The following is a 57,671-nucleotide window of genomic DNA, read 5'->3' as shown; positions in this document are numbered from 1 at the left end:
TGGCGATGAATCTGGATCAGAAACAGCCCGACTTCCCCGCCCATGTGCTGCCGGCCTACCTGCGCGAGTTGGGCGTGCCATTCGACATCGTCGAGCAGGACACCTATTCGGTGGTCAGCCGGGTGATTCCGGCCGGCAAGACCCTATGTTCGTTGTGCTCGCGGCTGCGGCGCGGCGCGCTGTATGCCTATGCGCAAGCGCATGGGGTGACCAAGATCGCGCTAGGCCATCACCGCGACGACATCGTCGCCACGTTCTTCATGAACCTGTTTCACCACGCGCGGCTGGCCGCAATGGCGCCCAAGCTGCGCAGCGACGACGGTGCGCATGTGGTGATCCGCCCGCTGGCCTATGTGCGCGAGGCCGACATCGCCGAGTACGCGCAGGCGCGGCAATTTCCGATCATCCCGTGCAACCTGTGCGGTAGCCAGGAAAACCTGCAGCGCCAGCAGGTCGGCCGCATGCTGCAGCAGTGGGACCACGAGCAGCCCGGCCGGGTCGAGCAGATTGCGCGCGCGCTCGGCGACGTGCGCCCCGAGCAACTGGCCGACCGCACGCTGTTCGATTTCATGCGTCTGGGCCGCGTGCCCGATGCCACCACGGACGCGCCAGATTCCACTGCCTGGTTCGCCACTGGCGATGCCATACACGACAGCGACTGACGCGCCCACCCGGTCGCCGTCGGTCTTCCACCTCCACGTTTCTCTTCTTCGGTCTTACGCATGTTCTTTCGCAATCTCACCCTGTTCCGTTTTCCCACCACGTTGGATTTTTCCGAGATCGAGACGCTGCTGCCGCAGGTGCAGCTCAAGCCGGTCGGCCCGCTGGAAATGAGTTCGCGCGGTTTCATTTCGCCATTCGGCCGCGACGAGCAGGAAGTGCTCTCGCACCGCCTGGAAGAGTTCTTGTGGCTCACCATCGGTGGCGAGGACAAGATCCTGCCTGGCGCAGTGGTCAACGACCTGCTCGAGCGCAAGGTCGCCGAGATCGAAGAGAAGGAAGGCCGTCGCCCCGGCGGCAAGGCCCGCAAGCGCCTCAAGGACGACCTGATCCATGAGCTGCTGCCGCGCGCCTTCGTCAAGAGCTCGCGCACCGACGCGATTCTGGACCTGCAAAACGGCTACATCGCGGTCAACACGTCCAGCCGCAAGAGCGGCGAGAACGTGATGAGCGAGATCCGCGGCGCGCTCGGCAGCTTCCCGGCGTTGCCGTTGAATGCCGAAGTCGCACCACGCGCCATCCTCACCGGCTGGATCGCCGGCGAGCCGCTGCCCGACGGCCTGAGCCTGGGCGAAGAATGCGAAATGAAGGACCCCATCGAAGGCGGCGCGGTGGTCAAGTGCCAGCATCAGGAACTGCGCGGCGACGAAATCGACAAGCACCTGGAGGCCGGCAAGCAGGTCACCAAGCTGGCGTTGGTGCTGGACGACAATCTGTCGTTCGTGCTCGGCGACGATCTGGTGATCCGCAAGCTCAAGTTCCTCGACGGCGCGCTGGACCAGCTCGAACACAGCGACGACGATGGCGCGCGTGCCGAACTCGATGCGCGTTTTGCGTTGATGAGCGCAGAAATCCGCCGGCTGTTCCTGCTGCTGGAAACCGCGCTGAAGTTGAGCAAGGCGGAGTAATCCGTACACCACCAGCCGCGCTTGTCAGCGCGGCTGGTGGTGTATTCCATCGTGCGGTTCATCTCTCGCACAGCGATTCGCACTGCGTGGCACGCACTACATCCGCCAGTCGTTGATGGCGCCGCGTGCATGCCCAGTGCCTGGCATCCCGCGCTGTGCGCGTGTCATGCCGACGCACAGTGACGCCATCCACGTCGCGTCCGAACCAGCCAGCCCTCCGACGTCGTCCACGCATTGGCAGCAACGCCGCCGGCGTCTCACCACCTGACACATCGCAGCGCTATCCTGTGCCCATGTTCAAGCCCGTCCGCCGCCTGATTGCGCCGCCCTCGCAGGTTGTCCAACGCGACTGCGTGCGCGTGCAACTGGAAGGCCGCGAGATCGAGGTGCTGCGCGTGCGCGACTCACGCGCGCGGCGCATCAAACTCAGTGTCGACGAACGCGGTGCGCGGCTCACCTTGCCGCTGCGGGCCAGCCTGATCTCCGGCGAACGGTTCCTGCATGCGCATCTGGATTGGCTGAGCACGCAACTGTCGCGGTACCAGCAGGTCGATGCGTTTCCTGCATTGGAACGGGGTGTGCCCGGGCTGCTGCCGTTGCGTGGCGTCTTGCTCCCGCTGCACTGGCACGAAGGCCGTTACACGCGCATCGAAGTCGATGAGGCAGGCGCGCATTTCCACGTGCCGTCCCGGCTGGGCGACGCCGGCCTGCGCCGCACGCTGAAGGAATTCTACGAAGCGCAGGCACGCGCCGACGTCGGCCGCTGGTTGCCCGCCTATCTGCCCGGCTTGCCGCGCCCGCCCACGCGTCTGCGGCTCAAGGTGATGTCGTCGCAATGGGGCTCGCTCGCCCCCGATGGCTCGATGGCGCTGGACCTGGCGCTGGTCCTCGGCCGCCCGTCTGCATTCGAATACGTGCTGGTGCACGAGCTCTGCCATCTGCTGCAGGCCAATCACTCGCCCGCGTTCTGGGCCGAAGTGGAACGTCGCCTCCCCGCCTGGCGCGACGAGCGCAGCTACTTCCACGAACACGGCCGCCAACTCAAGGCGCAGCTGCGGCGGTTGTTGCAGGGCGAGTGACGCAAACGTCGCTGCAGAAAAGCCACTGCTGCCCTGGCTCTTGCAATGATCCGCATGCGCCTTGAATCCAATCATGGTTCATCAGCAACATGCCGATCACGCGTGATGGCACGCTTGGTTAACGCCACGCGTACGACGCAGCCCTGGCAAGTTGCCGGCAAGCCTGCGCTGACAACCACGCAAAGTGCGATGTCAGGGCACTCTCCGCTACCGCCGCGCCTGTATTCAGCGTGCCACCCGACGTCCAGTGTCCGGCGTGACACGCCACCGACCACACCTGCTGCAACAGCAGGCGATCATCGGCAGTCAAGTGTGGCGTCGCGTGCACCGTGTCGAAAAACGTCCACGGCGCATTCCACACAGCGAAGGATTCAATCGCAGTGACCACACGGATGGGATCTGCCATCGCGTCAGCTTATCTGCGGATCGCGCATGCCTGCATCACGGCTGCGGCAGCGTGGCCCAAAACCCATTGATTACCGCCGCCACCGCCTGCGGTGCTTCCATATGCACATGGTGGCTGCCCGGCAGCAGGTGCAGGCGGGCGTCCGGCACCATGGCCACACGGTGATCGCGCAGGGTGTCGGAGAAATACGGCTGCCCCGGCGTGGCGAAGATGGCCTGGGTGGGGCACGCGATGGCGGCCAGCAGCGCGTCGATCTGCGCTTCGGTCATGCGGATGGCGGTGGGCAAGGTCAGGCGCGGGTCGGTGCACCAGCTGTAGCCGCCTTCGACCACGCGCAGGCCGCGTTCCACCAGCAAGCGCGCCGCCGGCTCGGTGAGTTGATTGGCCATCATGCGTGCGCGCACCGGCGCTTCCATCGAGCTGAAGACACGCAGCGGCCGTTGCGGCAGGGTGCGGGTCGAGCGCACGGAGTCGCGCAACCGCTCGGCGGTGCTTTCCACCGGTTCGCCCAACGCTCCCAGCGCTTCGATCACCACCAAGGCCTCGATGCGCTCGGGCGCGGCGGCGGCCATCAGGCTGGCGACACCGCCGCCCAGCGAGTGGCCCAACAAGGTGAAACGGTCCCAACCCAATGCATCGGCCACCTGCAGCAGGTTATGAATTGCGCTGCTCAGTGTGTATTCGGCGCCCGTCGGCAGCCACGCACTGTGGCCGTGACCGGGCAGGTCGAGCAGCACCAGATCCAGATCGGGCGCGCGCAGATGCGCACTGAGCGGGACAAAGCTGGCCGCGTTATCGAGCCAGCCGTGCAATGCCAGCACCCGGCATGGCCCGCGGTCGGTGTTGCGCAAGCCGGTGACACGCCCAATCGCCAGCTCGCACGCAAACGGCTCCAACCTCACGCGCGGCGTACCAATGCGGCCAGTGCCTGCGCGTGCGGTGGGGCGGCGTTGAGGCAGGGGATATAGCTGAGCGTAGCGCCACGCTCGGCCAGCGTTTCGGCAAAGCCCAGCGCCACTTCTTCCAGCGTCTCGAGACAATCGGTGGCAAAGCCCGGGCACACCAGGTCGAAGCTGCGCACGCCGCCTTCGGCCAGCGCCCACAGCGTCGGTTCGGCATACGGCTGTAGCCAGCGCTCGGCACCGAAGCGCGACTGGTAGCCCATCTGCCACTCGTCCGGGCCCAGGCCCAATGCGCTCACGATCGCCTGCGCGCTGCGTTCGCATTGCTGCGGATACGGGTCGCCGGCTTTGGCCACGCGTTGCGGCAGGCCGTGGAAGGAAAACATCAACTTCTCGCTGCGCCCGTGCACCTGCCAGTGCGCGCGTATGGAATCGGCGATCGCCGCTACCCAGCCTGCGTCCTCGCAGTACTCCTGGATCACGCTGACCTCCACCTCCGGCGCGCTGGGCCGCCACGCATCCACCACGTCCTGGATCGAGGCGGTGGTGGTGGTCGAATACTGCGGATACAGCGGCAACACCACGATGCGCTTGATGCCGCGCGCGCGCAGGCCATCGAGCGTCTTGCGCAGGGCGGGCTCGCCGTAACGCATCGCCCATTCCACCTGCCAGTCGGGCATTGCGTCCTTCAGGCCTTCGGTCAGGCGGCGGGTATAGACCGCCAACGGCGAGCCGTCGGGCAGCCACACCTTGGCGTATTTTTCCGCCGACTTGGGGCCGCGGATCGGCAGGATCACCCCATACAGTAGTGGCTTCCAGAACAGCGGCGGGATCGCGACCACGCGACGGTCGCTGAGGAACTCGGCCAGGTAGCGGCGCACGGCCGGGGCGGTCGGCGATTCGGGGGTGCCGAGGTTGACGACCAGCAGGGCGGTATCAGGAGTGGTGTTCATGCCGACCATTCTGGCAGAGCCGGGCAGGACTGCCGAGGACAGCGCATCAATCGTCCCGATCTGCGCCGTCTTGCCGCCGGATGCGCTCACCACCGATTCATTGCGCCAGCACTAACGTCGCCGCATTGCTATCTTTGACGGATCGTCCTTTGGAGCTTGTCATGCCTGGTTTGTCGCGTCTGGCCCTGTTGTTGTCGCTGACCTTCGCCGCCGGCCACGCCGTTGCCGGCCCGGAAGAGGACCAGCGTGCGCGTAACGCAGTGCGGGTGCTCAACGAGATCATGAAGATTCCCGAGCAGTCCATCCCGGACAAGCTGCTCGACGAGGCGCGGGCCATCGTGGTCATCCCCGACACGCTCAAGGCCGGCCTGGTGATCGGCGGCCGCCGAGGCCATGGGTTGATGTCGATGAAGAACGCCGACGGCAGCTGGTCGCAGCCGGTGTTCGTCAAGCTCACCGGCGGCAGCATCGGCTTTCAGGCCGGTGTGCAGTCCTCCGACGTGGTGCTGGTGTTCCGCAACGACCGCAGCCTGGACAACATCGTCAACGGCAAGTTCACCCTCGGCGCCGATGCCGGCGTGGCTGCCGGCCCGGTGGGCCGCAACGCCGCCGCCGCTACCGATGGCCAGCTCAAGGCCGAAATCTGGTCGTGGTCGCGCGCCCGTGGGCTGTTCGCCGGCGTGGCGCTGGATGGCGCGGTGCTGCAGATCGACGACGCCGCCGACCTCAACGCCTACGGCGGCGGCGCCACCCCGCGCATGATCTTCGAAGGCCGCACCAACGAGCGCCCGTCCACCGACGTGATCGCCTTCCGCGATCGTCTGGAAGAAGTCACCTACACCGCGCGCGCCAATCGCAGCAGCGACGGCGACAGCGACGACACCGCGCCGTCACCGCCAGCGCGCGCGCCAAGCGCAGCCCCGGCAGCGCAATCGGCCCCGACGCCGCCGGCCAACGAGGCCAGCACGGTGCCGATGCAGCCCAGCACCACGCCGCCTCCGCAGCAGGGGTTCCAGTCGGTGTCCGATGGCGAAATCCGCACCGAATCACTAGACGGCAACCGCTAAGCCGCTGTCATCCCCCTGCGCGGTGCGCTGGGGTATCCTGAGCCTTCCTTCTTTTCAGCAAGCGAGCAGATCATGGGCAGTTTCGGCATTGGGCACTGGCTGATCGTGCTGGTGATCGTGTTGCTGGTGTTCGGTACCAAGCGTCTCACCAGCGGTGCCAAGGATCTCGGCAGCGCGGTCAAGGAATTCAAGAAAGGCATGCACGACGACGACAAGCCGGCCGGCAAGCTCGGCGACGACTCCCGCACTGCCGAGCAGGCGCGCGAGGCCGAGCAGGCGCGCGAGGCGCAGGCTGAACGCGACCGCGACGCGCGCTGATCCGGAGCAGCGTCGGTGTTTGACATAGGTGTTGGCGAACTGACGCTCATTGCGATTGTCGCCCTGGTGGTGCTAGGTCCCGAGCGGCTGCCCAAGGCGGCGCGTTTCGCTGGACTGTGGGTGCGCCGTGCGCGCATGCAGTGGGATTCGGTCAAGCAGGAGCTCGAGCGCGAGCTGGAAGCCGACGAACTCAAGCGCAGCCTGCAGGACGTGCAGGCCTCGCTGCGCGAAGCCGAAGGGCAATTGCGCAACACCCAGCAGCAGGTCGAAGACGGTGCGCGCGGGCTGCATGAGCAGGCACGCGGCCTGCGCGACGAGCTCGGCCGCGATATCGACATCCGCACCAGCGCCACTCCGGTGGCCGCACCGCTGGAGCTGCCCGCCGATGCGCCGGTGGTGCTGGCGCCGGGCAGCGTGCAACCGCATACACATGTGCCGGGGCCGTCCCCGGTCATCGCCCAGGCGCAGCCGATTGCGCCGGCGCCCCGGCAGACGCTGGTGCCGGCTCCGCACGACAGCCTGGCCTCCACGTCGGTGAACGCGCAGGGCGCGACCGCACCAACGACCGCAACTAGCAGCACCCAGGAGAAGGCGCCTTGAGCCTGTTCGACGACGCACAGGCCGAAAGCAGTCTGATCGAGCATCTGGTCGAATTACGCGCCCGTCTGGTGCGCGCACTGATCGGTCTGGGCGTGGTGTTGCTGGCGCTGCTGCCGTTCTCGCGCGCGATCTATTCCTGGCTGGCCGCACCGCTGGTCTCGCAGCTGCCGCTGGGGCAGACCATCGTTGCGGTCAATCCGGCCGGCGCGTTCTTCGCCCCGCTCAAGCTCACCTTCTTCGTGGCGGTGTTTTTCAGCGTGCCGTGGCTGCTGTATCAGGCCTGGGCGTTCGTGGCCCCGGGCTTGTATCAGCGCGAGAAGAAACTGGCATTTCCGTTGCTGGCCTCAGCGGTGGCGCTGTTCTACATCGGCTGCGCGTTCGCCTACTTCCTGGTGTTGCCGGCGGTGTTCCACTTCCTGACCACATTCAAGCCGGACATCATCGCAATTACTCCCGACGCCAATTCGTACCTGGACTTCGTGCTGGCGATCTTCTTCGCCTTCGGCGCCAGTTTCGAGTTGCCGGTGGCGCTGGTGATCCTGGTACTGATGGGCTGGGTCAGCCCCAAACAGCTCAGCGACGGCCGCGGCTACGCCATCGTCGGCATCTTCATCCTGGCCGCCGTACTCACCCCGCCGGACGTTGTCTCGCAGCTGATGCTGGCCATCCCCATGTGCCTGCTTTACGAGCTGGGCATCATCGCCTCGCGCGCTGTGGTGCCGAAGAGCGCTTAGTCTGCGCAAAGTCCCCGGGCTGGTTTGGGAATGCAGAGAACCGTATCAGAGCAGTTGTTCGAAACCTTCTGCGCGCACCATCGGCTGGACTGTCAGCGGATCGCCGAGACATCCACCCGCACGCCCGATTATCACGTGTGGCTTGGCAGCGCGGTGGTAGCTGTAGAGATCAAGCAGATTGAAAGTACGCGCGGAATCGATCCGGATGGCGCATGGTCCAGGACGATCGGTTGGCACGTGCGCCAGAAGATTTCCGAGGCGCGGGCTCAGCTGCGTGTGGCTGCCAGTGCCGGTATGCCGACCGTGTTGCTGATTCACAACACCGTCGATCCGTTCCAGTTGTTCGGCACCGAACAACACGACTTCCTGAGCGCCATGTATGGCGAGCTGACAGTCCGTATCGATACATCCGGAAAGGCTGCGAGTAGTTTCTACCACGGCCGTCATGCTGCCTTGAGAGAGAACGCCAATACGTCCTTCAGCGGCGTGGGACACCTGCGCGCAACGCGCTCCGGTGCAGAGGTGACCGTTTACGAGAACGTATTTGCTGCGCATGCATTGCCGTTCGGCGAGATACCCGACTGCATTGCGGTCGTTCGCGTGGAGCTCGACCAGACGGACTGACCGATCGAACATCGTAGGAGCGCACCCGGGCGCGAAGGGCATTACCGGGAAGGCCTCGTCGCGCCCGGGTGCGCTCCTACGGTTCTGCGGGATCGGGCGGCAACACATCTGGACGCGAGGGCGGCGTGGGCTCGATCAGGTGGACCGACACTGCGCAGACCGATCGAACATCGTAGGAGCGCACCCGGGCGCGACGGGCGTTACCGGGAAAGCTTCATCGCGCCCAGGTGCGCTCCTACGGGTTTGCGGGATCAGGCGGCAAACACGTCCGGCCGCGAGGGCGGGGTGGGCTGTGCGGTGGCGCCTTCGTGTGTGAACATCTGCTTCCACGCGGCGTAGACCGAGCCGGCGAAGACCGGCATCAGCACCGCCATCAGCAGCAGCTGCGCCAGCCACATCGCCACGGTTTGCCCGGCCACCAGGCCGACGATCAGCGCGACGATCATCACCGCGAAATAGATCGCGAAAATGACGATGAAGGCCAGCACGAAGAACACCAGCATCGCCGGCAGGTTGTGCAGGCTGGCGCGCAGGCTTTCGCGCAGCGCATGACCGCCGGTACTGCGGTCGAACATCACCTGCGGCGGCATCACAAACAGCGCCAGCGTCATCGCCGCAAACGTGGCGATGGTCAGCAGCAGCCACAGCAGGATGCGCCCGGCCGGCAGGCTGGCGGCAAGTTGCTCGATCTGCACCGGGTCCGGCTGCGCGCCGGACTGGCTGATCTGGTTGATCTTGAGCATCACCTCGGACAACTGCTGCAACCCGTTGGCGCCGATCATCGCCAGCAGCAGCACGCCCAGCAGCAGGCCGGCGATCAGCTGCGGCAGCAGCGACACCAGCAGGTGCGGCGCGCGGCCGTCCTGCAGGCCGTGCAGCAGGTGCGATGGCTTGGCGATGCGGCCCTCGTCGACCTCACGGATCGCCCACAGCATGCCGCCCATGAACAACGGGCCGGCCAGCACCAGCAGGAACTGCAGCGCCGGGCCCAGCAGCGGCACCAGCACCGACAGCGACACCACCAGCGAGGCGGCCACGCTCCAGATCACCCCCAGCGAGCCAAGCGCCAGCGGCGCCCGCTTCAACAGCGAGAAACCGGTCAACAGCCATTCTGCGCCGGCAGATGCCGGCACCTTGCGAATTTCGCTCATTCCCATTCCGGATCGATACGCACCGGACCATCCGGCGTAACGCGATTATCGCTGCTTTTGCGTGTGCGCGGCGGGATGGGCGTTCACTGTTTGCAGGCCGCGTGCGTGATGCACGAACCGGCGCAGCAGCTTGCGGGCGACCGGGGCGGCGGTAACCTCGCGGGCGACCGTGCGGGCGCAGTGGCCGTGGCGGGCAATGCATTCGGCACGTGCGCGCACGTAGCCGCGCATATGGTGGGTGGCGAACTCCGGGTGGAACTGCACGCCCCAGGTGGCGCGGCCCCAGCGAAAGGCGTGGCAGCGGTCCTGACGCGAATGCGCCAGCACGATGGCACCGTCCGGCGCGCGCACCACCGTCTGCAGGTGGGTGGCATGGGCCGGAAACTTGGCCGGAAGGCCTGCAAACAATGGGTCCTGTTCGGCCGGCGGGTGCAGCTCCAGCGCGATGGTGCCGGACTCGCGGCCGGCCGGGTTGTAGTCGACTTCGCCGCCCAGCGCGTGGGCCAGCAGCTGATGGCCGTAGCAGATGCCCAGCAACGGCTTGCCGTCATGGGCGGCGTCGCGCAGCCATTGGGCACTGCGCTCGCTCCAGTCGGCACGGTCGGTGACGAAGGCGGCCGAGCCGCTGATGATGATGCCGGCAAAGCGGCCGCGGTCCGGCAGGTCGTCGCCATTGGCGACATCGATCACCACGGTTTCGTGTTCGGCCAGCCCGGCCGCCACGCGGATCCAGTGCGGAAAGCGGCCGTATCGCTTCATCTCCGGCACGGGGTGACCGGTTTCGATGATCAGGAACGGCAAAACGGACATGCGCGACAACCCGGACACGACAGATGCCCCCGATTGTAGGCGGCAGTGGCGCGTTTTTTTCAAGCGGCACCCAAATGCGCGCGCCGCGGGTCATTGCCGAATGACATGTCCTGATTCCCTTGCGGCTAGATGGAGGTGATGGTGACGGTGGTCGCCGATGACTGTGGCACGCCCTGTTTATCGGCAGAAAAGCGCGCGACTGGACTGACAGGGCGTTTGCGCCGTCGCTGTGGTCAGGTCGATACAAGGTTCTGCAGGATTCGCGTAAAAAGCATCGAGGTGTGCCTAACCCTCAAACACTGTCCCTGACGGCCGCAGAGTACCCAGCCGTGCCGGCGTGCTGCATCCCAGACGTTCAATCCATGCAATGCATTGGGGGCCATTGGCCCAACTCGCAGCCGGCGTCGCACACGTCGTCGAGGCTTCGTATTGACGAAGCCGCTTGCGGCCGGATTGACTAAATTTCGGGCATGAAAACCTATGCCACCAACCCAAATGCGTTCCGCACACCCTTGTCTTCCGCTCATGAGGAACGGCCCGGGCCAGCGGAGGATCAGGCAACAGCCAGTACCAGGGGCAACCATTCACCACTTGGACGGCCGCCTAGCAAACGGCGACGGGTAGAGTCGGATGAACCTGGGGCGTCGATGCCAGACAGGAAGCCCTTGCCTGTGAATGAGCGAACCGGAGCTAGCGAAGGTGCATGGGACCGGCGCCTTGGGCAATCGGTCGCCCGCTCACACTGGCCCGATGACCCCACCGACCAGCACGGTATCGCACCCGATCGGCGCCTGGACAGAGTGCCCGCCGACGTCAGCGTCGCCTCGTCGCATCGCAGGCCACAACGACCAACGCATGATGGTTTGGAGGCGAGGGTCAATCTTCGATCGACCGATCAGCAGTCCGACCGGATCGCAGGAAAACGACCGCGCGAAGAGCAAGAACCCTATCGGCAGCCAAAGCGGCCCATCCATGGCGCGAGGTTGACGACGGCAGACCTTCGCATGGCCGAAAATCAGCTGGACTCGGCGGCAAAAAAACAGCTGCAGGTGCAGCGACAGCAGCAGCGGCGACAGTTGAGTGAGTCCAGGGGAATCGCTCGGAACCACAACGCTGGCCTGTGCGTGTCCATGGCAGATGACAACGCGCTGGCACGTCACATGCGTGACGGCATGGCTTTGCCGTTCCTGGAAGCGGAGATCGCCCCGCAAATCAACGCGCAGCGGCTAGATAAATATCTTCAGATGATTGCCCAGGCACGGCACGCCAGGGGGGGCGGCGCCATGCTCCGTGATCTCGATCGTTGCACCAAGCTCGCGGCGCAGTATCTCTGCGAGACCGAGTGGTTCAACGGTGCATCGCTGGCGCAGCTGGCGCATGTGAGCAACAAGCTGAGCAAGCACCCGAACCAGCCAGCGTGCATGGATGCAATCGGGTGGATCGCCGGACAGCTCAATCAGGCCGATGATCTGGTGGGGCTGAGTGGCTACCTGTCGGCGCTTCTCCTGAACGCCTTCGCAAAGAATATCGACAGCGGCAGGTGTGAACGCGCGGTGGCTCGCTTGGCACGTCACCTGCTGCGTGACGACCGAGTCCGGCAGTCTTTGAACGCGTGGGAAATTAGCCTGGCACTCAACACCTTCAGCAAGTGGTTCGATCATCCGGATTGCCAGGCCACGGCGCACCGGCTCGCCGCGCTTGTCGCCAGCGACAAACGCCTGCGCTCTGCAATGGATGCGCAGAGCGTGGCCAATACGCTCAACGCCCTGTGCAAATGGCCCGACAACACGGCCTGCGCGGCCGCCGCCAGCGCGCTGGCCGGGCGGCTGGCCGACGACGGCAAATTGCGCAAGGACCTCAAGCCGCAAGAAGTGGGCAATGCGCTCAATGCCCTGAGCAAATGGCCCGATAACACGGACTGTGCGGACGCTGTCAGTGCGCTGGCCGAGCGGCTGGCCGATGAGGGCAAATTATGCGAGTCCCTGGACCGGCAAGGCGTGGCCAATGCGCTCAATGCCCTGAGCAAATGGCCCGACAACGCGTTCTGTGCGGACGCTGTCAGTGCGCTGGCCGAGCGGCTGGCTGACGAGAGTAGGTTGCGCAACGACCTCAAGCCGCAAGAAGTGGCCAATACGCTCAACGCCCTGAGCAAATGGCCTGACACGCCGGACTGCAAGAATGCCGCCAACGCGCTGGCGACACGGCTGGCCGCCGAGAGCAGATTGCGCGACGACCTCAATGCGCAAGGCGTTGCCAATGTGCTCAATGCCCTGAGCAAATGGCCCGACAACGCGGTGGGTGCGGCCGCCGCCAGCGCGCTGGCCGCACGGCTGGCCGACGAAAGCAAGTTGCGCAAGGACCTCAAGCCCAAACACGTGGGCAATGCGCTCAATGCCCTGAGCAAGTGGCCCGACAATACGGACGGTGCGGCCGCTGTGAGTGCGCTGGCCGAGCGGCTCGCCGACGACGGCGCGTTGCGCAAGGCCCTGGACCCCATCGACGTATCCCAAGCGCTCAATGCCCTGAGCAAATGGCCCGACAATACGGCCTGTGCGGACGCTGTCAGTGCGCTGGCCGAGCGGCTGGCTGACGAGAGCGAGAGTAGGTTGCGCAACGACCTCAATGCGCAAGGCGTGCCCAATGGGCTCAACGCCCTGAGCAAATGGCCCGACATGCCGGACTGCAAGAATGCCGCCAACGCGCTGGCCGCACGGCTGGCCACCGAGAGCAAATTGCGCAAGGCCCTCGACCCGCAAGGCGTGGCCAATGTGCTCAATGCCCTGAGCAAATGGCCCGACAACGCGGTGTGTGCGGCCGCCGCCAGCGCGCTGGCCGCACGGCTGGCCGACGAAAGCAAATTGCGCAATGACCTCAAGCCGCAGGAAGTGGGCAATGCGCTCAATGCCCTGAGCAAATGGTCCGACAACACGGACTGTGCGGCCGCCGCCAGCGCGCTGGCTGCACGGCTGGCAGACGAGCGCAACTTGCGCAACGACCTCAATGCGCAAGGCGTGGCCACCGCGTTCAACGCCCTGAGCAAATGGCCCGACAACACGGACTGTGCGGCCGCTGTCAGTGCGCTGGCCGAGCGGCTGGCCGCCGATCCCGGGTTGCGCAAGGCCCTGGACCCCAACCACGTGACCCAAGCGCTCAATGCCCTGAGCAAATGGCCCGACAACGCGGTTTTTGCGGCCGTCGCCAGCGCGCTGGCCGCACGGCTGGCAGACGAGAGCAACTTGCGCAAGGACCTCAAGCCGCAAGAAATGGGCAATGCGCTCAATGCCCTGAGCAAATGGCCCGACAACACGGTCTGTGCGGCCGCTGTCAGTGCGCTGGCCGAGCGGCTGGCCGCCGATCCCGGGTTGCGCAAGGACCTGGACCCCATCGACGTGACCCAAGCGCTCAATGCGCTGAGCAAATGGCCCGACAACGCGGTCTGTGCGGCCGCTGTCAGTGCGCTGGCCGAGCGGCTGGCCGCCGATCCCGGATTGCGCAAGGCCCTGGACCCCATCCACGTGACCCGAGCGCTCAATGCCCTGAGCAAATGGCCCGACAACACGGTCTGTGCGGCCACCGCCAGCGCGCTGGCCGGGCGGCTGGCCGCCGAGAGCAGCTTGCGCAACGACCTCGGTACGAAAGGCGTGGCCACCGCGCTCAACGCCTTGTGCAAATGGCCCGACAACACGGCCTGTGCGGCCGCCGCCAGCGCGCTGGCCGAGCGGCTTGCCGACGACGGCGCGTTGCGCAAGGCCCTGGACCCCATCGACATGTCCCAAGCGCTCAATGCCCTGAGCAAATGGCCCGACAACACGGTGTGTGCGGCCGCCGCCAGCGCGCTGGCCGCACGGCTGGCCGACGACGGCGCGTTGCGCAAGGCCCTGGACCCGCAAGGCGTGGCCGTTGCGCTCAACGCCTTGAGCAAATGGCCCGACGCGCCGGCCTGCGAGGCGGCCATCGACCTGTTGGCTGCGAGGCTGGCTGAGGACCACAAGCTGCGACACCTGTTGGAAGCGCAAGACGTGGCCATGGCGCTCAATGCGATGAGCAGATCTTTCGCAAGGCCGGCGTGTCAATCGGCGGGGGGACTGCTCGCCGAGCGCGCAGGCTCGGCCGATCTGCCCTGGCAGCAGTTCGAGATGCGTGGGATCTCCATGGTGGCGAACACGATGTCCCGCCTGCTGCACCTGGACGATGAGCAGTTCCAGACCTTGGGTGTCGCCAAGCTGCAGTCCATGGCTGGGCACCTGGACCTGCACCGCGATCGTTTTGCGTCTGCCTCGGCCACGGAGATTGGGGTGATCTTCAAGGCCCTCGCATCGGCGCGGCTTCAAGCCCAGATGCGTCCGCTGGGACAGCCAGCGCTGGCGCGGGTGTCGCGCCTGGTCGGGGATGATGGATTACGCCAGACCAGCCTTGAGGGGATCGGCAGCCTCTGCATGGGACTGTTGCCGCTTATCCGCAGTCCTGACTTGGCCCCCCGTCATCGGGGCCAGGCATTGCGCCTGTTCAACACGTTGCAACCCATCGCCGCGCGCAAGATCGACCTGTACCTGAGCGGCGGTGGCGGGCGGTCGTCTGCCGACATCGAACAGCACGCAACGCGCTGCCCGGCGCTGACCTTCTACCAGGTGCTTAAGGCCTACGCGGTGGTGAGCCGGCAATGGAAAGCGCGCAACGTTGAAGGCTCGCGCAACGACCTACGCGAGCGCCGCGAACAACTGGCGAACTGGGTGGATCTGACGCTGGAGCGGACCCGCAAGGCGATTGAGGCGGACCTCGGCGAGATGAGCTGGAACCTGATCGCGCAGATCGAAGCCGGCGACCAGGCGTTCGACGCCCTGGACCTGCGCATGGCGAAGGAAGCGCCGATGATTACCCAGGCCCATCCACCGACCCGCTTTGACCTGGACAGTGGGCGCCTGAGTATGTGCTCGGTTCCTGGCCAGCCGGTTGTGCCGGCCACCGGCCACGGCAGCACGACGCATGTCGTGGTCGATCTGCTGGGTAGGGAAATCTCGAATAACCAGACCGAAGCGGACAAGCCGTACTCGCTGTTTGCGCGTCTGACCGGCCTGCCGCTGGTGGAGGTGCAGCTGCCCGGGGAGATTTCGACATTCATGCTCGCGCGGACGTTCAACTACAACGGTGAGCCCTGGCGCTTCGACATGTTCGGCGGCAGCCGCGCCGCGCGCAGCAAATCGGGCAGCAGCAGCCTCGTGCTGTCTCGCGGACCAGAGATGGCATCGATGCTGCCGGCGTTCCGCTATTCCGACACCGCTCCGGGCAGCAGCCTGATGCAGCTGGCTGCCAAGCTCGCTCCGCAACGCGAGGACTGGTCGCGCATGCAGCGATCACTGTTGGAGATGGTACCGAGTGACCATGTCGTGGAGGGCACCCTGCGCCTGGGAATGTTCGATGACGTCGACGGACCTGCGCATCCGTTCAAGCCGTTGGCAGCGGATGGAACTGCCTTGGCGTTGTGCCCCAACGATGGCTGCGGCTTTCTGAAATTGGAGGTGGCCTTGCGCATCCCCGCCTTCCGCAAGCATTACGAGGCTTGGCACGCCGTGCAGGCGAACCAGGCCAGCCAAGAGCAGCGCGATCTGGTTGCCAAGGACAAGGGCCCTTCGCTGATGCCAGCGCAGGCGCTGCAGCACTACCCGCGCGACGAGGCGGCGCTGGAAGAAGCGCACGAGGCGATGCATCGCCAGCTCGAGGCGCTTCAGCCCGTAGCGGGTGAAGCCCTGGCGCTGTACAGGCTTGCCGTCGGCGGCGGCTACCAGGGCCAGAGGGTCCGGGCGGTGCCCTCCGCCGACGACAACGTGCATCTGCCGCGGCAGCGCAGCCAGGCCTTCGACGCTGCAGGCGGCCCCTTGCTGCTCGGCAAGCCACCCTACGACAAGGAGAATCTGCTGCCGGTCCCGGAGGACCGCGTCGCGACCGCGGCCAAGGGCGACGCCACCGCCGAGTTCCTCTCGCAGTCCTTCGGCATCCAATACAGCTACACCGGGTTCGACGATTGCTCCGGCGTTGATGCCCAGATGCTGCACAGCAAGGGCATGCTGGTCGTCGTTCCCGAGAACAATTGGCCCGTCGATTTTGCCGACACGGACCTGGTCTGCTCCAAGGAAGATCTGAAGACGCTGTCGCGCTGGACGAACGGCCGCGACCGTAGTGCCTTGCCGCGCGACATGCTCAGCACCGGCAGCCTGCGGCTCAAGGACATTGTGGAGCCTGGGCGTCTGGGCGCACTGCCGATTGCCGAATTGCGCAAACGCAACATGGACACCGACGGGGACGACGCCTTCGTTTACGCAGGCTATCCCAAGCTGGCCGCGCTGATTTCGCGTGTGATGGTTGATCGCGAGCGCAGGCGCGGTCGGCAACAGTCCTTCAAGCCGCCGAAGACGGCAACCCCGGCCATCGACCCGGTCAGCGGCCACTACCAGGCCGGACGGCTGTCGGAGATCATGTCCCTCAAGCGCGGTCAGCAAATCACCTCTGCGGCCGCCACCCTGGCCGCGCGCTTCATGGCGCAACCGGACGACCTGCGCGAAGCGCTTGCACGCAACATGATGTTCGGCACCTACGATGGCATCGAGCGCGAGTTGCGCACCGGTTTGCGCGAGCTGCTCGAAGGGGAGGCCCGCGATCCCCTGGTTTTGGCGCAGCTGCGCGTCCAGGCGCGCGAGGCGATCGAACGTGCCCACCTGCCCGAGGCGCGCGAAGCTGCCGAGTTGCTGCACACGCAGCTGCTTGCGCTTGAGCCGGGCTCGGCTGCCATCAGCGCCGCGCCGCGTCTGCCCGACGCACTGGCTGAGGCGTTTCCAAGCCTTGCCAAGGCCTATGACGCCGCGTCCGATGTAGAAGCACGCATCCACGCCATCCTTGACAACTATCCGGCGTGCCGGTTGTCGCACGCGCAGTTCCCGGACGGGCAACCAGGGTTCATCCCCGGCGAGCCGGAACTGACGATGCGCAACCTGTTCACCATCGCGATCAAGGTCGGCACCGATGCGCTGAAGTCCGACACCGGCACGGCGCTGTTCGGCAAGATCGTGGACGCGTGCGAACGCTCCGAACGGGGATTCGCCGAGCGGGTCCGCATCGTGCCGTACAGCAAGGCGACCGCCCGGGCAATGCAGGAGGGGCGCTTCGATCCCGAACAGACCAAGGGACTTCTGCAGCGCATGCCGTCGATGGCCGCTGGCGTCATGGAAGACGCGCTTCACGCGCTCCAGCAGGCACGCCTGATCGACCCGCCGCAGCCGCCAGCGGCGCGTCTGCGCGCCGTCCAGCCAGAGGACATTGCGTCTGAGGCGCAGGCCTTGCTGACGCGTGCGCGCCGGATGGAACCCCAGGTCACCGACATGCTGCGGGGCGTTGCCGAGCGCCATGGTGGGCAACTGGCCGGAACACAGCATCAACTGAAGTCGCTCGGCTCGTTGAAGGAAAAGCTTACGCAGCGGATGGCGTTGAAAAAGCAGACGCTGGAAGAAGCGGCAGCCGGCGTCAACGATGCGCTGCGCTACAGCGTGGTCCTGGAACCGCAGGACTTTACCGCCGGTCTGCGCGCTGTGCTGGCCGCACTGGACGATCGCGGGCATGCACGTATCAGGCTGACCAATCAATTCACCCGGCACCTGGCACCCTTCAAGGCAATCAATGTCACGCTGCGAAGCCCGGAAGGTGCGCTGTGGGAGATCCAGTTCCACACGCCGGAGACCTTCGGGCTCAAGGAGCAATTCCACGATCTTTACAAGCACGCACATGCGTTGGCGCTTGGCGGCGCTTCGCGGGCCGAGCAGCGAAAGCTGCAGACGCCTGCGCTGGAGGCATTCGATCGCGTCGCGTCGCCGCCAGAGTGCGAGGAGATCGACGAGTGGCACGAAGAGACCGTCCCGGCGTTGGCAAGCACCCCCCCGACGCTCGACTCCAGGCGCAATCCAGTCAGTGCAGACACCTCGCCTGCATACACCGTGTTCAACATCGCAACAAGCAAGCACGAGGCGCTGACGCCGGTGTTCGACACGCTGGCCGAGGACCTCGGCCTGCAGCTTTGGGGGAACGTGCGCTACAACGCTGCAGACGACCGGATCGAGCAGGTGCAACACGCCCCGTTCCAGAAATCGGTCGTATCGATCAAGGACAAGATTCGGCGCCATCTGCGAGCCGGCATGACAGCAGAACAGGCCAATCAGAGCGTGGGCGATGCGCTGCGTTATGCGCTTGAGTTGCCTTCCGAAGATTTCGTGGCGAAGGTGTTGGCCGCAAATGACGCGCTGCACCGGCAAGGGATGAGGTGTGTAACGCTGAAAAACTACTTTGTCTCAGGAGACGGTACCTACAGGGGCATCAATGCCGGCTTCACCGATGCCGAGGGCTATGCGTTTGAAGTGCAGTTCCATACTGCCGAGAGCTTCAAAGCCAAGGCGCAAACGCACGTGCTGTACAAACGGATGCAGTTGGCACAGACCAGACTTGACAGGGAGAAGCAAAAACCTCAACCCGACCCTGTCAGGCAGGCGAGCCTGACGCAGGAGATCGCAGGGCACAAAAAGACGATGCACGAGATGACGACCAACGTACGCAAGCCTGCCGGTGTCGAGAGTCTGGGTGGTCGCACATGAGGCTCCATCAACGGTCCTGAACTTCGGGAGCTTCGATTCTTGACACGATCGCGCTGCGCGCCAGACAGAAGCTTGTACCGCAAGCGCATGGGCGCGGTGTTCCAGTGCTGCGGGAACATCGTGGCGCGTGCGGCTCGCAGTCCGAAAACGGCGTGGAAGCCGGATGCCTCTGGGCGTACGCGCTCACCGACAACACGTTGGCGGCCGCTTCAATGGATGGCGACGAGACGAGCGACTGAAGTGCCGGAGCGAAGCTGAGGGATCGGCAAGATCCCTCGCTCTCCGCCAAAGCGTTTTTCACCACTCCCTGCCCGCCCTCGATGCCTCGCGGCGTCGAGGGCCTTCCTACGGATCATGCCCGCGCGTGCCGGCCGCAAAACGCGCAAGCGGCGTGCTCAGCAGGGCTGAGGACTTGCCTATTCCCGCGGCGGCAGCACCGAGAGCACTTCTTCGATGGTGGTCAGCCCGGCGGCGACCTTTTCCAGGCCGGTGCGGCGCAGGGTGCGCAGGCCGTCGCCGCGGGCGGCCTGGCTGAAGCTGGCCAGATCGGTGTCGGCGCGGATCAGGCTGCGCAAACGCGGGCTCACCGGCAGCAATTCGTACAGGCCCACGCGGCCCAGATAGCCGGTGCGGCGGCATTCCAGGCAGCCGACCGGGGCGTGCACATTGAGCGTCTCCGGCAGCGCTTCGCCCGGTTCGCGGATCGCCGCCCAGTCGTCCTCGCTGAGCGTGTGCGGGCGCTTGCAGTGCACGCACAGCGTGCGCACCAGGCGCTGTGCCAGCACACCGTTGAGCGTGGAGGCAACCAGGTAATGCGGCACGCCCAGATCCAGCAAACGGGTGATCGCCGACGCCGCATCGTTGGTGTGCAGCGTGGACAGCACCAGATGCCCGGTGAGCGAGGCCTGCACCGCCATCTGCGCGGTTTCCAGGTCGCGGATTTCGCCGATCATGATGATGTCCGGGTCCTGCCGCAGCAGCGTGCGCACGCCGCTGGCGAAATCCAGGTCGATGTTCTGCTGGACCTGCATCTGGTTGAATTCCGGCGCGATCATTTCGATCGGGTCTTCCACGCTGCACACATTCACATCCGGCGTGGCCAGGCGCTTGAGCGTGGAATACAGCGTGGTGGTCTTGCCCGAACCGGTGGGGCCGGTGACCAGCACGATGCCGTGCGGGCGCTCGACCAGCGCGCTCCAGCCGGCGGCTTCTTCGGGGCTGAAACCCAGTTGCTCGATGCTCTTGAACGCCGAATCCGGGTCGAAGATACGCATCACGCACTTTTCGCCGAACGCGGTGGGCATCGTGGACAGGCGCATTTCCACCTCGCGCCCACCCGGCGAGCGGGTCTTGATACGGCCGTCCTGCGGGCGGCGGCGCTCGGCCAGGTCCATGCGGCCGAGCACCTTGATGCGGCTGACCACCGCGGTCATCACCGACGGCGGTACTTCCAGCACCTTGTGCAGCACGCCGTCGATGCGGAAGCGCATGCGCCCGGCTTCGCGGCGCGGCTCCAGATGGATGTCGCTGGCCCGCTGCTCGTAGGCGTATTGCAGCAGCCAATCGACGATATGCACGATGTGGTGATCGTCGGCATTGACGTCGCCGGCGCGGCCCAGTTCCACCAGTTGTTCGAAGCTGGGCAGGCCCGCTCCCGGCTCGGCACTGCGCGCATCGCCACGCGCGCCACGCACCGATTGGGTCACGCCGAAGAACTCCATCGTGTAGCGATGCAGGTCCAGCGGGTTGATCAGCGCCAGCTCGATGCGGCGGCGGCTCAAGTGCTGCACGTCGGCCAGCCACTCCAGCGCCAGCGGCTCGCTGGTGGCGATCAGCACGCGCTCGGCATCCAGTGCCAGCGGCAGGATGCGGTGGCGGCGCGCGTAGGCATGCGAGACCACGCCGGTGACGGCGGCGACATCGATGCGGGTGGGGTCGATACGCAGATAGCGCAGCCCGGTGCGGGTGGCCAGCCATTCGGTGAGCCGCTCCAGGCCAAGCTCGCCGGCCGGCGCCTGTGCGGCATGCAGCTTGAGGTTGGCCAGCAGCACCAGCGGATGCACTTCGCTGGCGTTGCGTACGCCGGCGGCGGAGAACTGCACGCGTTCGTGTTCGTGCGGTACCACCATGCCGTCCGACAGCAGGGCGGCGGCCACCGGGTCGAACATCAGCCGGCCGCGCGGCAGGATCGTCGCTGCGCTGTCCGGGTCGGCGTTGCGCCGCTGTTCCATGCTGGTGGTTCCCCTGCCGCGATGCTCCCGCGGCAAAGCGCCGCGGGTGGGCCGGTATACTAGCGCACCCCTTTCGCACGGCCCTTGCTGCATGTCCGATTCCCGCCGCGTTCCAATCACGTTCCAGGGTCTGATCCAGACCCTCAACCAGTACTGGGCCGATCAGGGCTGCGTGCTGATTCAGCCGCTGGACCTGGAAGTGGGTGCGGGCACGTTCCACCCGGCCACCTTCCTGCGCGCACTGGGCCCGGAGCCGTGGAATGCCGCCTATGTGCAGCCCTCGCGCCGTCCCACCGACGGCCGGTACGGCGAAAATCCCAACCGTCTGCAGCGCTACTACCAGTACCAGGTGGCGATGAAGCCCAACCCGGACAACATCCAGGACCTGTACCTGGGCTCGCTCAAGGCGCTGGGTATCGACCCGCTGGTACACGACCTGCGCTTTGTCGAAGACAACTGGGAATCGCCCACGCTCGGTGCCTGGGGCCTGGGCTGGGAAGTCTGGCTCAACGGCATGGAGGTGACCCAGTTCACCTACTTCCAGCAGGCCGGCGGGCTGGAGTGCAAGCCGGTGCTGGGTGAGATCACCTACGGCCTGGAACGGCTGTGCATGTATCTGCAGAGCTGCGACAACGTCTACGACCTGGTGTGGACTTACGGCCCGGACGGCAGCCCGGTGAGCTACGGCGATGTCTACCACCAGAACGAAGTGGAGCAGAGCGCCTACAACTTCGAGCATGCCAATGTGGAAGAGCTGTTCCACCGCTTCGATGCCTGCGAAGCCGAGGCCAAGCATCTGATCGAGGTCGGCCTGCCGCTGCCGGCGTATGAGCAGGTGACCAAGGCCAGCCACGCGTTCAACCTGCTGGATGCGCGCCGCGCGATCAGCGTGACCGAGCGCCAGCGCTACATCCTGCGCGTGCGCGCGCTGGCCCAGGGCGTGGCGCAGGCGTATCACGCGCAGCGCGAGAAGCTGGGGTTTCCTGGCGTCAAACGCTGATGCTGTTGCCTTCCCCCGCTGGCGGGGGAAGGTGCCCGTAGGGCGGATGGGGGCAGCATGCCGTCGCCGCCGCGCAACCCTCATCCGGCGCATCGCGCCACCTTCTCCCGCTTGCGGGAGAAGGACATCATCAAGCCACCTTTCGTCGGTTGACGAACGAAGGGAAAACCAAGGTCCGACGCAATGACTCAGATGCACCCCCTGCTGATCGAACTGGGCACCGAAGAGCTGCCGGTCAAGGCGCTGCCGGGCTTGGCGCAGTCGTTCTTCGATGGCGTGCTGGCCGGGCTGGAAAAGCGCGGCATCGCTCTCACCCGTGGCGATGCCAAGCCGCTGTCCACCCCGCGCCGTCTGGCGGTGCTGCTGCCGGGCGTGGCCACCGAACAGCCGGAACAGCGCTCCGAAGTGCTGGGGCCGTATCTCAACATCGCGCTGGATGCCGACGGCAACCCGACCAAGGCACTGGCCGGTTTTGCCGCAAAGGCCGGCATCGACTGGACCGCGCTGGAGCGCACCAGCGACGCCAAGGGCGAGCGCTTTGTGCATCGTGCAGTAACGCCGGGTGCGCGCACCGCCGCGCTGTTGCCGGAGATCCTGCGCGAAGCGATTGCCGCCATGCCCATCCCCAAGCCGATGCGTTGGGGCGCGCATGCCTATGCCTTCGCGCGGCCGGTGCAGTGGCTGGTGCTGCTGTTCGGCACTGAGGTCATCCCGGCCGAACTGTTGGGCGTGCGGGGCGACCGCATCACCCGCGGCCATCGTTTCATGCACGAAGGGCAGGTGTCGTTGTCCGCGCCTGGCGACTACATCGACGCGCTGCGCAGCGCGCATGTGCTGGTGGATGCCGACGCACGCCGTACGCGGATCGTCGAAGAAGTCGAAGCGGCCGCCAAGCAGGCCGGCGGCCACGCGCGCATCAGCGACGACAACCTGGAGCAGGTGGTCAATCTGGTCGAATGGCCGTCGGCGGTGTTGTGTAGCTTCGAGCGCGATTTCCTGGCGGTGCCGCAGGAAGCGCTGATCGAAACCATGGAGATCAATCAGAAATTCTTCCCGGTGCTGGATGACGGCGGCAAGTTGACCGAGCAGTTCATCGGCATTGCCAACATCGTCTCCAGGGACGTGGCCGAAGTGGCCAAGGGCTACGAGCGGGTGATCCGTCCACGGTTTGCCGATGCCAAGTTCTTCTTCGACGAAGACCTCAAGCAAGGGCTGGAAGCGATGGGCGCAGGCCTGGCCGGTGTGACCTATCAGGCCAAGCTGGGCAATGTTGCCGAGAAGGTGGAGCATGTTGCCAAATTGGCTGAAATGATCGCCCCGCAGGTCGGCGCCGACCCAGTGCAGGCACGCCGCGCTGCGGAGTTGGCCAAGAACGATCTGCAATCGCGCATGGTCAACGAATTCCCGGAACTGCAGGGCATTGCCGGGCGCCATTACGCAAAAGCCGCTGGCGAGCCGAGCGAGATTTCGCTGGCCATCGACGAGGCCTACCAGCCGCGTTTTGCCGGCGACGACATCGCGCTGTCGCCGCTGGGCAAGGTGCTGGCGATTGCCGAGCGTCTGGATACCTTGGCTGGTGGCTTTGCAGCCGGGCTGAAGCCGACCGGCAACAAGGACCCGTTTGCGCTGCGGCGTAATGCGTTGGGCTTGGCGCGGACGGTGATTGAGAGCGGGTTTGATCTGAATTTGCCCAAGTTGATCGATGCGGCCATGGAGCTATTGCCAGAAGCAGTGAAGCCGCATGCTGATCGGAATACTGAAACTGCACGATTGGACCTTTACGACTTCATCATCGACCGTTTGAAGGGTTACTACGCCGACAAAGGCGTCCCCGCCACCCACTTCAACGCCGTAGCAGAACTTCGACCCGCCTCCCTCTACGACTTCGACCGCCGCATCGATGCCATTGGTATCTTCGCCACGTTGCCCGAGGCCGAAGCGCTGGCTGCGGCCAACAAGCGCATCCGCAACATCCTGCGCAAGGTCGACGGCGAAATCCCCGGCGACATCGACACCACGCTGCTGCGCGAACCGGCCGAAGAAGCGCTGGCCGAAGCGGTGGAAGCGGCCATCGGCGACACCGGCGATGCGCTGCACCGCCACGACTACGTTGCCGTGCTGGCTCGGCTGGCCCGCCTGCGCCCGCAGGTGGACGCGTTCTTCGACGGCGTGATGGTCAATGCCGAAGACCCGCAGCTGCGTGCCAACCGCCTGGCGCTGCTGAAAAAGCTCGGCGACCGCCTCGGCAGCGTTGCCGCCATCGAGCATCTGTCCAGCTGATGTCCACCGCTGCCGGCGCGATGCAGTGGCAACGTGCCCAGGACGCGCTGGCCCGCCGCGACATGGCCGCCGCGGCGGCGGCGTTGCAGGCGGTGTTGGCGGTGGAGCCGACGCATGTGTCGGCCCGGGTGCTGTTGGCCGGCACCGTGCTGGCGAGCGGCAAGATGCGCGAGGCAGTCACGCAGCTGCGCTTGGCCGCGCGCGATGTGGGCGACGATGTAACGCTGCGTTGCCGTGTGGCGCAAGCGCTGCTGCGCGTTGGCGAACATCGGCCGTTGCATGCGCTGCTGCGGCATCCATCGGTGCTGCAGTGTGGCGACGGCGCGACGCTGGCCTTGCTGGCGCATGTGCATCAATCGCTGGGCGAACATCCCGAGGCGCTGGCGATGATGCAGCGCGCGCAGGCACGCGGATTCGATGGCGCGGATTTCCGCTTTTTCCTTGCCGTGCAATTGCAGTTCAACGGGCAGCTGGATGCGGCAGCGCAGGCGCTGGAGCAGACCTTGGCGCAGCAGCCCGGCTACGGCCGTGCGGCGCTGACGCGTGCACGCTTGCGCCGCCAGAGCGCGAGCGATAACCATGTCGCTGCACTGCGCCAGCAGTTGCAGCGCGCTGCAACCGGCAGCGAAGACCGCGCCGGGCTGGCGTTCGCGCTGTACAAGGAGCTGGAAGATCTGGGCGAGACCGATGCCGCCTGGGAGGCGCTTCAGCATGGCAATGCAGTCATGCATGCGCGCTTGCGCCACGATGCCGACGCCGAGGCATCGCTGTATGCGCAGTTGGGCGCCTTGGCCGATCAAGGCGTGTTTGCGGCCCAGCCGGCTGATGCTGCACACGGCCCGCAACCCATCTTCGTGCTCGGCCTGCCACGTTCGGGCACCACGGTGCTCGAACGCATGCTGGGTAACCATTCGCAGATTGTCTCTGCGGGCGAGCTGAGCGACTTCGGCCATCAGTTGCGCTGGGGCGCGGACCAGGCCGGGCGCAGCCTGCTGGATGCGGGCCTGTTGCAGGCGCTGCCCACGCTGGACTACGCGCAGGTCGGGCAGCGCTATCTGGAGCAGACGCAGTGGCGCGCGGGGGCGGCGCGCTGGTATATCGACAAATTGCCTGCCAATGCAGTGGCGATCGGGCCGATCGCACGGGCGTTGCCGGGCGCACTGATCGTGCACCTGGTGCGCGAGCCGATGGCGGTGTGCTTTTCCAACTATCGCGCGCTGTTCGGCGATTCCTATGCCTACAGCTACGACCTGCAGACACTGGCGCGTCATTACCAGGCGTATCACGGTTTGATGGCGCAGTGGCGCGCTGCGCTCCCGGGCCGGGTGATCGATGTGGACTATGCGCAGATGGTGCGCGATCCGTCGGCGGTGCTGGAGCAGTTGATGACGCGCTGTGGGTTGGCGATAGAGCCAGGGCAGATCGATATCACGCGCAATGCCGCAGCGTCGGCGACGCTGAGCAGCGTGCAGGTACGCGAAGGTGTGCATGCGCGCAATGTGGAAGCGTGGCGCCGCTATGCAACGCAGCTGGAGCCGCTGAGGCAGGCTTTGTTGCAGATGGGCATGATCGAAACAGACGCCACGCTCTAAGAGCGGCTAACAAAAGGACTGTGCTCACCGCCAGGCGGGCGCTATCGGTGCTCGGAATCGGCATGTAGCACTCGTACACTCCGGTTCCTCCGCGCCGTCCATATATACCTGACGACTGCTCGCTACGTTTTGTTAGCCGCTCCAAGCCAGCTGACAAACGCGTGCGCTCATGGCCAGGTAGATGCGGCCTGCTGTTTGATCCCATCAGTACACCGTCATGTCGACAAGTGCGATGTCCTCACGGCTTGCAGGACCGGGTGGCACGATGGATGCGGCGCAAGAACCTGGAGGGATGGAGGCAGGGCGTGTCGTGCAAGCGGTGAGGGCAGCGCGCCCTCATCCCAGGTGTCTGGAAACATGTCTGCCAAGGCGAGTGCGACCAGACCTGGCCTCCATCGAGACAGCGTTCAAGTGATGTTGGTCGCTGCTCCAAGTCCAATCCAGGCGCATCCGCTTTGGCGGAGATGCCTCAAAAAAAGACCGGCAGTCATGATGACTGCCGGCCGTTGGTCATAACCGATGACTCACTGCGCGCCGAAGCGCCAGTTCAATTCCAGCATGTACGAACGGCCGTAGCCGGTGTAGTTGAAGATGTTGTAGTACGGGTAGTCGGTGTAGGTGCGATCACGCGGTGGGCGGGTGTCGGCGAGATTGTTGACGGTGGCCGTCAGCGAGATGTCGTCGTTGATCGCATAGTCCAGTGTTGCATTGAGCGTGGTCCATGCCCCGACCTTGCGTGCGCCTTCCACCGCATAGCCATCGGTACTCTGCTGCGCGAGGAGGTTGGGGGTACGGCCGTAGCGCTGGCCGAACAAGGTGGTGGTCCACGCATCCTTTTGCCAGGTGATCGAGGCATTGGTGATGCTGCGGAACTCGGAAGAGAAGAACGGCTCGCTCAGCAGGTCGCGCACCGGGTCTTGCGGGAACTGCTGGCTTTCGTGCTTGAGCGTCAGGTTGTATTGCGCGTCGAACACAAACAGGCCCCAGGAGTCGGTGGCCAGGTTGTAGGTCGCCTTGGTCAGCACGCCGGAGATTTCCTCGGTGGAAATATTGACCGGGTTGATGCGGATGTTGCTCAGGCGATTGGGTACCTGCGCATCGGCGGCGGTGCGGTCGATGCGCGACAGCGCGTCCACGCAGGTCGGCGAATTGATGTCCAGAGCGCCGAGCCGGCAGGCCGATTCGTTTTGCAGCAATGCATCGGTGCTCAGGTCGCTGACCTTGTCCTCGATCTTGATGTTGTAGTAATCGGCATTGACGCTGAAGCGTGCGCTCGGCGACCACACCACGCCGGCGCCCCAGGATTTTGCGGTGATCGACTTCAGATCGGCATTGCCGGACCGACGGCCCTGGATGGTGGTGCCGGCATAGGTGCAGTCGGCGATCGGCACGCCGGGTTCTTCGACCGCGCAGCGGTAGTAGTCGTTGACGCCCTGGAAGAAGCCGCTATCGCCAGCGAACGAGAACGCCATGTCCGGTGCCTTGAACGCAGTGGCGTAGTTGCCGCGGAACAGCAGCGAATCGATCGGGCGGAATTCCAGTGCGGCCTTGTAGGTGAACTTGGAATCGCCACCGCCGCCCTGGTTCTTGTAGTCGTCGTAGCGGCCGGACAGATTGGCAGTCAAGGTGCTCAGGATCGGCACCCGCATTTCGAAGGCCGCCGCCCAGTTCTCGCGCTTGCCGCTGCCCTGGGTGCCGGTCAGCTGGTAGAAGTCGCCGGCAATCACACGCGGGTCGGTCGGATTGGTCCAGTACTGATTACCGGCCTGCAACACCCCGGCAACGCCGACCGCACCGGCCGGCAGGTTGAACAACTCGGTGTTGGTCAGCTGCAGGTTGACGTTCTGGGTCCAGGTCCTGGACTTGGTGCGGATTTCATCGTTGAAGCTGCGGTACTGCGCCGGCGTCAACGCGCGGTAGAAGTTGGCATCGTTGGGCGAATAGATCGGGTAGCCGTAGTACTCGCCCTGCGGCGCGCCGAGGAACTGTTCGCGGAAGAAATCTTCGATGCGGTCGGCCAGCGGCCACTGCTGACGGCTTTCGATGCGATATTCCGAGCGTGCGTAGTACGCATCGTAGGTCCAGTTGCTGGCACCCAGGCCGCCTTTCAGACCGAGCGCGATGTTGTAGGAGTCGGCAGTCTGGCGGTCGTTGTTGAAATTGTTGTTGCCGGTTTCTTCCGGTGCAAAAACGCGTTGATAGCTTTCGAGCTGCTGGCTGTCCCCGTTGTAGAAAAAGCCACCGGTGTCCGACGAGGTCTGCCAGAAGCGGGGTCCGCTATTGACCTCGACCTTGGTGCGATTGAGCAACACGGTCGAGTACAGCTCGGTGTTGTCGTTGAACGCGTAGCTCAGGTTGGCATAGCCGCTGGCGCTGCGTTCCTTGTTGAGGATGCTGGCATAGCCCGGCTCGGTACGGCTGCTGCAGAAGTTGCCGCGGTTGGCGCGGTTGTCGTATTGCACCGACCCATTGAACAGCGCCCCCAACGCCGCGCAGTTGTCTGCGCCGGGGTCGACATAGGTGGCCGGGGGGCCGGCGACGTTATGCAGCGCGATGCGCGAACCGTAGCGCAGGGTCGGGTCCGGATTGTCGTCGGTGGAATCGAAGTCGCGGCGCTGATAGCCGTAGATCGGATCCTGATTGTTGAGCTGCAGGCCCCATACGATGTTGGCGCCGCCGATCTCGTTGCCGCCGGTGAGCTGAAAGCGCTGGTTGTTGCCGCCACCGCCGTCGTAGGTGCCCATGCGATAATTCATCTGCACGCCGTCCATGCGCTTTTTCAGGATGATGTTGACCACACCGGCGATGGCGCTGGAGCCGTAGATCGAGGACTGGTTACCGGGCGCTACGTCGATGCGCTCGACCATGCCCACCGGCACGCTGGCCAGATCGACGAAGTTGCTCTGGCCGTTGTAGAGCAACGGGTAGTCGGCCATCGGCCGGCCATCGATCAGCACCAGGGTGAAGCCGGGATCCAGGCCGAGCAGGCTCAGCGATTTGGCACCCGCGGTGAAGCCGTTGCTGAACTGGCTATCCTGGACCGCGCCAGTGGCCATCGGTTGCGAGCGCAGCACGTCGTAGACGTCCTTGAAGCCGCGGCGCTGGATGTCCTGGGCGGTGATCGAGAACACCGGGGTTGCGGTTTCGACCTGGGAACGGGGGATCAACGACCCTGTCACCGTCACCTTGTCCAGTTGAGTCACTTCACCTTGCTGCTGTGCCAGTGCAAGCGATGGCATGGTCAGGGCGGTGCACACGGCGGTAACTAGCAAATGACGTTTCATGAAACGAACCTCTCTCTCCAAAGGTCTAGACGGGCGCGCGGCAATCGGGGGGCCGTACGCGATGGGTGCCAACGAAACGTTAACAACGTGCCGACTGTACCGAGTTCCATTGGGTGCCGTATAGGCGTGTTTGCTTAGATTTTTTGTCCCTTCACGCCAAGGCTGGGTATCCTTTGCCGATGCTTAAAGCCGTCTTTGCTCTTTCCCTGCTGTGCACCCTGTTCGTTCCGCTGCAAGCGGCTGCCCGGGCGACCATCGACAAGATCGAGATCAAAGGGCTGGACGACGGCGACGATGCCGAGATGATCGAGAACATCGAAGTCTCCCTGTCTCTGTATGAGGCCGTCGGCAAAGAGCAGGGCGAGTCGCGATTGGAGTACCTGCTTGCGCAGGCGGAGCGGCAGACGCGCGAGGCACTGGAGCCGTTCGGTTATTACTCGCCGACCATCGAACTGGCCGCGCCGCGCAACGGCGACAAGGTGACGGTGGTGATCACGGTGGACCGTGGCGAGCCGGTCCGGGTACGTACCTCGCATATCTCCATCACCGGTTGGGCCGAGCAGGACCGTTATCTGGGGCAGGACCTCAAACAGTTCGAGCCGCGCGAAGGCCAGGTCTTCAGTCATCCGCAGTACGAAGCCAGCAAGGTGCGCATCACCCGGCGTCTGGCCGAGCGTGGGTACTTCGACGCCGACTTCACCCAGCGGCGGGTCGCGGTGACGCGCGCCGAACACGCCGCCGACATCGACCTGAATTGGGATAGCGGCCGTCGCTACGACATGGGCAAGGTGCGCTTCGACTACGACTACTTTCGCGATGGCCTGTTCGACCCGCTGGTCTATTGGGACGAGGGCAGCTACTACCACGAAGGCAAGCTGGATCGGCTGCGCGAGTCGCTGACCAAGCTGGATTACTTCAGTACCATCGATATCCAGCCCAAGCCCGAAGACGCCGATGCCGATGGCCGCGTGCCGGTGGACGTCAAGCTCACCCGCGCCAAGCGCACCGTCTACACCTCCGGTCTGAGCTACGGCAGCGAGAGCGGCGCCGGTGTGCGCGGCGGCGTGGAGCGGCGTTATGTCAATGCGCGTGGCCACAAGATGGACACGCAGCTGGACTACGCGCAGAACCGCAAGAGCCTGACCACCAGTTACCGGGTGCCGGCGTTCCGTTGGCTCGACGGCTGGTACACCGCCTCGGCGCGCCTGTACGACGAGCAGACCGAATACATCGACCTGCGCAACGTCAAACTCACCGGCAGCCGCAGCGGCCAGATCAACGAGCGCTGGAGCGCGATCGCCTCGATCAACGCCTTGCGCGAGCGCTGGCGGTTCAGCAGCGGCGACGATTTCGAAGGCGCGGTGTACGAAACCTCCACGCTGATCTATCCGCAGCTGCAGGCCAACTACATCAATGTCGACGACCGGCTGTTTCCGCGTAGCGGTGTATCGGGCCAGGCGCTGATCCGTGGTGGCGCCGAAGGTGCGGGTTCGGACACCAACTTCGGCCAGCTCTATGGGCAACTGCGCTGGTTTCTGGGCGCCGGCGACAACGGGCGGGTGATCCTGCGCGGCGAAGGCGGCACCACCTGGACCAGCGATCTGGTGGCGATGCCGCCCAGCCTGCGCTTCTTTGCCGGTGGCGCCAACAGCATCCGCGGCTACGCCTTCCGCGAAGTGGGCCCACGCACGCCCAGGCCGGACGAATTTGCGCTCGGTGCCAAGAACGTGGTCACCGGTAGCGCCGAGTACGAGCATTACCTCAAGGGCGGCCCGTGGGGCGGAGCGGTGTTTGTCGATAGCGGCAGCGCCTTCGACGACCGGCCCGACTGGCATACCGGTATCGGCTTCGGTCTGCGTTGGCGCTCGCCGGTGGGGCCGGTGCGCGTGGATATCGCACACGGCCTGAACGACCCCGACTCGCAGTTTCAGCTCTACATCGATATCGGGGCCAACCTGTGAGCACACCCACGCCACCTGCCGCACCGCGCCGCGCGCGTTTTTATCGCCGACGCCGGTTCTGGGTGGGCTCGGGGCTGACCGTGCTCGGGCTGGTGCTGCTGGCCCTGATCGCGCTCTATTGGTTGCTGCAGACCGTGGCCGGGCGCGACGTGTTGCTGGCCCAGGTGGTTGCGCGCCTGCCGGTGGGTGCCAGCTTCAGCTACGGCAGCGTCGAAGGCCCGGTGGCCGGCCCGCTGACCCTGCGCAATGTCGACTTCAGGTATCAGGACATCCACTTCACCGCCGAGCGCGTGTATCTGGAGCCGGATCTGCGCCCATTGCTCGGCCGCAAGCTGCAGCTGGACGCAGTGCAGGTGAGCAACGCCACGTTGAACCTGGGCAAGAGCGACGAACCGTTCAAGCTCCCCAGCTGGCCCGAATCGCTGCCGCAGATCAACGTGCCGCTGGCGATCCAGGCCGACAAGATTGCAGTGGACAATCTGCGCATCACCCAGTTGCAACAGCCGATGATCGTGCTGCACAAGATGCAGGGCGGGCTGGAAGTGGCGACCGGCGAACTGCGCACGCGCGACCTGGTGATCGACACCGACATGGGCGACTTCCGCCTGCATGGCGATTACATTCCGAACGACGATTACCACGCCGATCTCACCGCCACCGCGGTGCTGCCGGCCGCGCGGGGCCGCACGCCGGCCAGCCTGGGCCTGGTCGCGCGCGGTGACCTGGACAAGATGGAAGTGGCCATCGCCGGCCGCGCACCGGCCCCGCTGCAGGCCAGCCTGGTGTTCACCGGCCGCGACGACCCGACCTGGGCGTTCAAGGCCGTCACCGAGGCACTGGATACCTCGCTGCTGATTCCAGCCGCCGCTGGCGCGACCAGCGCACCGGCCACGCCGATCGCAGTGAACCTGACCGCGTCCGGCAAGGGCGGTAACGCCGATCTGCAGGGCAGCGTCAAACAGGGCGCGCTGAGCGCGACCTTGCAGCCGTCGCACATCAGCCTGCAGGAGCAGGTGTTGACCGTCGAACCGTTGGTGATCGATACCTTCGAAGGGCGCACCCAGCTGCGCGGCACCGCCGACTTCCGCGATACCCAGAATCCGAGCTTCCGCTTTGCGGTCAATGCCAAGGGCCTGCGCTTCACTCCCGCAGCCGACCCGGCCACCCCCGATGCGCCGGTGGTGCCGGTGGAATTGATCGACGCACGCCTGGGCGTGGCCGGCACCCTGAAGGCGTGGGCCGCAATCGGCCGCGCCACCGTGGAGCGCGACGGCCAGCAGGCCGCGCTGGTGTTCGACAGCCGTGGCAACGACCAACGCGTGCAGCTCAAGCAGGTGCAGGCCACCACGCCGGGCGGCTCGCTGGATGTCACTGGCGAAGTGGGCTGGGCACCGGAGCTGCAGTGGGATGTCACCGCGCAGCTGGCCAAGTTCGATCCGGGCTATTTCGCGCCGGGCTGGAACGGCAATCTGTCCGGCAAGATCGCCTCCAAGGGCCGGCAGCTGCCGGCGCCGGCCGGTGGCGTCTCGCCGGGCGTCGAAGCCACGGCCGATGTTCCCAGCCTGACCGGCCAGCTGCGCCAGCGCGCGCTGTCGGCCAACGGCAAGTTTGCCCTGCGTGGCGAACAAGGCGAAGGCGAACTGCAACTGTCGCTGGGCAATAGCCGCGTCACTGCCAAGGGCAAGGTCGGCGACCAGCTCGACATCGCCGCGCAACTGCAGCCGCTGCAACTGGACGACGTGCTGCCTGGCGCCACCGGCACCGTGCGCGGGCAGTTGCAGGTCAGCGGCCGCCGCGATGCGCCGGACATCACCGCCGACATCGCCGGCACTGGCCTGCGCTGGAACACCTACACCGCGCAGAGCATCAGCTTGCGTGGGCGCTTGCCGTGGCGCGGCAGCGATGGGCAGCTGGCGTTGCAGGGCACTGCCATCGAAGCGGGTGTGGTGCTGGACAGCGTGCGGGTGCAGGCACGCGGCGCGGTGGAAGCGCTGCGCCTGGATGCCGATATCGCCAACAGCATGGCCAGCGTCGCGCTGCAGGGCGATGTGCGCCGTAATGGCGACCGCTGGCAGGGCCAGGTCGCCACGTTGCGCATCGCACCGTCCAAGGGCGATGCCTGGGCGCTACGGCAGCCGGCGCAGTTCAGCACCGATGGCGCGGCGTTCACTCTGTCCGACACCTGCCTGGGCGCGGCCACCGGCGGCGCGCTGTGCGCCAGCGCCAATTGGCCGCGCGAGGGCATGGTGGTGCATGGCGACGCCTTGCCGCTGTCGTTGGTGCAACCGTGGTTGCCCAAGCAGGAAGGTCGGCAGATCTATCTGCGCGGAGAGCTCGCACTCGACGGCAGCTTCAAGCCGCGCGGCAATGCATGGGAAGGCAGCTTCCGCATCGCCTCGCCCGAAGGCGGTATCCGCCTGGGCGAAACCCGCTACGCCGCGGTGGCCGGCAACCCCAATCGCGGTGAGTTGCTGCGCTACGACCAGTTCAGCATGCAGGCCGATTTCACCCCGCAGCAGATCCAGGGCAAGCTCGGTGTCGGCTTCCAGGGCGCGGGCTTTGTCGATGCCAAGTTCAACACCGGCTGGGACGCGTACGCGCCGCTCAATGGCGAGCTGTATCTCAACATGTCGCGGCTGTACTGGCTGGAGCTGGTGGTGGCCGATGTGGTGCGGCCCAAGGGCCTGGTCGAAGGCCATGTGAGCCTGCGCGGCACCCGCGACAAGCCACTGCTGGGCGGCGACGCCACCCTGAGCGATTTCACTGCCGAATACCCGTCGATGGGTCTGACCTTGAGCGAGGGCAAGGGCCGCTTCGACGCCTTGCCGGACGGCTCGGCCAAGATCACCGCCTCGGCCAAGTCCGGCGAGGGCACGCTCACCGTTGATGGCGGGCTGTCGTGGTTCGGCACCAGCACCCCGCTGCTGCTCAACATCCGCGGGCAGAACGTGCTGGCCTACAACACCAGCGAGTTGCGCGTCATCGCCAACCCGGACATGCAGTTCGGCATCACCGACAACACCATGCAGCTGCGCGGCAAGGTCACCGTGCCCGAAGCCGATATCGACCTGGAGCGTCTGGATCGCGGCACCTCGGTGTCCGAAGACGTGGTGGTGCTGGACCCGGTCGACCCGCAAGCCGCGCCGTCCTCGCTCTTGGATATGGACCTGGCCATCGTGCTGGGCGACAAGGTCAACATGAGCGGCTTCGGCCTGAAGGGCGGCCTGAGCGGGCAGATGCAGATCCGCGCGCGCCCGGGGCGCGAGATGACCGCCAATGGCGGGCTGGATGTGCGCGGCCGCTACAAGGCCTATGGCCAGGATCTGACCATCAGCCGCGGCCAGCTGACCTGGAACAACAACATCGTTTCCGACCCGCGCGTGAGCCTGCGCGCCGAACGCAAGATCGGCGATGTCACCGCCGGTATCGACGTCAGCGGCCGCGCCGAATCGCCACGTGCCGATGTGTGGTCGGAGCCGGCGATGTCGCAATCCGAAGCGCTGTCGTACCTGGTGCTCGGCCGCGGCCTGTCCACCGCCAGCAGCGACGAAACCCAGCAAGTCAGCGCCGCCTCGGCCGCACTGTCGGCCGGCAGCAGCCTGATCGCTTCGCAGATCGGCGCCAAGCTCGGCCTGGACGAAGCCGGCGTCAGCCAATCCAGCACGCTAGGCTCAGTGGTGGGCTTCGGCAAATACCTCTCGCCCAGGTTGTACGTCGGCTACGGCGTCTCGATGATCGGCGGCGGCTCGGTGCTGACGCTCAAATACCTGCTCAGCCGCGGCTTCGATGTGGAAGCCGAATCCAGCACGGTGGAGACCAAGGGGTCTGTGAATTGGCGGCGGGAGAAGTAGGGGGCGGCAGTTAGCTTGCGGGAAGCTGCTGGCCCATCCGCGAAGTCTGCCGCCTGTAGCTTGCCGATCTTGCTGCGTGGATAAAAGGTTATATCGCTTGCGTCGGCGTGTATCTTCCGAGTGCTAGTGAGAAATAACTCCAGGCGGACTGATTTGCGATTGACCTGTAAGTGATGTTGCAAAAGGATTTTCCAGATAGTCCAGGAGAGCGAGCACAGCATGAGGGCTGCGAGGAGAAGATGGCTTAGGAGGCTTGTCGTTTATCAGGTCGGTTACATCATCATGTTTTGCGCGTTCTTTCTGATACTCCAATGGTCTGAAGTGGATTTGGCATTGACCAAAACAGTGAAGCTGTTTGTCGTCTCGGAATTGTTGTTCATGGTAGCGCTGGCAATCGACTACTCGAAAATGTGTAGGCGGTAAGTGCTCGCCCTGCGGAACCAGGTTCCCACTGCGTAAACGTTTTTCAGCCCCATGTGCGCTGAGCACCGTCATCACTTGCACGTCGTGCGGTTTCGACTGGTGAGGGCAAGCCGTTACGTACTCTTTATGCCCGCGCAGTGGTGCGGGCCTAGCCTGTTTACGCCCGACAAATCTACCTTGGCACTCCCGCACTGTGGTGCGTTGAGCCAAACACGATGTGTATCCTGATTTTGCAAGGTCCCCAGACTGATCCTGTGCAAGCGTTGTCGGTCATGTCGCCCGAGTGTGGTGGTCGTGCGCTGCGAACGGTGGCGTGCGCCGATGTCGATAGCTTGATTGCGAGTTTGCAATTGGCCGGTGGCGATGCAGAGGTGGAACTGGTGCTGCTGGACTCGGGCGATCTGCCGTTGTCCGAGCGCAGCTGTGCCAGGGCCTTGCGTGCGGCGGTGGATGCGCTGCGCACGCCGTACATCGAGCTGCATGCCGATGCGGCCCAAGAGCTGGAGCCGTGGCTGCATCCGCAGCATGCGCCGTTGGCGGTGGTGATTGCGCCGCACGATGCGCCGCGTGCGTATGCGATGTCGTTGGGCATTGCCGCGCGCTGTCTGCCGTCGTTGCACGCGCCGTTGCGCGTGGCTGCCTGAGGACGTCGGCATGTCGATCATGATCGTGCGTGGGCCCGATGCGTTATCGCCGCAGGTACGTGGACCGCAGCCGTTGCCGCGGGCCGTGATCCGGCAGCTGGTGCAATGTGCCGGCGATGCAGGCAAGACGGTGGCGTTGCGCGCCTGCGGGTCGGAGCAGGAGTTGCTGGATGCGTTGCGCGTAGCCGGGCAGGCGCGGATGGAAATTGCGTTGATCGATCCGGGCAGTTGCGTGGACAGCGTGCGCCTGCATCGGGTGCTGGCGGCGTTGCGCTATCCCTATGTGGAAACGCACGACGACAGTACGGACCGGCCGGAGCGCTGCCTGCCGGCAGGTCTGGGCGAGTGCGTGGCGACGGTGCGCGGTTACTGCGCGCAGAGCTATCTGCTGGGGCTGGAAATCGCGTTGGAACATCTGGGCTGCACGGAGATTCAGGGCGATGTCCACGTCGGCACCTGAGCCGCACCAGCTGCATTACTTCGCCGACTACGAAGGCTATTGCGATGGTCGGCCGGTGCTATGGGGGCAGCTCGCTCACAGCGTGGAGGTGCCTGCCGATGGCGTTCTGGATGCCGCCGGACTGGTGTGTGCGTTGCGCCGTCGTGCGGCAGAAGCGCATGGGCTGGAAGCAGGGCAGATCAGGCTCTGCCAGGTCACCCGGCTGTAGCGGCGTGGCGCCGTCTCCATACTCAACCGGCAACCAGTAACAGCAACACCAACAGCCAACACCGCACGCGGCAATCAACGTACTGCGCTGCGCTATCTACCAGCGCCACACACAACGACGCCACCCGAAGGCGGCGTCGTTGTTTTGCTTTCACTGCGCATCACGCAACGCAGAGCATGTGCTAACCGCTTACTTGGCCGCACCGCTCTCCGGCACGAATTTGGTCAGCTGATTGCTGGTCGCGGCGGTGCCGAAGTTGAAGCGGCCGTAGCCGGCGCCCCAGTACAGCGCACCATTGACCACGGCCGGCGAGCTGATGACCGAACCGGTGGCGTCGTAGTTCCACAGCGTGGCGCCGGTGTCGGTGTCGAGGGCGACCATGTTGCCGGCCATCGAGCCGGCGTACAGCAGGTTGGGCGACACCGTCAGCGAGCCTTGGCCACCGGCCGGTACGGTCGGGTTGACGCGGTTGATGCCGGGCACCTTGACCTGCCATTTGATCTTGCCGGTGGCTGCATCCAACGCTGCCCACGAGCCGCCGTTGTGGGTGACGGTGTTGTCCGGCCCCAGGGTGTAGGTGGCGTTGCTACTGTTGTTGATGGCCACATAAATCTGCGACTTGTATGGGTCGAACGCGGTGCCCCACTCGACGCCGCCGGTGGTGCCGCCGGGGCCGACCTGGGTCGACCACAATCTGGCGCCGGTCTTGGCGTCGAACGCCCAGTAAGTGCCGCTCTTGGCCCCGGCACCGACTGCCTGCTGCGCCTTGCCGTCACGCCACACGGTGAACAGCTGCACGCCTGCGCCGCCGAAATCGTAATCGGGGCCGGTCAGGTTAGTTGCTTGCGTATTGGGGCACAGGCCGTTGGTGGGCGCCACGATGCACGACAGGTTCCACGCGTCATAGCCCTGTGCGCGGTCGGCCCACACCAGCTTGCCGGTGTCCAGATTCAACGACACCACCGAGTCGACGTAGTTATCCGGCGCCATGCAGTTCAGTTCGTCCTGCACGGTGAGTTCGCTGCCACGGAAGGAACGCGCATTGGACACGCAGTTACCGACGCTCTGCGGAATGTTGTAGTTGTTGCCGGTGCCGAAATACAGGCGGCGGCTGATCGGGTCGATCGCCACCTGGCCCCATACCGAGGCGCCGGTGTAGCCCTCGGGCACGTTGTAGAACTGCCACAGCAGCTTGCCGGTGTTCAGATCCAGCGCCACGACGCTGCCGCGGAAACTGAAGGTGTGATTGGGCGCCAGATTGCCCCAGTCGCCCGAGGAGATGCCGACGTAGACGCGGTTGCCGTAGATCACCGGCGAGGAGGTGATGCGCGCCTGCGGGTTGGCTTCGGCGGTGGTCTTCCACAGCAGCTTGCCGGTCTTCTTGTCGATCGCCATCACGGTGCCTGCAGCCTGGTCGCCGACGATGATGCTCTTGGCGCTGATGGCCGGAGTGTTGCGCGTTACCGAGGCGGCATTGCCGGTGTAGTCGGACAATTTGGCCTGCCAGTTCGGCTTGCCGGTCTGGGTGTCGACGCTATACAGCGTGCCGCCCCAGTCGGGCACATACAGGGTGCCGCCTTCCACGCTCGGCGTGGCCGAGATGTCGCCGGTGGTGGTCAGGGTCCAGGCCGGCTTGAGGCCTTTGACGGTGGTGCGATTGATCTTCCACTCACCCGGCGCGAAGCGCGCGTTGAGGTAACCGCCGCCGGCGGTGGGCCAACTGCTGGGGCTCGCGAATGGGAGGTTGCTGCCGAATGCGCTCCACACCCGACCGGAGCGCGCGAACGCCTGGGCATCCAGGGATGAAACCGACTGTTGTGCGGTAGCGGGGCCGGGCTGGGCGAAAGCCACTGCGCTGGCAAGCAGGCAGGGAATGAGCGTCAAACTGCGTAACCGCAAGCGGCGATTGGAGTTGGTCATCACGGCATGTCCATTGATGGAAGGAAGCGCTGGATCCCCCCGGATCTGCGTGGTGAAGATGGCCGATTGCCGTGTCCGCGCAACACCCGCGCGCCGCTGTATTCATGCAACGGTCGGGTCCGTTCGTCACTGGTAGTACCAGCTCGAAAAATTTGCGTTCAGTACGTGCGTTAATCGCACAAATAGTGCTGAATCATCACTATTTCGCACGAGTGCAATAGAAAAAATGATTCAGCGCGACAGTGTTAAATTCGTCCTTAATTCATGGGTTTGCAAAAAGTAACCAGGAAATTTTGCGCCACCTTGTGCGGCGGATTGCAGTCTTATGAAGTACTGCCAGCGCCACTCAGCGTGGCGCGTCACCGACTCTCGATGGGCACGCAAACCAATCAGTGAGACCACCACAAAGCCCCTCTCCCCGCGGGAGAGGGAGTGGGCTGAGGGTACGGGGCCAGACCCCGATGTATCCAAGCCGCGCGCGGCTTTGCGCGCACCGGTATCCGGCGCTTCGCGCCACCTTCTCCCGATGGGGGAAGGAACAATCGAGCGCACGCTCAGCGGTGGGCTGGGCCAGTGGTGAGTCCTGCGCGTTATGGACGTTGAGGTAAGTGCGCAGCTGCATGCACTGCAGCGGGAGCGTTGAGCGCCAGCTGCGCAATCGCATCGCGCACCACCTCCGGCACGGTCGCGTCCACATCGACCGACACCACGTCTGCCTCGTCCAACGGCAGCTCCAGCGTCTGCAGCTGGCTGTCGAGCAGGCTGGGCGGCATGAAGTGGCCGGCGCGTGCGCTCAGGCGTGCGGCAATCACATGCGGCGCCGCATGCAGGAACACAAAGCGCATCGGTACGCCGCTGCCGCGCAGCATTTGGCGGTGCGTGCCGCGCAATCCGGAAAATGCCAGCACCACCGATTCGCCAGCCTGCACGCGCTCGCGCAAGGTGGCGGCCAGCAATTCCACCCAGGGCAGACGCATGGCGTCGGTCAGCGGTTGGCCGGCTGCCATCTGCGCACGCGCGGCCACGCTGTGATAGTCGTCGGCATCCAGAAAACGGAAGCGGTAATGCGCGGCGAGCGCCTGCGCGATGGTGGTCTTGCCGCTGCCCGAGACGCCCATTACAACGATGGCCATGGGCGAAGCGGACGCGGGCGTGGCAGCTGCGGCGGTGTCCATCACGTCAGGTTATATCTCCGGATCGATTCGGCATTTGAGCCGATTTCACGTTGGCGGCAGCCGATGCGTGGTGTAGCGTCGGCGCTCCTTGCCAGGTGAGCGGGCACCCAGCGTAACGGCGTGCCCGGCCGGGTACAACGCATCCGAAGGTCTGTCGATGACGTCAACACCCGCACCGTCTCCTGCATCGGCGCGCCTGCGCTGGCGCGAAAAGCTGGGCTACGGCGCCGGCGATCTGGGCCTGAATCTGTATTGGGCCAACATCTCGGCGTTTCTGCTGATCTTCTACACCGACACCATGCATCTGCCGGCCGCAGCGGTGGGCACGATGATCCTGTTGACCAAGATCGCCGATGCGATTGCCGACCCGGCAATGGGCGCCATCGCCGACCGCACCCGCAGCCGCTGGGGCAAGTTCCGCCCGTATCTGTTGTGGGGCGCAATACCAATGGCGCTGACCGGCGTGCTTGCCTACACCACGCCGGACCTGGATCAACACGGGCGCATGGTGTGGGCCACGGTGACCTTCCTGGTGATGATGCTGGCCTACACCGTGGTGAGCATTCCGTACTCGGCCTTGTCGGGCGTGATCACCGCCGACAGCCAGCAGCGGACCGGGCTGATCAGCCTGCGTTTCATCGGTGCGTTTGCAGGCACCACGTTGGTCAATTACTTCACGATGGATCTGGTGCGCTGGTTCGGCGGCGGCAACGATGCGCTGGGCTGGCAGCGCACGATGATGCTGTACGGCGCAGTGGCGCTGGTGTTGTTTGTCACCGTGGCATTGACCACGCGCGAGCGCGTGCAACCGCCCCCGCAACAACGCACACCGATCCGGCGCGACATCGCCGATCTGCTGCAGAACAAACCGTGGTGCGTGTTGTTCGTGCTGTCGTTGATCATCATGATCACGATCACCATGCGCGGTGGTGCAGGCGTGTACTACCTCAAGTACTACGTGCAACGCCCGGATCTGGTCGGCTTATTCCTGGGCAGCTATTCGGTGGCCTTGGGCGTAGGTGCAGCCATCACCCCATTGCTGACGCGGCATTGGGACAAGCGCCAGCTGATGTGCGGGCTGATGGTGATCGTCGGTGTGTTGAGTTGTGCGATGTTCTTCGTGCCTGCCGATGCGGTATGGGCGATCTTCGCGTTGAACATGTTGATCGGCCTGGCGCTGGGGCCGAAGTCGCCGCTGGCGTTTTCGATGTATGCCGACAGCGCCGACTACACCGAATGGCGCACCGGTCGGCGCGCGACCGCGATGACGTTTGCGGCGGCGACGTTTTCGCAAAAGCTTGGCGGCGCGCTGGCCTCGGCCGGCATCGCGTGGGTGCTGGCCGGGATGGGCTATGTGGCCAACAGTGCGCAGTCCACCGGGTCGTTGACCGGCATCGTGCTGCTGCTGACGGTGATCCCTGGGGCGGTCGCGCTGCTGGCTGCCTGGACCATGCGTTTCTATCCGCTGGACGACGGCTTGCTGAGCCGGATCCAGCACGAACTGGCCGCGCGCAAGCGCGACGAACCGGAGCACCCCTGACCGTGTCTGCAACGCCCACCGCTGCGTCCGACCCACTGTCCACCTTGATGGCGCCCAGCGCCGATGGCACGCGCTACGCGCTCTACAGCCCGACCGCCATGCCCAATGCCGGCGGCTTTTTGTGGAACCGCCGCATGATGTTGCAGCTCACCTGCCGTGGCTATGCCACCGGCCAATTCATGCAGCCGGAGCCATCCAAGTACGCGCACGCACCGATGCTGGAAGCGCGCAATTTCATGATGCCCGAGCAGCCGTATTACGCGCATCACCCCGGGCGTTTTTTCTATCTCAAGGACGAAGACAGCGGCGCGCTGTATTCGGTGCCGCACGAGCCGGTGCGCGCGCAGCCGCAGGCCTTCGAATTCTCTGCCGGCAAGCACGATGTGCGTTGGCGCGTGCAGCATGACGACATCGTGGTGGAGCTGTGCGTGGCTTTGCCCACCGACGATGCGGTGGAGCTGTGGGAATGCCGCGTGCATAACGCCTCCGGGCGCGCGCGGAGGTTGAGCCTGTACGTGTATTTTCCGGTCGGCTACATGTCGTGGATGCATCAATCCGGCGGCTATGAGCCCGCGCTGGGCGGCATCGTCTGCCGCAGCGTGGCGCCGTATCAGAAGGTGGACGATTATTTTCGTCAGCGCGATTTCAAGGACTGCACCTTCCTGCTGCATGAGCAAGCGCCGGTCGCGTGGGAGGCGCAGCAACTGGCGTTCGAAGGCGAGGGCGGGTTGCATGCGCCTTCTGCCATCCAGGCCGAGCAGCTGGGAGACAGCGAGGCGCATTACGAAACGCCGGCCGCCGCACTGCAATATCGCCTGCAGCTGGAGCCCGATGCGGCCAGCGTGTATCGCTTTGCATTCGGGCCGGCCAAGGACGATGCAGAAATCGCCGCGCTGCGCGCGCGCTATCTGTCGCAGGAAGGCTTTGCCGAGGCGGCACGCGCCTATGCGCAGTATCTGCAGGCCGGCCACGGTTGCATGCAGATCGCCACACCCGATGCGGCGCTGGATAACCTGGTCAATCATTGGTTGCCGCGGCAGGTGTTCTATCACGGCGATGTCAACCGCCTGACCACCGATCCGCAGACGCGCAACTATCTGCAGGACCACATGGGCATGTCCTATCTGCAGCCGGCGACCGCGCGTGCGGCGCTGCTGCATGCCTTGTCGCAGCAGGAGCCCAGCGGCGCGATGCCGGACGGCATTCTGCTGGTGGAAGGCGCCGAGCTGAAATACATCAACCAGGTGCCGCATACCGACCATTGCGTGTGGTTGCCGATCTTTTTGAGCGCGTATCTGGCCGAAACCGGCGATGCCAGCGTGCTGGAGGCGGTGGTGCGCACGCACGATGGCCGGGCGCTGAGCGTGGCCGAGCGATTGGATGCGGCGATGCAGTGGTTACTGGATGCGCGCGATGCGCGCGGCCTGAGTTTCATCGCCCAGGGCGATTGGAACGACCCCATGAACATGGTCGGCTGGCGCGGCAAGGGCGTGTCCGGCTGGCTCACCGTGGCGACCGCGTATGCGCTGCGGCTGTGGTCGGACATCTGCGCCGCGCATGGACGCACCGCGCAGGCGGAAGCATTCGGCCAGGCAGTGGGCACGGTGAATGCCGACGCAAACCGTGAGTTGTGGGACGGCAACTGGTATGCGCGCGGCATCACCGACGACGGTGTGCGCTTCGGCATTGCCGACGATGTGGAAGGGCGCATCTATCTCAACCCGCAGAGTTTTGCGCTGTTGGCCGGCACCGCCGATGCGCAGCAACGCAGGGCGCTGTTGGAGGCGGTGCGCGAGCAACTGCACACGCCGTATGGCCCGGTGATGCTGGCACCGGCCTATACCCACATGCGCGACGACGTGGGTCGCCTCACCCAGAAATGGCCGGGTGCGGCGGAAAACGGTGCGGTCTACAACCACGCGGTGGCGTTCTATCTGCACAGCCTGTACCAGATTGGCGAGGCCGACCGTGCCTGGCAAATCCTGCGCGCGATGCTGCCGGGCCCGACCCGCGAAGACGTGCTGCAGCGCGGTCATCTGCCGGTGTCGCTGCCCAACTACTACCGTGGCGCGTGGCATCAGTACCCGCGCACCGCGGGGCGATCGAGCCAGCTGTTCAACACCGGCACGGTGGCGTGGGTGTATCGCTGCGTGCTGGAGGGCTTGTTCGGCCTGGTCGGCGAGGACGACGCGTTGGCGATTCGCCCGCAGCTGCCTTCGCACTGGCCGCATGCGCAGGTGACGCGGCAATTTCGGGGCGCGCAGTTCGAGGTCGTGTTGACGCGCGAGGCGGGTCGTCGCGACAGCGAGGTGCTGGTGGATGGCGAGGTCTGCCCGGATCAACGGGTTTACAACATCGTGGCCGGTCGCACGTATCAGGTGCGCGTGCGTCTGCCGGGCTGAGGGGTGTCTGTGGCTTGCTTAGCCAGCGGCCCTCACCCGCCCTTCGGGCACCCTCTCCCCCAGGGGGGAGAGGGGAGGTTGCCGGCAGTTTCTAGATTGGAGTTGCTAGAGCCAAAGCTAACGCCAAAGCCAAAGCTAACGCTCAAAGCCAGATCCAGGATCTAGAAGCCTTAAGCCTTAAGCCTTAAGCCGTAAGCCGTAAGCCGTAAGCCGTAAGCCAACCGCCAACAGTCAATCGCCAACAGCCAACAGCCAACAGCCAACAGCCAATAGCCAATAGCCAACAGCCAACAGCCAACAGCCAACAGCCAACAGCCAACAGCCAACAGCCAACAGCCAACAGCCAACAGCCAACAGCCAACAGCCAACAGCCAACAGCCAACAGCCAGCCTTCCGTTCTCATCCGCTAGGCCTCCTTCCCCCGCCTGCGGGGGAAGGTGCCCGAAGGGCGGATGGGGGCAGCCACCTCATCCCACCTTCTCCAGCCGTCCACGCGCAGCGCCCCGCTACCCAATCCGCCGCCGGCAGCGTCCCGTCGCCCACGCGCTGTTCCCCACTGCGTAAACTCCCAGGTTCGCATCGCGCCGCCTAGGACACCCATTGGTCTCGAGCTGGATACTGCTGCTGGTCTCGCTGGGTTACGCCGCGCTGCTGTTCGGGGTGGCGTGGTGGGGCGATCGTCGGCCGATGTATCCGGAGCGGCCGTGGCTGCGCCCGGCGGTCTACAGCCTGGCGCTGGCGGTGTACTGCTCGTCGTGGACGTTCTACGGCGCGGTGGGTTCGGCGGTGCGCAACGGCATCGGGTATCTGCCGATCTACCTCGGCCCGCTGCTGTTGCTGCTGTTCGGCTGGCGCATCATCGAGCGGCTGGCGTTGATCGCACGCTCCGAAAACACCGTGTCCATCGCCGATTTCATTTCCTCGCGCTACGGCCGCTCGCGGCGGCTGGCCGCGTTGGTGGCGGTGATCGCGCTGGTCGGCATCGTTCCGTATCTGGCGCTGCAGTACAAAGCGGTGGCGATGAGCCTGGAGGTGCTGACCGGGCATAGCAGCGCCGGGCGCGGCATCTTTGCCGATCCGGCGTTGTATGTGGCGCTGCTGATGGCGCTGTTCGCCACCTTGTTCGGCACCCGCCAGGTGGATGCCACCGAACACCACCACGGCATGATGCTGGCCATCGCGCTGGAGTCGGTAATCAAGCTGATCGCCATCGTGGCGGTGGGGCTGTTTGCGTGGATGTGGCTGAGCGATCACCAGCTGCACATCGCCGATTCGGCGCGCACCCTGTTCGAACACACGCCGTCGGTGGGATTCATCTCGCAGACGCTGCTGAGTTTTCTGGCGGTGATCTGCCTGCCGCGGCAATTCCATGTGGCGGTGGTCGAATGCAGCGACGTCGGCGATATCCGGCGCGCACGCTGGTTGTTCGGTGCGTACCTGGTGATCATTTCGGCGATGGTGGTGCCGATCGCCTCGGCCGGCATCGCGTTGTTCGGCAAGGGCAGCGCGGTGGTGGACGATGCGGTGGTGCTGGCCTTGCCGCTGAGCCAGGGCAACACGGTGCTGGCGCTGGTGGCCTACGTGGGCGGGTTTTCGGCTGCCACCGGCATGGTGATCGTGGCCAGCATCGCCTTGGCCACCATGGTCAGCAACGACCTGGTGATGCCGGTGCTGTTGCGTCGCCGCGGCAGCGCGGATGCACGCGCCGCAGTGGCCTCGCGTGTGCTGTGGATCCGCCGCGTGGCGATCCTGTTACTGGCGTTGGTCGCATACGGCTATCACCGCAGCGTGGCCGACGACACCACGTTGGCGGCCTACGGATTGATGGCGTTTGCGGCGGTGGCGCAGTTTGCGCCGGGCGTGATCGGCGGGCTGTATTGGCGCGGGGCCAGCCGCAAGGGCGTGGAAACCGGCATGGTGCTCGGCTTCATGACCTGGATCTACACGCTGCTGCTACCGGCCGCCACGCGTGCGGGCTGGCTGCAGCCGGAGTGGTTGGTGGATGGGCCGTTCGGCATCGCCTGGCTTCAGCCGCAGCAGTTGTTCGGCATGCGCGGCTGGGACCCGCTGGCGCACGGCACGTTCTGGTCGCTGTTGATCAACGTCGGCGCGATGATGCTGGTGTCCGCACGCTGGCGGCCGGGTGTGGACGAGCGGCTGCGTGCGGCCCCGTTCCTGGACCCGTATGCGCAGCGTCCGGCGGTCGCTGGCGATTGGCCCGGCCATGTGCGCGTGTCCGACCTGCAGGCGCTGGCCGAGCGCGTGGTGGGCGAGCGGCATGCGCATCGCGCCTTTGTCGACCAGGCGGTGCTGCTGGAGCGCGAGCTGCAACCGACCGTGGTGGCCGACCGCGCCTGGGTGCAGTTCACCGAGCGCTTGCTGGCGGCGTCCATCGGCGCGGCGTCGGCGCGGCTGGTGTTGACCAGCTTGTTGCGCGGTTCGGGCATGGAACTGGGCGAAGTGGTGGCGGTGCTGGACGAGGCCGGCCAGGAACTGCGCTTCAATCGCGAGATCCTGTCCACCACGCTGGAAAACATCAGCGCTGCGGTCAGCGTGGTCGACCCGGAGATGCGCCTGACCGCATGGAATCGGCGTTATCAGCAGTTGTTCGGTTACCCGGATGGCATGTTGTATGTCGGCCGCCCGGTCGCCGACCTGATCCGCTACAACGCCGAGCGCGGCGAGCTGGGCGAAGGCGATATCGAAGACCAGATCGACCGCCGCATCCGCCACATGCGTGCCGGCTCGCCGCATGTGTTCGAGCGCACCCGCAGCGACGGCAAGGTGATCGAAATGCGCGGCCAGGCGCTGCCCGGCGGTGGCTATGTCACCAGCTACAACGACATCACCGACTACAAACGCGCCGAGCGCGCGCTGCTGGACGCCAACGAAAACCTGGAACAACGTGTGGCCGATCGTTCGCGCGAAGCCGAGCTGGCGCAGCAATCCAAAACCCGCTTTCTGGCTGCGATCAGCCATGACGTGTTGCAGCCGCTCAATGCCGCACGGCTGTTCGCCTCCGCATTGCGCGAGAGCCATCAGAACAACGAAGAACAACGCCATCTGGCCGAGCGTGTGGATGCGTCGTTGCGTGCGGCCGAAGAATTGCTCGACGGTCTGCTCGACGTGTCGCGTCTGGATGCCGGCGGGCTGCGCCCCACGGTCGAAGACTTCGATGCCAGCGCATTGATGCACGAGTTGGCCGCGCAATACGCGCCGGTGGCATCCAGTCGCGGCCTGCGCCTGCAGGTGCATAGCCGGCCGATCTGGGTACGCAGTGACCGCCGCCTGCTGCGCCGGGTGATGCAGAACTTTCTGGCCAACGCGCTGCGCTACACGCGCCAGGGCCGTATCGTGCTGGGCATGCGCGGGCGTGGCGAACAGGTGGAACTGCAGGTGTGGGACACCGGTCCTGGCATTCCCGAGCACCACATGCGGCAGATCTTCGAAGAGTTTCGCCGCTATCAGCAGCCCTTCGACTGGGGCGAGCAGGGCTTGGGACTGGGGTTGTCGATCTGCCAACGCATCTCGCGCTTGCTCGATCACGATCTGAGTGCGCGCAGCCAGGTCGGCCGCGGCAGCATGTTCTCGATCCTGTTGCCGCGCGTGGCGCCGGTGCCGGTGGCGCCGCTGGTGCCGGTGCCGGCCACACGCGCCTTGCCCAGCGGCGATTCGCTGGCCGGATTGCGCGTGCTGTGCGTGGATAACGACCGCGAGATTCTCGATGGCATGCGCGCGTTGCTCGGCCGCTGGCAGGTGGAGGTGATCACTGCCAGCACCGTGGATCAGGCGCTGGACTGTGCGCGCGAGCAACCGGATGTGATGTTGGTGGACTATCACCTGCACGACCGTCTGGATGGACTGGACACGCTGGATGCGGTGCAGGCCGCCGCGACTGCGCCGATCGCTGGCGCGCTACTGACTGCCGACGGTCGCGACGAACTCAAACAACTTGCACGTGCGCGCGGCTATCGCTTGCTCACCAAACCGGTAAAGCCTGCATCGCTGCGTGCCTTCCTGAGCGCGCTCCACGATGCGAAAAAACGCTGACGGGTATCGACCCGAATGCAGCGTAGGAGCGTGCCTGCGCGCGATGTGGCATTGTCGATAACGCCTCGTCGCGCGCAGGCACGCTCCTACGAAAGAGCCAGCGAGCGCTCACCCACGATGGCTGCGATGAACGCAAGCAGCTCGCGCGAAAACGCGGCTATCGCTTGCTCACCAAACCGGTAAAGCCCGCCTGACTGCGTGCCTTCTTGAGCGCGCTCCACGATGCGAAAAAGCGCTGACGGATCTCAATTCGAATGCAGCGTAGGAGCGTGCCTGCGCGCGATGTGGCATTGCCGATAACGCCTCGTCGCGCGCAGGCACGCTCCTACGAAAAAACTGCCAGTGAGCGTGCGCACACGATGGCCGCGATGAACTCAGACGCGCTCCTAGAGAAAACAGGCAGTCGAAAGATTGCCTGTGAGCAGAGCGCTTACGCCGCGCCGCTGAGGTGTTCGTACAGGATCACGCTGCCCACGATCACCAGGATCGCGCCGCCCAGGATTTCGGCGCGCTTGCCGATCAGTGCGCCCAGTGCGCGGCCCAGCATGATGCCGGCGGTGACCATGCTGAAGGTGCACAGGCCAACCACTACGGCCACCACGCCGATGTGCACATCCAAAAATGCCAGGCTGACGCCGACCGCCATCGCATCGATGCTGGTGGCAAAGCCGGTGGCGGCCAGTGCAAGCAGGCCGTTTTTCTTCGGCGCATCGGCTGCCTCATCTGCATCGTCAGGATCGGCACGCAGGCCGGCCACGATCATGTGCGTGCCCAGCGCGCCAAGCAGTACGAAGGCGATCCAGTGGTCATAGGCGGAGACATAGCTGGACGCCGCCCGTCCCAGAAACCAGCCGATCACCGGTGTGATCGCTTCGATGCACCCAAAAATCAATCCGGCGCGTAGCGCATCGCGCCACTGCGGTTTGCGCATCGCCGCGCCCTTGCCGATCGCTGCGGCAAACGCATCGGTGGACATCGCAAAACCGATCAACACAATAGAAAAGGGAGACATCGGCACTCTCGGGCTGGGCACGGTCACAACGGCATGCGCCCGCGCCAACCGTCGTCGTACGCGCATGTCGCTGGTCTCGCCAAACCACGATTGGTTGCCTGCACCACGGCGCAACGGCCGAGTATGTTGATGCAGGCGCTTTCGATAACCGAAAGCAGGCTACTCCCCAAGGGGCGCGCAGTGTAACAACGCAACACCCGCTTTCGGGCGTTTTGCCTGCACGCGAAGGTCGGTCTGATCTTTATAGCCGTGGCTATGCAGCGGCCATCTGTGGAGTTTGCAGCCGCAGTAGAACGGCCGGAAAACCACGGGCGAGCCTACGGCCCGGTTGCTACGCTGTCAGTGTGTCGGCCGCGCTCGCTGGCCACCCAGCAGGGCGCGCACGGTGTCCATTTCCACATCCCGGCCGGCCTGCAGATCCTGCACGGTGCTCTGCACCGGCACGTCGGGCAGCACGCCGCGATCGGGTTGCGCGCTGGTTGCAAACTGACCGACCAGCGGCAGATCCACTTCGATGTGCGAATTGGGCAAGTGCAAAAAGAAGAACGCGCTGCCGTTGATGCCGCGCAGATTGCCGCCGGTGGGCTGGCCGACCAGCGTGCCCAAGCCTTTGCGCTGTAGTTGCTGCGCAAACGCGAAAGTGGCCGAGCTGTTTTCGGCGTCGATCAACACAAACACCCGGCCAGTGAAGTGCGGTGTATGCAATGGCAGGTAGCGCTGTGCAGCGCTGCCGGTTTGCGCATTGAGCGTGTAGAACCGCGTGTCGTAGGCAACCGCGCGCGTGCCCCAGTCGCGGAAGCCGCGATCCCAGGTGGTGACGTGGGCCGCCAACGCATCGGGCACGCGTCGATAGCGCACCAGGTTGCGCATCGGCGCCGCCGCGATCTCGCCTGCTGCCAGATACCCCAGCAGCACGCTGCCCACGTCCAGCCCGCCCTCGTTGCCACGCAGATCGATCACCAACGCAGGCACCTTGCGCTTGGCCAGGCGCGTGAAGCTGCGCGCCAGAAATGCCTGCCAATCCCAGGCGCTTTCATACAGCGCCCAATCCGGCATGCGCAGAACCGCCAGATCGGCCGAGTCCATCGTCAGCGTCCATGCCGGCGCTGCGCTGTCGCGCGCGCGTTTGGGCGCCATCGCATGGCGCTGCGCCGCGTCGATGCCGTGCACCTGCAGCGCGCGTGGAGCGGTGGCGCCGGGCGCGCGGACCTGCAGCACCGGGTTGGCGGAAATCTGCGGAAACAGCAACGGCAGATACGCATCGAACGCCTCGATCTGCGCAAACCCCTGCACCTCCATCTGGGCGATGCGCTTGGCGTCGTTGCTGCCATCGGCGCGCGCCACTGTCATCAACGCTGCCAGAATCTGCGAGGTGGCAATGCCATCGATGGACAGCACTTCGGTGCCGGGCAGCAAGCCGGGTTGATCCGATCCATTCCGGCTGACGATCATGCGGCCCTGTAGCCAACGAAAGTGGAACGGCAGGCGCCGGCTGTCACCGAACAGAGCCTGCTGGAGCGGCTCGGGTTGATTGACGAAATTGGGGAAGCTGTGACCGCAGCGCACGCTGGCGGTCAGGCGGGAGATGGCGAGGTAGGCCTGGCCAAGCGTGGCGCCGTCTGCCAGTTCGGCGCGCAGCTCGGCGAAGCGTTGCGCAACCTGCGCCTCGGTGGCGTAGCGGTACAGGCCCGGATGCAGTGCGCCATAGGCGTGTTGCAGCACATCGATATCGGCCAGCAGCGCCGGACCGGGCAGTGGACTGTCGCGGTTCAACGCGGGTGCGGGCGGGGCCGCCCGCGCGACGCAGATCGGCCACAGCAGCACTAACAACACTGAAAGAAGGCGGATGCGATGGGACATGGCAGCTCCTGGGCAAGAGTCGCCAGCATCGGCAGCTGCGCGGTGGCGGGCGACTCAAATGCCCAATTGCCAAAAATTTTCAGGATGTGCGACGTTGCGCGCGCCGGTAGTCGCTGGGCGTGCAGCCGAAGTGGGCACGAAACACCCGGTTGAAGCTGGCCTTGGAACCGAACCCCACCGCCAGCGCGATGGAGAGGATGTCCTGATCGCCGGCCAGCAGGCGCTGGGCGGCGGCGATGCGCAGCGCGTTGATGAAGGCGCTGAAGGTCTGCCCCAGGCCTTCGTTGAGCGCACGCGACAGATAGTTGCTGTTGGTGCCCATGCGGCGCGCCAGCTCGGGCAGGCTGAGGTCCGGCTCGCGCCACCAGCCGTGCGCAGCGACCTCGGCAGCCACGCGTTGCCCCAGTGCCTGCCAGTCCTTTTCTGCCGCAGGCTGTGGCGCGGCAAGCGTTGCCGCCGGGTCGGGCGGATCTGGCGGCGTCTCCAGCATCAGCGGCGCATCGCGCGGCGGGTAGTGCAGGCGGGCATGGCGCCAGCCTTCCAGCCCCAGGTAATAGACCAGCGCTGCGGTGGCCAGGTAGCGCGGAAACTCGTCGAAATAGGACAGCGGCTTCCACAGCCGGTCGCTGGCGGTGAAGCCAAGCCGCACCACCAGCAGAAAGAACGCGGCCAGCAGAAAACCGCGCAGCCACGGCAAGCGCAGCTCCTCGCGTGCACCGCTGTGATGTTCCAGCCAGCGTTGATAGGCCAGATACTCGCGCCAGGCCAGCACCAGATAGGCCGTCAGCGATGCCAGCACCAAGGCGTCTTGCAGTGGGGCGACCCAGGGCACGTGGACGGCGGCGTTCCAGTCCCACTTGCGTTGCAGTGGCCAGGTGAACAGCCAGGTGTAATAGCCGCCTTGCAGCAGCGCCGGCAGCAGATGCAACGCCCAGCGCCGCGGCAGCTGCCGGCGCGCCAGTTGGCGCACGTAGAGCCACACCAGCGGCCCGATGGCCAGTTCCCAGAACAGCGGCGCGTAGGTCAGGTCAGGGTAGGCATCGTAGGCGCCGGCATAGCCCAGCGTGTACGGCGTGATCAGCGCCACCACCACCAGCAGCAGTGCGGCCAGGCAACGGTTGGCGATCCGGTTGGCCGGGGCCAGCAGCAACAGGCCTGCGCCGAGCACGCCATGCGCGCTGCCCAGCAGCAGGATGGTGCTCCACATCCCGAACGTGAGGCTGGACATGCGATCCCGCGTGGTCGACCGCGCCGAGTATAGGGCGATGCCTGGTGCAACGCGCCTGGGCATTCGCGCCAGGCGGCGTGGATTGCCTGAGGGGTCAGTGCAGCGCGTTGGAAATCTCTTGCGTGGCCGCACACAGCGCCTGCAAGGCCGCGTGCGGGCCGACCAGTTCCGGGCGGCGTTCGATAAACGGCACGGTCAACGTATAGGTCGCGTTGCCGCCTTGCAGGATCGGCGCAGTCAGATCGACCACGCCCACCACCGCTTCGCTGGGTTGCATGGCGTAGCCATCGTTGCGTGCCTGCGCGGCGGCGGCCAGGAACTGCGTACGCTCGAACGGCACCTCGCTGGCGTCCAGCATGTCCAGCCAGCGCGCCTGCACTTCCGGTTGCTGGAAGGCGAACAGCACCAGCCCGGAGCTGGAATGGGTCAACGGGCGGCGATGGCCCGGGCGCACCACCAGGCCCAGATCGCTGGGCACATCCATCTGCGCGATCACCACGATCTGATCGCCCGAGGGCGCCACCAGGTGGCAGGGCTGGCAGATCGCATCGGCCAGCCGCCGCATCACCGGCAACGCGGCCTCGCTGATGCTCTGTACCGGCGGCTGCTGCATGCCGAGCATGAACAGGCGGTTGGTCAGCACGTAGTCGCCTTCGCCATCGCGGGTGAGGTAGCCGCGCTCCTCCAGCACCTGCAGCATGCGGAAGATCTCGCCGCGCGACCGACCGATGCCTTGCGAGATCGCGCCCATGCTCATCGGCTGCGCCTGGCGGGCAAGAAGCTCGAGGATATCCAGCCCCTTGTCCAGGGCCGGCGCGCGGTACTTGGCGGGTTCGGGGCTCATCCGTTTGCGATTCCAGGCAAGGTGCGGCGCGCCAGGGTACAGGCATCGCCGGCACGGGTCAGGGTGGGTGCTTGCGTGCAAATATAAACAAAGATTTTATATTTGCATGGCGTTGGCGTGCGCAGTACGCTCGCGCCATTGCAACGCAAGCGCCACAGCCTTGGGAGGGGATCGGTCGCATGCATCACAGTGACATTGCCGCGTCACCGCGCGGCAACCTGGCGCGTACCGCCATGGTTCCCCTGTTGTTGATCGTCAGCCTGTTCTTTTTGTGGGGCATGGCCAACAACCTCAACGACATCCTGATCAAGCAGTTCAAGAAGGCGTTCGAGCTGAGCGACCTGCAGGCCGGGTTGGTGCAGAGCGCCTTCTACATGGGCTATTTCGTCTTCGCGATGCCGGCGGCGATGTTCATGCGCCGCTACAGCTACAAGGCCGCGGTGGTGCTCGGGTTGCTGCTGTATGCGTGCGGGGCGTTTCTGTTTTACCCGGCCGCGCAGGTGCACACCTACTGGCTGTTCCTGCTGGCGCTGTTCGTCATCGCCAGTGGCCTGGCGTTTCTGGAAACTACCGCCAATCCACTGGTGACCGTGCTCGGGCCGGCCGATGGCGCGGCGCGGCGGCTGAATCTTGCGCAGGCGTTCAACCCCTTGGGGTCGATCACCGGCGTGTTGGTCGGCCAGCATTTCATCTTCTCCGGTGTGGAGCACACGCCCGCCGAGCTGGCGGCGATGGCGCCGGCCGCGCGCGAGGCGTTCTTCGCCGCCGAATCCTCGGCCGTGCAGATGCCGTACCTGATCATCGGCGCGGTGGTGGTGCTGTGGGCGATCCTGATCGCGCTGGTGCGTTTTCCCACCGGCGCGCCGGAGAGCGACAGCGGCGTGGCGCCCAAACGCGCACGCTTCGGCGAATTGGTGCGCAACCGGCGCTTCATGTTTTCGGTGGTGGCGCAGTTCTTCTACGTGGGCGCGCAAGTCGGCATCTGGAGTTATCTGATCCGCTACCTGCAGGACGCAGTGCCGGGCACGCCGGAAAAGACCGCCGCCACGTATCTGACCATCTCGCTGGTGCTGTTCATGGCCGGCCGCTTTGTCGGCACCGGGTTGCTGCGCTATCTGGCACCGGCGAAATTGCTGGCGAGTTTTGCCACGATCAATGTGGTGTTGTGCGCGGTTGCCATCGCGCTGCCCGGCTGGACCGGGTTGTACGCGCTGGTGGTGGCAAGCGTGTTCATGTCGGTGATGTTCCCGACCATCTTTGCGTTGGGCCTGGATGGCATGCACGACGACGCACGCAAGCTGGGCTCCTCCTTGCTGGTGATGTCGATCATCGGTGGCGCGCTGCTTACGGCGGTGATGGGCGCGGTGTCGGACATGGCCGGGATTCACTGGGCGATGGCGGTGCCGGGCGCGTGCTTTGCGGTGATCTTGCTGTTCGCGTTGCGCGCACGTCGTGTCGCGCCTGCGATTGCCGGAGCCTGAGCATGCCGCGTCTTTGCTATGTACTGGATCTGCACGACGATGCCGCGTTGATCGCCGACTACGAGCGCTGGCATCAATCCACCGAGGTGTGGCCGGAAGTGGTGGCCTCGTTACAGCAGGCCGGCATTCTTGAACTGGAGATCTTTCGCAGCGGCGATCGACTGGTGATGCTGATGGAAGTGGGCGACGATTACGACCCAGCCGCCAAGGCCGCGCGCGATGCGGCCGATCCGCGCATCCAGGCGTGGGAAGCGCTGATGTGGCGCTTCCAGAAGCCGCTGCCGGGCAGTGCGCCTGGGGAAAAGTGGCGAAAGGCCGGGCGAATTTTTGCGTTGAGTGAGGCGGTAGCGGCGCAAGGGTGAGTCGCATCCCTCATCCGCCCTGCGGGCACCTTCTCCCGCAGGCGGGAGAAGGGTGGCGGTGAAGGGCTGCAACGTGCATGTTCCGCTCGCAGCCATGATTAGGCTAGCGTTCTCGCGCAGTCATGACGGCTCTTTCCTTGCTGCTCGCAGTGATTTCTGCTCCCCGCTCCCTCATCCGCCCTGCGGGCACCTTCTCCCGCAGGCGGGAGAAGGGTGGCGGTGAAGTGGTTGCAGCGTGCATATTTCGCTCGCAGCCATGACTAGGCTAGCGTTCTCGCCCTTTCCGGTCGCAGCCATGGCTAGGCTATCGCCCTCGCCCTCGCCCTCGCCCTCGCCCTCGCAGTCATGACTGCTCTTTCTCTTGGCTCGGCCCGGCCGATGGCGTGGCCCGGCGGCTGAATCTTGCTGCTCGCAGTGATCTCTGCTGCGTCGTTGCCCGCTCCCGTTTCCCTTCTCCCGCACGCGGGAGAAGGTGCCCGAAGGGCGGATGAGGGCGCTGGTCAGCCCTGTCGATTGGCTGCCAGGTCCTCCACCCAGAAACGTCCATCCGGGTAGCTGAATTCCGCAATCGAAGAGGCGTGCATTTCTGCCGAGAAGCCGGGCACCTGTGGGGCAAGATAACGGCCGTGCTGGATGCGCACCGGGTCCAGGAAGTGCTGGTGCAAATGGTCGACGAATTCGATCGCGCGGTCTTCCATCTGGCCGGTGATCGCGACGAAGTCGGCCATCGCCAGATGTTGCACCAACTCGCACAGGCCCACGCCGCCGGCATGCGGGAACACGCGCACGTTGAACTTGGCAGCCAGCAGCAAGATGGCGAGGTTCTCGTTGACGCCACCGACGCGCGCGGCATCGATCTGGATCAAATCCACCGCGCCGGCCTGCAACAACTGCTTGAACATCACCCGGTTCTGAGTGTGCTCGCCGGTGGACACCGGCACCGGGGTGATGCCCTGGCGGATCGCCGCATGGCCGAGGACATCGTCCGGGCTGGTGGGTTCTTCGATCCAGGCGATGTCGAATTCGGCCAGTTGGCGCATCCAGTCGATCGCCGGGCCCACGTCCCAGCGCTGATTGGCATCCACCGCCATCGCGATGTCCGGGCCGATCGCTTCGCGCGCGAGGCGGCAGCGGCGGATGTCGTCCTGCACATTGGCGCCGACCTTGAGCTTGATGGTGCGGAAGCCATCGGCCACCGCTTCCTTGGCTAGGCGCACCAGTTTTTCGTCGGAGTAACCGAGCCAGCCGGGCGACGTGGTGTAGGCCGGGTAGCCTTGCGCGATCAACTGCGCGGTGCGTTGCGCGCGCTGCGGCTGCGCGGCGCGCAACATGGCCAGCGCCTCGTCGCGGGTGAGCGCATCGGTGAGGTAGCGGAAATCGATGGTGTCGACCAGCTGTTCGGGCGTGAGTTCGGCGATATAGCGCCACAGCGGCTTGTTGGCGGCACGCGCGGCCAGATCCCAGGCGGCGTTGATCACCGCGCCGATGGCCATGTGCATTACGCCTTTCTCCGGGCCCAGCCAACGCAGTTGCGAGTCGTTGGTGAGCCGGCGCGCGAAGCCGCCCAGGTCGGCGATGACCTCTTCCACGCGCAGGCCGACCACGTGTTCGGCGAGCGCGGCCACGGCGGCGGTCTGCACGTCGTTGCCGCGGCCGATGGTGAACACCAGGCCGTAACCGGCCAGCGCATCCGGCGCATCGGTGCGCAGCACGACGTAGGCGGCCGAGTAATCGGGATCGGGATTCATCGCGTCCGACCCATCGAGCTCGCGCGAGGTGGGGAAGCGGACGTCGTGGGGATCGAGGGCGACGATGGTGCTCATGAAGGTCCTGGGCGATGGAAACGGGAAATGGAAAACGGGCGAAAAAGAGCGTGCGGAAGCGGTGCGCTTGAGCCCCTCTCCCACCGGGAGAGGGGTTGGGGCGAGGGTGCGGACGCGCAGCGCCGGAAGTGTTGAAGCGCTGCAGTGACACATCCGTTTGCAACACGGATCAGCAAAAAACCACTAAACGATTGACAACGCATCGATATCAACACGCTACGGTGCTTGGTCATTCAACGCGCCGCTACAACCCAGAAAAAGATACGTATGACGGATCAACACAAGTGCCGACACGTCATGTCTAGCAACACGTCCAACAACAACGCGCGACAGCGCGACGAATTGTTCGGATACGTCGCTACGTACCCTCACCCCAACCCCTCTCCCGAAGGGAGAGGGGCTTTAAGTTGCGTCTTGCGGAGGCGTTACCACGTGCGTTGAGCGCAACTTGGCACGCAATGCGACCAAAATCCTGGAAAGGGAAAAGGAGCTTTAGGCCACATCGCGCGGATGCGCCACTACCGGTTGACGCTGACGCCCCAATCCTTCGATCTCCAGTTCCATCAGATCGCCCGGCTTCAGATACACCGGCGGCTTCTGGCCCAGGCCCACGCCCGGCGGGGTGCCGGTGCTGATCACATCGCCCGGCATCAGCGTCATGTAGCGGCTGATGTGGCTGACCAGTTCGGCCACGCCGAACACCATCGTGCGGGTGCTGCCGTTCTGGTAACGGTGGCCGTTGACCTCCAGCCACATCGACAGGTTCTGCGGGTCGGGCACTTCATCGCGGGTGACCAGCCAGGGGCCGATCGGGCCGAAGGTGTCGGCGCTCTTGCCCTTGACCCACTGGCCGCCATGCTCGAGCTGGAACTCGCGTTCGGACAGGTCGTTGATCACCGCATAGCCGGCCACATGATTCAGCGCGTCGTCCATCGACACATCGCGTGCGATATCGCCGATCACCACGCCCAGTTCCACTTCCCAGTCGCTCTTGACCGAGCCGCGCGGGATGATGACGGTGTCGTTGGGGCCGCACACCGCGGTGGTGGCCTTCATGAAAAGAATCGGCATTTTCGGCACGTCCATGCCCGATTCGGCGGCGTGGTCGGCGTAGTTCAAACCCACGCAAATGAACTTG

Annotated in this window: 36 protein-coding genes, 1 other RNA gene and 1 riboswitch (2 of these 38 running past the window's edge); of the genes, 23 read left to right on the top strand and 14 right to left on the bottom strand. The window is 65.2% G+C overall.

All coding sequences use genetic code 11. The annotated features are described in order from the left end of the window. From ttcA to ACCQ06_RS22335, 3 genes are all read left to right on the top strand, one after another. Positions 1–662, top strand: the 3' portion of a protein-coding gene (gene ttcA / locus ACCQ06_RS22345; protein ID WP_316689507.1) for a tRNA 2-thiocytidine(32) synthetase TtcA. 253 nt of this gene lie to the left of the window's left edge; 662 of the gene's 915 nt are visible here — the last part of the coding sequence; its start codon lies beyond the left edge, outside the window; it ends in the stop codon at positions 660–662. Positions 663–722: 60 nt separating this feature from the next. Beyond that, positions 723–1,628, top strand: a complete 906-nt coding sequence (locus ACCQ06_RS22340) for a recombination-associated protein RdgC (protein WP_104615193.1) — start codon at positions 723–725, stop codon at positions 1,626–1,628. Between the two features lie 293 nt (positions 1,629–1,921). Further along, on the top strand, positions 1,922–2,707 hold the full coding sequence (locus ACCQ06_RS22335; RefSeq protein ID WP_316689505.1) for a YgjP family zinc-dependent metalloprotease: 786 nt from the start codon (positions 1,922–1,924) through the stop codon (positions 2,705–2,707). 441 nt (positions 2,708–3,148) lie between these two features. Here ACCQ06_RS22335 and ACCQ06_RS22330 read toward each other — a convergent pair whose 3' ends face one another. Next, positions 3,149–4,015: an alpha/beta fold hydrolase gene (locus tag ACCQ06_RS22330; RefSeq protein ID WP_316689503.1), complete on the bottom strand. Its 867-nt coding sequence runs from the start codon at positions 4,013–4,015 to the stop codon at positions 3,149–3,151. Beyond that, positions 4,012–4,977, bottom strand: coding sequence for a ferrochelatase (hemH, locus tag ACCQ06_RS22325; protein ID WP_104615215.1), 966 nt, complete (start codon positions 4,975–4,977; stop codon positions 4,012–4,014). Before hemH ends, ACCQ06_RS22330 begins: the two co-directional genes overlap by 4 nt. Before the next feature lie 152 nt (positions 4,978–5,129). Here hemH and ACCQ06_RS22320 point away from each other — a divergent pair, with 152 nt between their 5' ends. From ACCQ06_RS22320 to ACCQ06_RS22300, 5 genes are all read left to right on the top strand, one after another. Further along, the gene (locus ACCQ06_RS22320; RefSeq protein WP_228323693.1) at positions 5,130–6,035 is read left to right on the top strand and encodes a lipid-binding SYLF domain-containing protein; all 906 of its coding nucleotides are present in this window, start codon (positions 5,130–5,132) and stop codon (positions 6,033–6,035) included. A gap of 72 nt (positions 6,036–6,107) precedes the next feature. Continuing rightward, positions 6,108–6,353 (top strand): Sec-independent protein translocase subunit TatA, encoded by a 246-nt coding sequence (tatA, locus tag ACCQ06_RS22315; RefSeq protein ID WP_104615188.1) that lies wholly within the window; start codon positions 6,108–6,110, stop codon positions 6,351–6,353. A gap of 15 nt (positions 6,354–6,368) precedes the next feature. Then, positions 6,369–6,953 (top strand): Sec-independent protein translocase protein TatB, encoded by a 585-nt coding sequence (gene tatB, locus ACCQ06_RS22310; protein ID WP_316689500.1) that lies wholly within the window; start codon positions 6,369–6,371, stop codon positions 6,951–6,953. Next, the gene (tatC, locus tag ACCQ06_RS22305) at positions 6,950–7,687 is read left to right on the top strand and encodes a twin-arginine translocase subunit TatC (protein ID WP_104615186.1); all 738 of its coding nucleotides are present in this window, start codon (positions 6,950–6,952) and stop codon (positions 7,685–7,687) included. The genes tatB and tatC overlap by 4 nt, the downstream gene beginning before the upstream one ends. Positions 7,688–7,741: 54 nt before the next feature. Further along, a complete protein-coding gene (locus tag ACCQ06_RS22300; RefSeq protein ID WP_228323694.1) occupies positions 7,742–8,311 on the top strand; it encodes a hypothetical protein in 570 nt (189 codons plus the stop codon). A gap of 251 nt (positions 8,312–8,562) precedes the next feature. Here the strand turns inward: ACCQ06_RS22300 and ACCQ06_RS22295 are convergent, their stop codons facing one another. Together ACCQ06_RS22295 and ACCQ06_RS22290 are read right to left on the bottom strand one after the other, a co-directional pair. Continuing rightward, the gene (locus tag ACCQ06_RS22295; protein WP_055846683.1) at positions 8,563–9,462 is read right to left on the bottom strand and encodes a BPSS1780 family membrane protein; all 900 of its coding nucleotides are present in this window, start codon (positions 9,460–9,462) and stop codon (positions 8,563–8,565) included. A 45-nt stretch (positions 9,463–9,507) separates the two neighbouring features. After that, positions 9,508–10,272 (bottom strand): glutamine amidotransferase, encoded by a 765-nt coding sequence (locus tag ACCQ06_RS22290; RefSeq protein WP_316689494.1) that lies wholly within the window; start codon positions 10,270–10,272, stop codon positions 9,508–9,510. Between the two features lie 470 nt (positions 10,273–10,742). On the opposite strand from ACCQ06_RS22290, the gene xopAD reads away from it, so the two are divergent. Next, entirely contained in the window at positions 10,743–18,902 is an 8,160-nt protein-coding gene (gene xopAD / locus ACCQ06_RS22285) for a XopAD/skwp family type III secretion system effector (protein WP_316689492.1), read from the top strand. Positions 18,903–19,318: 416 nt separating this feature from the next. Here the strand turns inward: xopAD and ACCQ06_RS22280 are convergent, their stop codons facing one another. Further along, the gene (locus ACCQ06_RS22280; protein ID WP_316689490.1) at positions 19,319–21,133 is read right to left on the bottom strand and encodes a GspE/PulE family protein; all 1,815 of its coding nucleotides are present in this window, start codon (positions 21,131–21,133) and stop codon (positions 19,319–19,321) included. Positions 21,134–21,224: 91 nt separating this feature from the next. Between ACCQ06_RS22280 and glyQ the strand changes: the two genes are divergently transcribed. The 4 genes from glyQ to ACCQ06_RS22260 all read left to right on the top strand — a co-directional run bounded on the left by glyQ (position 21,225) and on the right by ACCQ06_RS22260 (position 26,143). Further along, on the top strand, positions 21,225–22,133 hold the full coding sequence (gene glyQ, locus ACCQ06_RS22275) for a glycine--tRNA ligase subunit alpha (RefSeq protein ID WP_055846691.1): 909 nt from the start codon (positions 21,225–21,227) through the stop codon (positions 22,131–22,133). 183 nt (positions 22,134–22,316) lie between these two features. Next, positions 22,317–24,413, top strand: a complete 2,097-nt coding sequence (glyS, locus tag ACCQ06_RS22270) for a glycine--tRNA ligase subunit beta (protein WP_316689487.1) — start codon at positions 22,317–22,319, stop codon at positions 24,411–24,413. Beyond that, entirely contained in the window at positions 24,413–26,005 is a 1,593-nt protein-coding gene (locus ACCQ06_RS22265; RefSeq protein ID WP_316689485.1) for a tetratricopeptide repeat-containing sulfotransferase family protein, read from the top strand. The genes glyS and ACCQ06_RS22265 overlap by 1 nt, the downstream gene beginning before the upstream one ends. 62 nt (positions 26,006–26,067) lie before the next feature. After that, positions 26,068–26,143: non-coding RNA, sX9 sRNA (locus ACCQ06_RS22260), on the top strand. Between the two features lie 386 nt (positions 26,144–26,529). Here the strand turns inward: ACCQ06_RS22260 and ACCQ06_RS22255 are convergent. Then, the gene (locus tag ACCQ06_RS22255; protein ID WP_228323766.1) at positions 26,530–29,229 is read right to left on the bottom strand and encodes a TonB-dependent receptor plug domain-containing protein; all 2,700 of its coding nucleotides are present in this window, start codon (positions 29,227–29,229) and stop codon (positions 26,530–26,532) included. A gap of 239 nt (positions 29,230–29,468) precedes the next feature. Here ACCQ06_RS22255 and ACCQ06_RS22250 point away from each other — a divergent pair, with 239 nt between their 5' ends. The 5 genes from ACCQ06_RS22250 to ACCQ06_RS22230 all read left to right on the top strand — a co-directional run bounded on the left by ACCQ06_RS22250 (position 29,469) and on the right by ACCQ06_RS22230 (position 36,836). Then, a complete protein-coding gene (locus ACCQ06_RS22250) occupies positions 29,469–31,250 on the top strand; it encodes an autotransporter assembly complex protein TamA (RefSeq protein WP_316689483.1) in 1,782 nt (593 codons plus the stop codon). Further along, positions 31,247–35,101, top strand: a complete 3,855-nt coding sequence (locus ACCQ06_RS22245; protein ID WP_316689482.1) for a translocation/assembly module TamB domain-containing protein — start codon at positions 31,247–31,249, stop codon at positions 35,099–35,101. The genes ACCQ06_RS22250 and ACCQ06_RS22245 overlap by 4 nt, the downstream gene beginning before the upstream one ends. Positions 35,102–35,739: 638 nt before the next feature. Then, positions 35,740–36,168: a hypothetical protein gene (locus ACCQ06_RS22240; protein ID WP_316689480.1), complete on the top strand. Its 429-nt coding sequence runs from the start codon at positions 35,740–35,742 to the stop codon at positions 36,166–36,168. Between the two features lie 10 nt (positions 36,169–36,178). Next, positions 36,179–36,628 carry a type II 3-dehydroquinate dehydratase gene (locus tag ACCQ06_RS22235; RefSeq protein WP_228323702.1) on the top strand — a complete coding sequence of 150 codons (450 nt, stop codon included), beginning with the start codon at positions 36,179–36,181 and terminating at the stop codon, positions 36,626–36,628. After that, positions 36,609–36,836, top strand: a complete 228-nt coding sequence (locus ACCQ06_RS22230) for a hypothetical protein (protein WP_170068566.1) — start codon at positions 36,609–36,611, stop codon at positions 36,834–36,836. The genes ACCQ06_RS22235 and ACCQ06_RS22230 overlap by 20 nt, the downstream gene beginning before the upstream one ends. A 189-nt stretch (positions 36,837–37,025) precedes the next feature. On the opposite strand, the gene ACCQ06_RS22225 is transcribed toward ACCQ06_RS22230, so the two are convergent. Both ACCQ06_RS22225 and ACCQ06_RS22220 read right to left on the bottom strand, forming a co-directional pair. Further along, the gene (locus tag ACCQ06_RS22225; RefSeq protein ID WP_228323703.1) at positions 37,026–38,756 is read right to left on the bottom strand and encodes an outer membrane protein assembly factor BamB family protein; all 1,731 of its coding nucleotides are present in this window, start codon (positions 38,754–38,756) and stop codon (positions 37,026–37,028) included. A 590-nt stretch (positions 38,757–39,346) separates the two neighbouring features. Continuing rightward, entirely contained in the window at positions 39,347–39,931 is a 585-nt protein-coding gene (locus ACCQ06_RS22220; RefSeq protein WP_316689475.1) for a gluconokinase, read from the bottom strand. A gap of 157 nt (positions 39,932–40,088) precedes the next feature. Between ACCQ06_RS22220 and ACCQ06_RS22215 the strand changes: the two genes are divergently transcribed. From ACCQ06_RS22215 to ACCQ06_RS22205, 3 genes are all read left to right on the top strand, one after another. Continuing rightward, positions 40,089–41,471: an MFS transporter gene (locus ACCQ06_RS22215; RefSeq protein WP_228323705.1), complete on the top strand. Its 1,383-nt coding sequence runs from the start codon at positions 40,089–40,091 to the stop codon at positions 41,469–41,471. Between the two features lie 2 nt (positions 41,472–41,473). Next, positions 41,474–43,873 (top strand): GH36-type glycosyl hydrolase domain-containing protein, encoded by a 2,400-nt coding sequence (locus tag ACCQ06_RS22210; protein ID WP_316689472.1) that lies wholly within the window; start codon positions 41,474–41,476, stop codon positions 43,871–43,873. 600 nt (positions 43,874–44,473) lie between these two features. Beyond that, positions 44,474–47,923, top strand: coding sequence for a hybrid sensor histidine kinase/response regulator (locus tag ACCQ06_RS22205; RefSeq protein WP_228323707.1), 3,450 nt, complete (start codon positions 44,474–44,476; stop codon positions 47,921–47,923). Positions 47,924–48,353: 430 nt separating this feature from the next. Here ACCQ06_RS22205 and ACCQ06_RS22200 read toward each other — a convergent pair whose 3' ends face one another. The 4 genes from ACCQ06_RS22200 to ACCQ06_RS22185 form a co-directional block, all read right to left on the bottom strand. Further along, on the bottom strand, positions 48,354–48,935 hold the full coding sequence (locus ACCQ06_RS22200; protein WP_228323708.1) for a manganese efflux pump MntP: 582 nt from the start codon (positions 48,933–48,935) through the stop codon (positions 48,354–48,356). A 12-nt stretch (positions 48,936–48,947) separates the two neighbouring features. Continuing rightward, positions 48,948–49,109, bottom strand: a riboswitch (yybP-ykoY riboswitch). Between the two features lie 165 nt (positions 49,110–49,274). Next, entirely contained in the window at positions 49,275–50,744 is a 1,470-nt protein-coding gene (locus ACCQ06_RS22195; protein ID WP_228323767.1) for a S41 family peptidase, read from the bottom strand. Between the two features lie 130 nt (positions 50,745–50,874). Further along, positions 50,875–52,002, bottom strand: a complete 1,128-nt coding sequence (locus ACCQ06_RS22190; RefSeq protein ID WP_316692724.1) for a helix-turn-helix domain-containing protein — start codon at positions 52,000–52,002, stop codon at positions 50,875–50,877. Between the two features lie 115 nt (positions 52,003–52,117). Next, positions 52,118–52,867: an IclR family transcriptional regulator gene (locus ACCQ06_RS22185; RefSeq protein ID WP_316689468.1), complete on the bottom strand. Its 750-nt coding sequence runs from the start codon at positions 52,865–52,867 to the stop codon at positions 52,118–52,120. Between the two features lie 179 nt (positions 52,868–53,046). Here ACCQ06_RS22185 and fucP point away from each other — a divergent pair, with 179 nt between their 5' ends. Further along, positions 53,047–54,348 (top strand): L-fucose:H+ symporter permease, encoded by a 1,302-nt coding sequence (gene fucP, locus ACCQ06_RS22180; RefSeq protein ID WP_104615166.1) that lies wholly within the window; start codon positions 53,047–53,049, stop codon positions 54,346–54,348. A 2-nt stretch (positions 54,349–54,350) separates the two neighbouring features. Then, a complete protein-coding gene (locus ACCQ06_RS22175) occupies positions 54,351–54,710 on the top strand; it encodes an L-fucose mutarotase (RefSeq protein WP_228323710.1) in 360 nt (119 codons plus the stop codon). A 500-nt stretch (positions 54,711–55,210) separates the two neighbouring features. On the opposite strand, the gene ACCQ06_RS22170 is transcribed toward ACCQ06_RS22175, so the two are convergent. Together ACCQ06_RS22170 and ACCQ06_RS22165 are read right to left on the bottom strand one after the other, a co-directional pair. After that, entirely contained in the window at positions 55,211–56,533 is a 1,323-nt protein-coding gene (locus ACCQ06_RS22170) for an L-fuconate dehydratase (RefSeq protein ID WP_316689464.1), read from the bottom strand. 492 nt (positions 56,534–57,025) lie between these two features. Continuing rightward, positions 57,026–57,671: the 3' portion of a fumarylacetoacetate hydrolase family protein gene (locus ACCQ06_RS22165; RefSeq protein ID WP_104615164.1), read on the bottom strand. The gene runs 212 nt beyond the window's last position; the window shows 646 of its 858 coding nt (coding positions 213–858); the start codon falls outside the window, past its right edge; its stop codon occupies positions 57,026–57,028.

This window comes from Xanthomonas sp. NCPPB 4467, assembly GCF_041475665.2.
GTDB classification, from domain to species: domain Bacteria; phylum Pseudomonadota; class Gammaproteobacteria; order Xanthomonadales; family Xanthomonadaceae; genus Xanthomonas; species Xanthomonas dyei.
This window is presented reverse-complemented; position numbering and strand designations above follow the sequence as displayed.

What these genes read in the sequence shown, in the direction of transcription:
- fucP (WP_104615166.1), top strand. Translation starts at nt 53,047, where the DNA reads ATGCATCACAGTGACATTGCCGCGTCACCGCGCGGCAACCTGGCGCGT.
- ACCQ06_RS22320 (WP_228323693.1), top strand. Translation starts at nt 5,130, where the DNA reads ATGCCTGGTTTGTCGCGTCTGGCCCTGTTGTTGTCGCTGACCTTCGCC.
- ACCQ06_RS22190 (WP_316692724.1), bottom strand. Translation starts at nt 52,002, where the DNA reads ATGTGGAGCACCATCCTGCTGCTGGGCAGCGCGCATGGCGTGCTCGGC.
- ACCQ06_RS22175 (WP_228323710.1), top strand. Translation starts at nt 54,351, where the DNA reads ATGCCGCGTCTTTGCTATGTACTGGATCTGCACGACGATGCCGCGTTG.
- ACCQ06_RS22340 (WP_104615193.1), top strand. Translation starts at nt 723, where the DNA reads ATGTTCTTTCGCAATCTCACCCTGTTCCGTTTTCCCACCACGTTGGAT.
- ACCQ06_RS22265 (WP_316689485.1), top strand. Translation starts at nt 24,413, where the DNA reads ATGTCCACCGCTGCCGGCGCGATGCAGTGGCAACGTGCCCAGGACGCG.
- glyQ (WP_055846691.1), top strand. Translation starts at nt 21,225, where the DNA reads ATGTCCGATTCCCGCCGCGTTCCAATCACGTTCCAGGGTCTGATCCAG.
- ACCQ06_RS22295 (WP_055846683.1), bottom strand. Translation starts at nt 9,462, where the DNA reads ATGAGCGAAATTCGCAAGGTGCCGGCATCTGCCGGCGCAGAATGGCTG.
- ACCQ06_RS22185 (WP_316689468.1), bottom strand. Translation starts at nt 52,867, where the DNA reads ATGAGCCCCGAACCCGCCAAGTACCGCGCGCCGGCCCTGGACAAGGGG.
- ACCQ06_RS22235 (WP_228323702.1), top strand. Translation starts at nt 36,179, where the DNA reads ATGTCGATCATGATCGTGCGTGGGCCCGATGCGTTATCGCCGCAGGTA.
- ACCQ06_RS22230 (WP_170068566.1), top strand. Translation starts at nt 36,609, where the DNA reads ATGTCCACGTCGGCACCTGAGCCGCACCAGCTGCATTACTTCGCCGAC.
- xopAD (WP_316689492.1), top strand. Translation starts at nt 10,743, where the DNA reads ATGAAAACCTATGCCACCAACCCAAATGCGTTCCGCACACCCTTGTCT.
- ACCQ06_RS22240 (WP_316689480.1), top strand. Translation starts at nt 35,740, where the DNA reads ATGTGTATCCTGATTTTGCAAGGTCCCCAGACTGATCCTGTGCAAGCG.
- ACCQ06_RS22170 (WP_316689464.1), bottom strand. Translation starts at nt 56,533, where the DNA reads ATGAGCACCATCGTCGCCCTCGATCCCCACGACGTCCGCTTCCCCACC.
- ACCQ06_RS22335 (WP_316689505.1), top strand. Translation starts at nt 1,922, where the DNA reads ATGTTCAAGCCCGTCCGCCGCCTGATTGCGCCGCCCTCGCAGGTTGTC.
- ACCQ06_RS22250 (WP_316689483.1), top strand. Translation starts at nt 29,469, where the DNA reads ATGCTTAAAGCCGTCTTTGCTCTTTCCCTGCTGTGCACCCTGTTCGTT.
- ACCQ06_RS22215 (WP_228323705.1), top strand. Translation starts at nt 40,089, where the DNA reads ATGACGTCAACACCCGCACCGTCTCCTGCATCGGCGCGCCTGCGCTGG.
- tatA (WP_104615188.1), top strand. Translation starts at nt 6,108, where the DNA reads ATGGGCAGTTTCGGCATTGGGCACTGGCTGATCGTGCTGGTGATCGTG.
- ACCQ06_RS22200 (WP_228323708.1), bottom strand. Translation starts at nt 48,935, where the DNA reads ATGTCTCCCTTTTCTATTGTGTTGATCGGTTTTGCGATGTCCACCGAT.
- ACCQ06_RS22290 (WP_316689494.1), bottom strand. Translation starts at nt 10,272, where the DNA reads ATGTCCGTTTTGCCGTTCCTGATCATCGAAACCGGTCACCCCGTGCCG.
- glyS (WP_316689487.1), top strand. Translation starts at nt 22,317, where the DNA reads ATGACTCAGATGCACCCCCTGCTGATCGAACTGGGCACCGAAGAGCTG.
- ACCQ06_RS22225 (WP_228323703.1), bottom strand. Translation starts at nt 38,756, where the DNA reads ATGACCAACTCCAATCGCCGCTTGCGGTTACGCAGTTTGACGCTCATT.
- ACCQ06_RS22220 (WP_316689475.1), bottom strand. Translation starts at nt 39,931, where the DNA reads ATGGACACCGCCGCAGCTGCCACGCCCGCGTCCGCTTCGCCCATGGCC.
- ACCQ06_RS22280 (WP_316689490.1), bottom strand. Translation starts at nt 21,133, where the DNA reads ATGGAACAGCGGCGCAACGCCGACCCGGACAGCGCAGCGACGATCCTG.
- hemH (WP_104615215.1), bottom strand. Translation starts at nt 4,977, where the DNA reads ATGGTCGGCATGAACACCACTCCTGATACCGCCCTGCTGGTCGTCAAC.